The sequence below is a fragment of the Clostridium sp. D5 genome, from assembly GCF_000190355.1.
Taxonomy (GTDB): domain Bacteria; phylum Bacillota; class Clostridia; order Lachnospirales; family Lachnospiraceae; genus Faecalicatena; species Faecalicatena fissicatena_A.
Window position 1 is genome coordinate 1,268,872 of record NZ_GL870809.1, and the last position, 52,350, is coordinate 1,321,221.

The window sequence follows — 52,350 nt, forward strand, 5'->3', positions numbered from 1 at the left end:
CTCTGCTTCCGAAGCAGAGTTTAAGCCGGCCTGAGCCGCGCAATTCATCAGAATTGCGGGGTGAATGCCGGCGGTGCCTTCTCATCCGCTGTGGTTTTTATCTAGTGATACTTGGCAAACGGACCGCCGCCAAAAAGTTTTCCCAAAGTTCTCCCCTGCCGCAGATCCTCCGCCCCTGACAGGCGCCCCCCCTGCTTTTTTGTACAATCTGCATAAAAAAGTTTCCAAAATGCGAAATTTCACACGTTTTAAAAATATTCTGTTTATAATTAGGACAATCTATTATGCATAATAAATTTTATTTGAAGGGAGACAGAGTGTGGAGATGAATAAAAATTTTGAATGGCCGGATGATTATGGGAATCCTGAATGGTTTATGGAGGACCGCTTTGGGCTGTTTATACACTTTGGATTATTTTCGTCCGCGGCCAGACATGAATGGGTAATGACACTGGAACAGATTGGGAGGGATGGGTATCAGAAGTATTTTGATAACTTCAATCCGGATTTGCTGGATGCCAGGGAGTGGGCCAGGAAGGCAAAGGCAGCGGGCTTTAAATATGCGGTGCTGACAGCGAAGCACCATGAAGGATTTGCTTTGTGGGATACACAGCTTAGCGATTATAAGATTACGAATACGGCCTATGGAAGGGATCTGGTGAAGGAATATGTGGAGGCATTCAGAGCGGAAGGCCTGCAGGTAGGACTGTATTTTTCACTGATTGACTGGAATCATCCGGATTTTCTGGTAGACGGGTATCATCCGGAGAGAAATAACAAAGAATATATCCAGAATCATCCTGGCGATATGGAATCTTATACAAAGTTTATGCATGGGCAGGTCAGAGAACTTCTGACAAATTACGGAAAGATCGATTATCTGTGGTTTGACTTTTCCTATGCGAACAGAGACTGGGGTGATTCCGTAGGGAAAGGAAAGGCCGACTGGAGATCTGAGGAGCTGGAGAAAATGATCCTCTCCCTTCAGCCCGACATTATTCTGAATGACCGTCTGGATCTTGGACGGGGCGTAGGGACACCGGAGCAGTATCAGCGCAATGCGAAGATGGAGAGCGGTAAAAAGCAGCTCGTCTGGGAAGCATGCCAGACACTGAACGGAAGCTGGGGCTATGACAGAGATAATCTGGACTGGAAGACGCCTGAGATGGTGACGAAGTTATTGATTGATACTGTTTCCAAGGGTGGGAACATGCTCCTGAATATCGGTCCGAATGCCCGAGGCGAATGGGATGCAAAGACAGAAGACATTCTGGGGCAGGTGAGTGAGTGGATGCGCCTGCACGGCAGAGCAATTTACGGCTGCGGAGCCAGCGAGTATGATGCGCCGGCTGATGCGCGTTTTACGCAGAATGGGAATCGTCTGTATCTGCACCTTTTCTCATGGCCGTACCGCACACTGCTGATTGAAAAGCTGGGCGGAAAGGTTGCATATGCACAGCTGGTCAATGATAATTCTGAAATAAAGTATATTCAGGATGAAGGACTTTCCGGTAAGAGAAAATCCCATAAAGATTTGAATGCTGAGGTAACCGAGATTCATATTAAAGACAAGTTTGCGGATAACTCCCTGATGGTGACTCTGCCTGTGCAGAGACCGGATGTGCTTGTGCCGGTCATCGAGTTTATCCTGAAAGACTAGAGGAGGAAGACATATGTATTATATCCTTGCTTCACACGGGGAATATGCGAAGGCTTGCAAGGCAAGCTGCGAAATGATAACAGGGGCTGCACCGCAGTTCCATGTGGTAACATTTACGGAAGATATGACAAAAGAGTCTGTGGAAAAGGCATACAGAGCCATTCTTGCAGAAAACGGGGCCGATCAGTGTGAGGCCATTATCACAGACGTACCGGGAGGTACACCGTTCAATGCGGCGGCTCCGGTGATCCATGACAATGGGCACATTGCACTGGTATCCGGTCTGTGTATGGGAATGCTGATCGCGCTGAATACAGGTGATTCCCTGTACAATGCAATGGAACAGGCGAAAGAAACCATCATGGGAGAGGGTGTGAAAAATGCCAGTCAGCCCGAGAAAAAAACGGAGCCCTCTGAGCCTGTGGAAAAGAACGGAATCGTAAACCTGAGGCTGGATGAACGTCTGATCCACGGACAGGTGGCAACTTACTGGACAAGGACACTTGGTGCAACAAGAATCATGGTAGTTGGGGATGAGATTGTAAATGACGAGATTGGTAAAAGTGCTCTCAAAGCCGCAGTTCCGGCGGGAATGAAGCTGAGTGTGCTGACTGCGGAGAATGCTGCTAAACGTCTGAATGCAGGAATTTATTCCAGTCAGAGAGTCTTTGTGATTGCCAAAGATCCGGGAACGATTGTAAAGCTGCTGGAAAATGGCGTGAAAGTGAAAGAAGTAAATATAGGGAATATGGGAATCAAAGAGGGCAGGGAGCAGATTAAAAAATCTGTATACTGTACAGAAGAAGAGCTGCAGACAATTCTGTCCATTGAAAAATCCGGGGTGCCTGTTTACGCACAGATGGTGCCGAACGACGAGAAAAAGAAATTTGCATCTTATTTAAAATAGCAGAGGAGGAAACAAAAAATGGAAATTCAAATGTGGCAGATCATTGCATTGACAGCGCTGGCATTCTTTGCAATTTGCGAAAACTTATCCACATCAGTCCTGGCAAATCAGCCGGTTATTATCGGGACGATTGCCGGAATCATCATGGGGGACATGAAGATGGGGCTGGCTGTGGGAGCAACCTTGCAGCTTATGATTCTGGGGGTCGGTACTTACGGGGGTTCTTCTATGCCGGACTACATGACGGGATCAATTATTGGTACGGTATTTGCGGTAACATCCGGAAAAGGAATGGACTTTGGTATTGGCCTTGCAGTTCCTGTGGGACTTTTGATGGTACAGCTGGACGTGCTGGCAAGATTCAGCAACGTTTTCTTTGCAAAAAGAGTTGAGGCAGCTGTAGAAAGAATGGATTTTAAAGCGATTGGAAGAAATACATGGCTGGGCTCTCTGTCCTGGGGACTTTCCAGAGCGCTTCCAGTATTCTTAATGCTGATCTTCGGACAGAATCTGGTAAATCTGATTGTAGACTATATGCCGGACTGGCTGATGGGCGGACTTACAGTTGCAGGCGGGCTGCTTCCGGCAGTCGGTATTGCAATCCTGCTGAGATACCTTCCGGTGAAGAGCTATATCTCTTATCTTCTGATCGGATTCTTTGCCGCTGCATATTTAAGCGTTCCTATGGTTGGAGTGGCAATATTAGGTACAGCATTGGCAGTCATAGCATTTAAACAGTTTCTGGAGAAAAGCCAGAACGTAGTTGCGGTTAACACAGGATCAGCTCAGGAGGGATTGTTAGATGGAGAATTTGAAGATTAATCAGGAGAAGATTACAGATCAGGATATAAAAAGGGTCAGCAAAAGATGGATCCTGGCATCCCAGATTACATGGAATTATGAAAAGATGATGGGCGTTGGTTATCTGTATGCCATGCTGCCTATATTGAGAAAGTTATACAAAAAGTCTGAGGACTTGAAAGAAATGATGAAAAACCATGTGCAGTTTTTTAATACGACTCCGCATATGGGAGGATTTATTCTCGGAATTGATGCAGCGACAGAAGAGTCAGGCGGAAAAACAGCTAAAGAAGCGGCCAACGGTATTAAGACAGGTTTGATGGGACCATTTGCCGGTGTGGGTGATACGATTTTCGGAGTGCTGCTCCCGACCATTTTCGGTTCCATTGCAGCTTATATGGGACAGAACGGAAATGTGACAGGAGTTGTCATCTGGCTGCTTGTTAACATTGCAATCCTGATATTCAGATATTTCACAACAACAATCGGATACCGGGAAGGTACAAAACTGATTACCTCTGCAAAGGATAAGCTGGATGCTCTTACACATGCGGCAACCCTGCTTGGAATCACGGTTGTCGGCGCGCTGATCCCTACGGTTGTTAAAGCAAATGTGGCGGCAAATTTTAAAACGGGTGACGTAACTATGGAAGGACAGGCAATTCTGGACCAGATTATGCCAAGCCTTTTACCGGTACTTGTAGTAGCAGGAATTTATTTCCTGCTGGGTAAGAAAAAGATGACTTCAACAAAAGCAATTTTAATCATTATGGTGGCATCCATCGTATTCTATGCAATCGGACTATTAGCATAATTGACAGACAAAGGAGAACGTTATGGGACTGGAATTTTTTGATAAGGCAAGAGAAGTTATGGGGAAACTGGAAGAAACACAGGCAGAAAACATTCATGCCGCAGCTCTTTTGATTTCCGAATCAATCCAAAAAGGTGGAATTCTGCAGGCATTCGGCAGCGGACACTCTTATGCAGGGGCAATTGAAGTGTGCGGGAGAGCCGGCGGTCTGATTCCGAGCAAAGTCATACGTGACAAAGCAGAAGGGATGTACGAAAGCGTGGAAGGCGTTGCGCCTTTCCTGATGCGCTGTGTAGACATACAGCCCAATGATATTTTTATACTGATCTCCAACTCAGGGAGAAATCCTATGACCATAGAGATGGCAGATCATATTAAGAAAAAGGGCAATAAGCTGATTGTAGTGACGGCGCTGGAAGTATCCAGCAGTTCTACGTCCAGACATTCTTCAGGAAAACTGTTATATGAGTTTGCAGATGTTGTTCTGGACAATCAGTCTGCATTCGGTGATGCCTCTCTGGATATAGAGGGACTGGACAGCCGTGTGTGCGGTACATCATCATTCAGCACATGTCTTCTTCTGCAGCAGGCGATTTACGAGGCTGTGAAAGATATGACTGAAAAAGGCTATGAAGCGCCTGTCTATAAGAGTGCTAATATCGACGGCGGCAGGGAGTTTAATAATGTCCTGGAACAGAAATATGCGGACAGAATCTGGCATATTTAGAGATACAGAGAAAGAGAGCCGTTCTTACGGTTCTTTTTCTGTTTACTGTCAGGGATTTACGGCGGCCGTTGTTGTGCTGACAGCAGGCTGCGGGGTCATTTAAAATATATTTATGCCGCAATCCGACGGCAGAATGGAGGGTGATATGAAATTAATAAAGAATAAGGAAATATATACCGGTAATGAGGTGATTTACCAGGGTTATATCCGATTCGACCAGAAAATAGCAGAAGTAGGCAATATGGAAGATTTTGTGGAAAAAGCAGATGATGAGGAGATTGTGACAGAAGGAAATATCCTGATACCGGGATTTATTGATGTCCACAGCCACGGCGGATATGGAAAAGACAATATGGATGCTCTTCCGGAAGAGATCAGCAGTATGGTTAATAAAATGGCAGCAGAGGAAGGGATCACAACCTATTTTTGTACCACTATGACGCAGACATATGATAAGATAGAAGCGGCAATGAAAAATATAGCTTCTGCGGCAGAAAAGAATCCGATTATACAGGGAATTCATGTGGAAGGGCCTTTTATTTCTGAAAAATATAAAGGGGCGCAGGATGCATCTTTTATAAAAAAGCCTGACGAGAAAACACTGGAAGTGTGGAATAAAATCAGCGGCGGGCTGATCAGGATTGTAACTTATGCTCCGGAGGAAGCGGACGCGCAGTTTGAGGCGTGGTGTGAGGAACATAAAGTGGTCTTAAGCGCCGGGCATTCGAATGCGGTTTATAAGGAGCTTGTTCAAAGCAGGGCGAGCCATATTACGCACCTTTATAATGCACAGAGAGGATTGAACCACAGAGAGCCGGGAGTGACAGGGTATGGCCTGCTGACACCGGGAGTGAAGGCAGAGATCATATGTGACGGCATTCATATTGTGCCGGAGATGGTAAGGCTGGCGTATGAGATAAAAGGAAGCAGAGGGATTGAGCTGATCACGGATTCTATGAGAGCAAAGGGCATGCCCGAAGGCCTGAGCGAGCTGGGCGGACAGAAGGTTTATGTAAAGGATGGCACGGCCAGGCTGGAAGACGGTACGATCGCCGGCAGTGTATTGACTTTTATCAAGGCATTTCGTAATATTATGGACTTTACAGGAGCATCGCTTGAGGAAGCCGTGCAGATGAGTTCTGTGAACCAGGCAGAGGAATTTGGACTGGAGCAGAAAGGGAGGCTGGCAGAAGGCAAAGATGCGGATATTCTTGTTCTGAACGGAGAATACGAATTAAAAAGCACGTTCAGCCGCGGAAAGCTGATCTGTACTGAATAATTTGGATTGGATTTGAATAATCAGACACATTCTAAGAAATGGTAGTGAAAGGAGAAAAATAATGGGAAAGTATGTGCTGGAAGTATGCACGGACTGTGTAGAGTCTGCTATTGCAGCGGAAAATGGAGGTGCGGACAGAATAGAGCTGTGCAGCAATCTGGTGATCGGAGGCGTAACGCCCGGACAGGCGTTATTCAATCTGGTCCGTAAATATACAGATATTCGTGTACGGGTGCTTCTGCGCCCCAGATATGGGGACTACTGCTACAATGATTATGAGTTCGAACAGTTGAAAGAGGAGGTACAGATGTACCGTGAACTGGGGGCATCAGGCGCAGTTGTGGGGATGTTGAATCCGGACGGCACTCTGGATACAGAAAGAATGTCCGAGCTGGTGAAAATAGCCAGAGATATGGATGTTGCACTACACAGGTGCTTTGATGTATGTGTAAATCCAATGGAAGCCCTCGAACAGGCAATATCAATGGGGATGAAGACGATTCTGACCGGCGGGCAGAACCTGACCGGATGGGACGGACGTGAGCTTTTGGCGCAGCTGCAGGAGAAGAGTGCGGGCAGGATAGAGATACTGGCAGCCGGAGGGATTCAGGCAGATGCAATCGAGAAGCTTGTTCCGTCCACTGGAATTACCTCTTATCACATGTCTGGCAAGCAGGAGGTGGAGAGCGCTATGAAATTCCGAATGGGAGGGGCCAGCATGGGACTTCCGGAACGGAATGAGTATGTGCTATGGAAAACGTCTGAGGATGCAGTCAGACAGGCAGCAGCAGTGTTGCGGAAAATAGCGGGCTGAGGCTGTATGAAGACAGAAAAACAGAAATATAAGACTGCGATCTGATTATTAACTGTTCTGATTCAGAATAAAGCAAATCAGCCATGGGAATGATTAAAAATACTTCAGGTTTCTCCGCTCAGGGTTTGGAATATAATTTCCCGGAACCTGGGCGGATGGATTTGTTATAAAGGTATTTCTATCTACCAGTATATCCAGGCTTACTTCAAATGCGTCAGCAATCGATATCAGGATAAATATATCGGGAAGCCGTTTTCCGATCTCGTAGGAGCATAAAGTAGCCCGGTGGAGGTGAAGAATTTTTGCTAAATGCAATTGTGTCATATTACGTTCTTTTCTCAGCCGCCGTATATTTCGGCCGATCGAATCATTAGTAATCATCGCATTCCCTCAATTTCATGTGTATTTGCAGATGGAAGTGGATCCTGTAATAAGTGTCTTCCAGGCGAATCTGCAGGTATCTTATAAAAGGCGTAATGTGTCTAGTTTATCTTACGCAGTAAAGAAATACAATTGGAAAACACTGGTATCAGCCGAAAATCCATCGAATAAAGTGTGAGTGTTAATAGCGTATTCTGGCACAAATTTAAAAATATAAAAAAATATTGAAAAAATTGTTGACAACATGAACATGATATAGTATAGTAATTATTGTTCCGGTCAGGAAATACACAAGATACGCGATAGTGGCTCAGTTGGTAGAGTACGACCTTGCCAAGGTCGGGGTCGCGGGTTCGAATCCCGTCTATCGCTCTCAACATCTTTACAAGGATGCATGGATGGGTATTAAAATAATTATCTAAGTAAATTGGATGGTTATTTTAATACCTGTTTTAGTTTACCGAATTCTTTTTATTCTGTATTTCTGCCTGTCAGGCATTCAGATTTCGACAAAACTCCAGAAGGTTGTACCTTGATAATTTAATAGACTTTATACCGGAGCATGTGTTATAATGTCCACACAAAAGGTGAGGTGGTAATATGGAGGTATCAGAAAAGCGGCTGCTTAAGGCGATTTCAGATATGATAGATGAGAAATTCGACGTAAGACTTGCGCATATACCGACAAAAGACGAACTGGATGCAAGGCTGTCAGAGATGCCAACGAAAGCGGAACTGGATGCAAGGCTGTCAGAGATGCCGACGAAGGCGGAACTGGATGCAAGGTTGTCAGAGATGCCAACCAATAAAGTATTGGAGAACAGTCTGCGTAATCTTGAAAACAGTCTTCTCGAAGAGTTGGATATTGTGCAGGAGAAGGCAAACAACCATTTTGAAAAGCTTGAAAGACGGATGGATTCTCTTGAACTGACGGTCAATATGATAAAGGTTGAGTACAGCTCGATTAATTTGCTTGTTCGGAAATATACGGAGTTAGATGCTAGAGTGACAGGTTTGGAACAGAAAATTTCATAAGCGAAGGACACTGATTACAGTGGCTTTTCGGAATTATATGGATTACATAATATATGCAGAGGTATAAAGCCTGTTAAGTTATCAAGTAAGAAGACGGCGGTCCATATGCCGGCTGATTGGTTCTGCAGTAATGATGAGGTGTAAAATGGAAGAAAAAAAGGTCAAGGCAGCCCTGCTTGGACTGGGTACAGTCGGAACGGGTGTTTATAAATTAATACACAGAAGAGCGGATGTGATGGAACGCACCATCGGGGCTGAGCTGGAGATAGCCCGTATTCTGGTTCACAATATGAATAAGAAGCGGGAGGGCGTAGATTCTGCCATTCTTACAGATAACTGGCGGGAGATTCTGGAGGATGACGAGATTGCGGTTGTGGTTGAGGTTATGGGAGGAATAGAACCGGCCAGAACCATGATTTTGGAGGCCCTTCATGCAGGCAAGCACGTAGTTACTGCCAATAAAGATCTGGTGGCTGAATATGGCCGGGAGCTGCTGGATGCTGCGGAAGAGAAGCAATGTGACTTTTTATTTGAAGCTGCGGTTGCGGGAGGAATTCCAATTATCCGACCGTTGAAGCAGTGTCTGGCAGGAAACGATATTTCTGAAGTGATCGGTATAGTAAATGGGACAACTAACTATATCCTGACGAAGATGTTTGAAGATAATATGAGCTTTGAGTCAGCCCTGGCAAAGGCAACAGAGCTTGGATATGCTGAAGCGGATCCGACTGCAGACGTGGAGGGGCTTGATGCCGGAAGAAAAGTGGCAATCATGGCATCCATTGCATTTCACTCAAGGGTTGTATTTAAAGATGTCTATACAGAGGGAATCACCAGGATAACAGCTGAAGATATTGCGTACGCAAAGGAATTTGACAGTGTTATCAAGCTGCTGGGCGTTGCACATAATAGGGAGAACGGGATTGAAGTGGGTGTATATCCCATGCTATTGAACAAAGAACATCCGCTTGCCTCAGTGCGGGACTCATTTAATGCAGTTTTTGTACACGGAGATGCGGTTGATGACGCTATGTTCTACGGAAGAGGTGCCGGTGAGCTGCCGACTGCAAGCGCTGTAGTCGGAGATATAATCGATGTGGCGAGAGACCTGCAGTATGCGTGTACGGGAAGAATCAGCTGTACATGCTACAGAGAGCTTCCGGTCAAAGATTTTGGAGAAGTAAAGAACAAGTTTTTCCTCAGGATGCAGGTGAAAAACCAGCCGGGAGTTTTGGCATGCATAGCACAGGTATTTGGTGATCACAAGGTAAGTATTGCCAGGGTAGTGCAGAAGCATGTGACAGATAATCAGGCAGAACTTGTCATTGTAACAGAAAAAGTAAAAGAGTATCATTTACAGGATGCTCTCAGAGAATTAAAAGAAATGGAGAGTATACTGGAAATCAGCAGTGTTATTCGCGAATACTAGTACACTTCTGGTTATTTATGCCCCTGTTTGGCGGTCCGTCATTTTGGGCCTTTAGATAGAGGCAATAAATTGTATGGCAGATACTGAGTAAAAAAATATCAGGAGAACCGGCAGTATGGGACTCGGCTTATTAAGAGGTGTGAAGAAGTTGACACACCTCTTTTATGATGGTATAACAGTATATAGCAAGCTATATATTGCCTGAAATTACGGAAAGGAGAAAGCCATGGAGAGAAGAAACCAGCCGATAGGATTTACTATAAAACAAATCAATAACGTTTTCGAAAAAGACCTGAACGGAAAGCTGAAAACAATTGGGATAACAGCATCTCAATGTGCAGTATTGGATTATCTGTTTCACACGAATAAAGAAGAAGTGAATCAAAGGGATGTAGAACGTCATTTGAGCCTGAAAAATCCAACGGTGACAGGACTTTTAAAAAGGCTGGATGAAAAAGGTTTTATTCTCTGTGTCCCTAATGCAGCCGATAAGCGGAGAAAAAACATCTATCTGACAGAAAAAGCATACGATATCCAGCGCAGGATGGAGGCTGACCGCAGGAAGATGGACAGAGAGATGACCAGAGGGATGACGAAGAAAGAGATTGCGGCATTAAACAGAGGTCTGGAGAAGATGCTTTACAACATTGCAGATCCATAATTATAGATGATAATTTTCAGAATATTCAGAATACGGAGAGCAAAGGGGTCAGACCCCTTTGAGAAAGGAGCAGCGATATGAGCTATGCGGATAAAGTTTTTATTGGAATGTGCCGTGATATTATTGAGAATGGTACAAGTACGGAAGGGGAGAAGGTACGCCCTGTCTGGGAGGACGGTGCGCCGGCTTATACGGTGAAACGGTTTGGGGTTGTGAACCGGTATGATCTGAGAAAGGAATTTCCGGCGCTTACGCTGCGGAGGACAGGGATTAAGAGCTGCGTGGACGAGCTGCTGTGGATCTGGCAGAAGAAGTCGAATAATATCCATGAGCTGAACAGCCATATATGGGACAGCTGGGCGGATGAGGACGGCTCGATCGGAAAGGCTTATGGGTATCAGATGGGCGTGAAGCATCAGTACCGGGAAGGCATGATGGATCAGGTGGACAGGGTGATCTACGATCTGAAGAACAATCCCTACAGCCGCAGAATTATGACAAATATTTATGTGCACCAGGACCTGCATGAGATGAATCTGTATCCATGTGCTTACAGTATGACGTTCAATGTGACAAAGGAAAACAACAGTGATAAGCTGACGCTGAACGCGATTTTGAATCAGCGTTCGCAGGATGTGCTGGCGGCAAATAACTGGAATGTGTGCCAGTACGCCGTACTTGTCCATATGCTGGCGCAGGTATGCGGTATGCAGGTGGGAGAATTTGTGCATGTGATTGCGGATGCACATATCTATGACAGGCATATTCCGCTGATTGAGGAACTGATCTCCAGGGAACCGTTTCCGGCGCCGCAGTTCTGGCTGAATCCTGAAGTGAAGGATTTCTATGATTTTACAACGGATGATGTGCGGCTGGACAATTATGAGACGCATCCGCAGATTAAAAATATTCCGATCGCGGTGTAACCGGTGGGTAAAGAATTAAAAAAAGACTGACATCCATAGAGATACTGATTAACAGCCGCTAATCCGGCATCATGAATGAAGAGATATGACAGGAGGATGATTTATGAATTTGATCGCATCAGCGGATAAGAACTGGGGAATTGGATTTAAGAATAAGCTGTTGGTGAGCATACCGACGGATATGAAATTTTTCCGGCAGACGACTACCGGAAAAGTTGTAGTGATGGGGCGTAAGACGCTGGAGAGCTTTCCAAACGGATTGCCGCTAAAGAACAGAACGAACATTGTAATGACGGCAAATCGGGATTATCGTGTAAAAGATGCAGTTATTGTCCATACTTTAGAGGAACTGCTGGAAGAATTGAAACAATATCCTTCTGATGAGATCTACGTAATCGGGGGCGAAAGAATCTACCGCCAGCTTCTTCCTTACTGTGACACCGCGTATATTACCCGGATCGACCATGCCTTTCAGGCGGATACATTTTTGCCTGATCTGGATGCAATGGAAGAGTGGAAGATGACAGAAGAGGGGGAAGAACAGACCTGTTTTGACCTGGAATACAGATTCACAAAATATCAGCGGCAGGGATAAAAATGCAGCGGGTACGCTGCTGCAAAAAGGGAAGTGATGTTACATGGACAGGATTTACAGAGCAGACGGAAAAAGAACGGCTCTGCTGATGTGTCTGCTGATTCTGATGTTCTGTTTGCTGGCAGGATGTACAAAAGCAAAGCCGAAGGACGGGACAAGTCCGGGGGACGAAAAAATAAAAGTGGTTACGACTATATTTCCCCAGTATGATTTTGTCCGTCAGATTGCGGGAGACAGGGCGGACCTGAAGATGCTTCTGAAACCAGGGGAAGAAAGCCATTCTTATGAGCCTACTCCACAGGATATCATTGCAATTCAGAATTGCGATCTGTTTATCTATGTGGGCGGGGAAAATGATGAATGGGTGGAAGATATCCTGTCCTCTCTGGACACAGGGAATATGAAAACGCTGCGGCTGGTGGACTGTGTTGATACTGTGGAGGAAGAACACGTCGATGGGATGAAGGAAGATCACGGGGAAGAGGACGGCCATACGGGAGAAAGTGATGAACATGTGTGGACATCTCCTCAAAATGCGATCAGTATTGTGGATAACATCACGGAAATGCTGTGCCGGGCAGACAGCGGCAATGCAGATGCCTACAGGCGGGATGAAGAAGTATATACAAAAAAGCTTGAAAACCTGGACAGTGAGTTTCGAAAAGTAGTGGAGGAATCTGACAGAGAAACCATTCTGTTTGGCGATCGTTTTCCTTTCCGCTATTTTGCAGACGAGTATGGCCTGAAATATTATGCTGCATTTCCCGGATGTGCTTCAGACACAGAACCCAGTGCGGCCACTATGGCATATTTGATTAACAGGGTGAAGGAAGAAAACATACCGGTTGTTTTAAAAATGGAGCTGAGCAGTGACAATATTGCCAAAGCGATTGCCGAGGCGACCGGCACGAAAGTAAAGGTATTCTACAGCTGCCACAATTTGACTGCAGAACAATTTCAGAACGGTGAAACATATTTAAGCCTGATGGAAAAGAACGTAGAGACATTAAGGGAGGCGTTATCAGATGGCACTGATTAAGTGTGAAAATATTTCAATTGCATACGAAGGCCAGACGGTAGTGCATGATCTGTCTTTCCAGGTCGGGGAAGATGACTATCTGTGTATTGTGGGGGAAAATGGCTCGGGCAAGAGCACACTGGTGAAAAGCCTTCTTGGGCTGAAGGCCCCTGCAAAAGGAAAGATTATTCTGGGAGACGGCCTTTCGCAGAACGAGATCGGGTATCTTCCTCAGCAGACCGATGTGCAGAAAGACTTTCCGGCCAGTGTCTATGAAGTGGTATTGTCCGGACGTCTGAACAGCAGGGGGCTGCGGCCGTTTTATACGGCGGCAGACAAAAACAATGCCAGAGAGAATATGGATCTGCTGGGGATCAGGGAGCTGGAAAAACAGTGCTTCCGGGATTTGTCCGGAGGGCAGAAACAGAGGGTGCTTCTGGCCAGAGCCCTGTGTGCTACCAGGAAGTTGCTGCTTCTGGACGAGCCGGTGACCGGTCTGGATCCGATTGTGACCCAGGAATTTTACCAGCTGCTTCGGCAGATTAACAGAGATTCTGAAATTGCCGTTGTCATGGTTTCACACGATATTGAAAGTACCATGGAATATGCCAGTCATATACTGCATCTGCAGGAGACGGCCCTGTTCTTCGGGACCGCCGAAGAATACAGGAACAGTGAGATTGGAAAGGCATTTCTGGGAGGTGAGCAGCGTGTTTGACAAAATGATTGAAATGTTTTCCTACCCCTTTATGGTGCGGGCAGTCCTGGTGGGAACGATGGTATCCCTGTGTTCCGCCCTTCTGGGCGTCAGCCTTGTGCTGAAGCGGTATTCCATGATCGGAGACGGCCTGTCCCACGTGGGATTCGGGGCCCTTGCCATCGCGACTGCTGCAAATGCAGCCCCTCTGGCAGTAGCGATTCCGGTGGTAATTCTGGCGGCAGTCCTTCTCCTTCGAATCAGCGGAAGCAGCAAAATCAAAGGGGATGCGGCCATCGCACTGATCTCAACCAGCGCCCTTGCAGTAGGCGTTATGGTGATATCCATGACGACAGGGATGAACACCGATGTCTATAACTATATGTTTGGCAGTATTCTCGCCATGAGCAGTTCGGATGTCAGGCTGAGTGTCGTGCTCTCTGCGGCGGTGCTGATTTTATACATTTTGTTTTACCACAAGATCTTTGCCATAACATTTGATGAGACCTTTGCCCTGGCAACTGGGGTGAGAGCCAATCTATATAATACTCTGATTGCCGTTCTCACAGCGGTTACCATTGTTCTGGGCATGCGCATGATGGGCGCACTGCTGATATCCAGTCTTATCATTTTCCCGGCATTGACTTCTATGAGAGTGTGCAGAACATTTAAAAGCGTGATTATAAACTCGGCGGTCATCTCAGTTATATGTTTGTTCGTCGGCATTACCGTCTCCTATGTCTGGGCGACTCCGGCAGGTGCAAGCGTGGTAATTGTAAATATAGCGGCCCTGCTGATATATACGGTGGCGGGAGCGGTGAAGAATAAAACTTTTCTGTAGGCAAATGAAAAGGGAGGGAGTATGTTAGGAACAGCGGCAGTTTTTATGACGATTTTCGGGCTCGTTTATTTCTTCTGGAAAGAGAGCGGCGGCAGAAAAGCACTTATCTTTAAGGCACTGGCTACACTTATGCCTGTACTGCTGGCGCTGTATTATGCGGTGACCTCCCAAACCCTTCAGGCCTGGTGGACCTTTGCCGGGATTGTCTGCTATATGGCGGCAGACGTGCTTTTGGAAATATGGTTTCTGACAGGGGCTGCCTCCTTCGGTATGGGACATATCTGCCTGATTGTGGGAATCCTGCAGGCCGGCCGGAATTCATGGACGGCAATCATCTGGTTCGCAGCATTATATGGTCTCATGTTTTTTGTTTTGCGCCCCCATCTGGACAAACTGGAGGGGCGCCTGTTGGTTCCTGGCTTTGTGTATGCAGCACTGCTCTGCATCATGGCGGCCCTGATGGCAGCCTGGGGGATGCGTGCCGGTGGTGTGCCGGGGATCATTGGGGGAGCTGGCGGTATTTGTTTTGTCATATCGGATACGATTCTGGGCTGGAGCCATCTGAGTCAAAAGAAATCCCGCGGGCACAGCGCAGTACTTTTGATCCTGTACTATCTGGCAGTATATCTGCTTGGGGTCAGCTTGCATTGAAGAGAGGGACGCTTACCGAGAACCGGGACGTGATGTGTAAAGCACGTACCGCTCCGCGGCAGGCGCCCTTTTTTCACCTCCCCCGCCAGAAAGCAAGTTCATAATAATTTATCATTGACAAAGTGGGAAGCAGAAACTATAATGAATATAACTTTTATCAAAATAAAGCTTGAGAAATGCAGTGATAAGGAGGAGTACATAATTTCCGGATGCCAAGAGAGAAGGCGGCAGGTGGGAGCCTTCGTGAAGGAATTATGGAAGTAGCCTTTGAGCAGTGGACCGAACAGGTGAGGACCCCAGTAAGCTCCAACGTGATTCCTACGTTACAGGGAAGCAGTATCGGACAACAGTTCCCGTACTGGCAGAGTGCAGAGAAGATTCTCTGAATTTAGGTGGTAACACGGATTGGATATTCGCCCTAAGCTAGTAATAGCTTAGGGCTCTTTTAGCTTTAGGGACAAAATCTGGGGAAAAGAAGGAGGTATATGTATGAGACAGATTTCAGGAAACAAATTATTGGTTAAGGCGCTGAAGGAAGAGGGGGTAGACACCCTATTCGGCTATCCGGGGGCGTGTACAATTGATCTCAGCGACGAGCTGTATAAACAGGACGATATCCGGGTGATTCTTCCGAGACATGAGCAGGCCCTCGTGCATGAGGCGGATGCCTATGCGAGGACGACGGGAAAGGTTGGCGTGTGCCTGGTTACAAGCGGACCGGGGGCAACAAACCTGGTAACCGGACTTGCAACGGCCAATTATGACAGTGTACCGCTTGTCTGCTTCACGGGACAGGTGGCCAGACATTTGATTGGAAATGACGCGTTCCAGGAAGTAGATATCGTAGGCATTACAAGAAGTATCACAAAATACGGAGTGACGGTCCGCAGAAGAGAAGATCTGGGACGGATCATCAAAGAGGCCTTTTACATCGCAAGCACTGGTAAGCCGGGGCCGGTACTGATAGATCTGCCGAAAGATGTGCTTGCCGAGCTGGGCAGTCCCGAGTATCCGGCAGAGGTCAACATCCGCGGGTACAAGCCGAATACAAGTGTCCATATCGGACAGCTGAAAAAGGCAATCAAGATGCTGAATAAGGCGGACAAGCCGCTCTTCCTTGCGGGAGGCGGTGTAAACATTGCCAGAGCCAACAATTTATTTACAGAGGTTGCGGAGAAGACGAATGTACCGGTAATTACGACCGTTATGGGCCGCGGTGCAATTCCGACCAACCATCCTTTATATATCGGCAATCTGGGCATGCACGGAGCCTATGCTGCCAACATGGCGGTCAGCGAGTGCGACCTCCTTTTCTCCATAGGAACCAGATTTAATGACCGTATTACCGGAAAGCTCCATGCTTTTGCCCCGAATGCACAGATCGTGCATATTGATATTGATACAGCTGCAATTTCCAGAAACATCCATGTAGATATTCCAATCGTAGCGGATGCAAAGGAAGCCATCCTGAAAATGAAAGAATACGTTGAACCATGCGATACGGCAGAGTGGCTGGATCATATCAGTGAATGGAAGACCGGCCATCCTCTGGACATGAAGAAGCATGCGGAGATGGGACCGAAAGATATCATAGATGAGATCAACCGCCAGTTTGATGAGGCGATTATCGTAACAGACGTGGGACAGCATCAGATGTTTGCGGCACAGTATGTGGAGATCACAGAGAAGAAACGGATCATCATGTCCGGCGGGCTTGGAACGATGGGATACGGTTTTCCGGGTGCAATCGGAGCAAAGCTGGGCAATCCGGATACGCCGGTTATCGCAATTTCCGGTGACGGGGGCATGCAGATGAATATCCAGGAATTTGCAACCGCAGTGCTCGAGGAACTGCCGGTGATCCTCTGTGTATTCAACAATGCTTACCTTGGCATGGTACGGCAGTGGCAGAAACTGTTCTACGGCAAGCGATACGGCATGACGAACCTGCGTTCCGGAGCACTTTTCAGAAGATCTGACGGAAAAGAGATGCCGGAATATACACCGAATTTCGTAAAACTGGCAGAGAGTTATGGAGCAAAAGGAATCAGGGTTACCGGGACAGAAGGTATTGCTGCGGCATTTGAAGAGGCTAAGAAGAATACCAAAACCCCGACTTTAATCGAATTTATCATTGACCAGGAAGAAATGGTATTCCCGATGATCCAGCCGGGCGGAACTCTGGAAGAAATGATTGTGGACTGTTAAAAGAGAAGGGAGAGAAGCAGATGGAAAACAATACAAAAAAAAGATGGATCTCATTATATGTGGAAAACCAGGTGGGTGTCCTGTCTAAAATATCCGGCTTATTTTCCGGAAAGTCCTATAATCTGGACAGCCTCACGGTGGGGACTACAGAGGACCCGACTATTTCCAGAATGACGATAGCCACCGTCAGCGACGATGAGACATTTGAGCAGATTAAAAAACAGCTGAACCGCCTGGTGGAGGTAATCAAGGTCATTGATTTTACAGATATTTTTGTCAGGATGAAGGAAATTTTATATGTTAAGGTCAGAAAATGTACATCGGAAGATAAAGTAGAGCTTTTTCAGATTGCGGAAACATTTAAGGCGAGAGTTATCGACTACGGAAAAGACAGCCTGCTTCTGGAATTTGTCCAGACTGCCACAAAAAATGATGCAGTAATTAAGCTCATGAAAGAAGAGTTTAAGAATATCGAAGTTGTGCGCGGGGGCAGTGTGGGCATAGAATCCGTCAACATAATGGAGCGTTAAGGCGTTTAAAGCTTTAAAACCTTTAAAACCTGCGGCAGGCTGCCGGGCTTTGAATCGGCAGCGGCTCATAGGGAAGAGTATAAAAACAGAGCGCACTCTTGAATTTTGACGGGAGAAGTATTATAATTGGCTCATAAACAGTTATTTGCTGAGTGAAAGCAGAGGATCGGAGGAGTTACAGATGGATAAGAAAAACATTGACTGGGAGAACCTGGGGTTTAGCTATATCACCACGGACAAGAGATATGTAGCGAACTTTAAGGATGGAAAATGGGATGAAGGCGGACTGATTGATGACCCCAATATCACAATGAACGAGTGTGCAGGTGTCCTGCAGTATGCGCAGACAATCTTTGAAGGAATGAAAGCATATACAACAGAGGACGGACATATTGTAACTTTCCGGCCTGACTTAAACGCACAGCGTATGGTAGATTCTGCGAAAAGGCTGGAGATGCCTGCATTTCCTGCTGAGCGTTTTGTAGAAGCTGTGGAGCAGACGGTCAGGGCAAATGCGGCTTATGTTCCGCCTTATGGATCAGGAGCAACCCTGTATGTCAGACCATATATGTTCGGTATTAATCCGGTAATTGGCGTAAAACCGGCTGACGAGTATCAGTTCCGTGTATTTACAACACCGGTAGGCCCATACTTTAAAGGCGGCGTAAAGCCTCTCACTCTGTGTGTTTCTGATTTCGACCGTGCAGCACCGCGCGGAACCGGACATATCAAGGCCGGACTGAATTATGCCATGAGCCTTCATGCGATCGTGACAGCCCATGCCAATGGTTTTGATGAGAATATGTATCTGGATTCTGCAACAAGGACCAAAGTAGAGGAGACAGGCGGAGCAAACTTTATCTTTGTCACAAAGGATAACAAGGTTGTGACACCGCACTCTGACACGATCCTGCCGTCTATTACCAGACGTTCCCTGCTCTATGTGGCTGAGCATTATCTCGGATTGGAAGTACAAGAGAGAGATGTATATCTGGAGGAAGTAAAAGACTTTGCAGAATGTGGCCTCTGCGGAACCGCAGCAGTCATCTCCCCGGTTGGAAAGATTATCGACCATGGAAAAGAAATCTGTCTTCCAAGCGGTATGGAAAAGATGGGACCGACTATTCAGAAACTGTATGACACACTGACAGGTATTCAAATGGGACATATAGAAGCTCCTGAGGGCTGGATTAGGGTGATCGAATAGACAGGAGAGTATCCTGTAATTCTTAATATGGCAGGTGTTTTTTACGGCACGAAAAGAATGCCCGTTCCTTTCACTTTCTGAGAGAAACGGGCACTTATTATACGATTTTTTGCTGTCTTTGGATGTCCGCCGTTCCCTTAAATTACTATCGGATGTGGATGCACCATTCTTTCCTGCAGGAACTGCCGGCGGCCAGAGAGATCAGATCTTCCTGTTTTTCTATGTCTTCGACAACCTCCTTTCGGGAAGGGAGCGAGCTCCATGGTTCTATGCACACATAATCCACCTCAGCCCTCGGAAAATGCCAGAGTCCAAGGTATGAAAAGTCCCCGAATTCTACTTCGATTAAACGTTCAGAAACTGCGGATACTAATTGGATCTTAGATCCTGCATCTTTCAGGATAAGCGCATCGTTATCGAACAGGCTGTGACGGAGGGGAAGGGTATTGCCGGGGTGCAGTTCAAGCGGCTTATCTTTTCCGGTTACAAAGCAGTCATCTGTGAAAATCAATTGATTTGGTGAGCAGTCCGGGGCAAACTGAAGAATATAATCATCGAATTTCTCATTCTTTACAAATGGTACGTTGAACCCCGGATGTCCGCCTACGCCAAAATACATGGTTTCGCTCCCTGTATTCTCTGTCAGATATGTAATGTTAAGCCGGTTTCCACTCAGTTCATAAATAATAGAAAATCGAAAAGAAAAGGGGTATTGCTTTCTTGTTGCCTCATTGTCTTCCAGCGTCATTACCAGTCTGTCTTCCGTATGCTCCGCACAGAGCATCTCGGAGTCCTTCAAAAATCCGTGGATGTCCATATGATAGGTGTTTTCCCTGTAAACATATTTCCCTTCGGTAAGCCTTGCGATGTAGGGAAAAAGGTTCGGCGCGTGATCCGCCCAGGTGGCAGCATCGCCCTGCCAGAGGTACTCTGTGCCGTCCGGGGTGCGGATGGACTGCAGTTCCCCGCCCAGTGAGGAAACTGTAGCGCTTAAAAATTGGTTGCGGATTGTGTGATTCATAAAATATGGTCCTCCTTCATCATCAGATTTCTCTGAAAAGTTCTGTCTGCAGTGTTTCGTTCATATAATATTTGGCATTTGAGGCGACGACAACTTCCAGTTTATTATACATCAGTGAGCTGGATGGATATATTTTTTTATCCAGAAAACGGTGCAATATTTTTACCGCAAAGTAACCCTGATTGAAGGGCTCATGACATATAGTGGCTGAGATTGAACTGTTCTTCAGCCGCATGAATATATCTTCGTTAAGATCGTAGCCTATAATCACAGGGGCAGGTGTTAAATTCAGCGCCTGCACGGCATCGGCGGTTGGGACGAGTGCCGCGAGACTGACATAGATACCCTGGAAATCCGGCATATCTGAAAGCAGTTTTATCAAAGATTCGTAAACACCGGACCCATCGCGGTTGAAACGTTCGATGCGTTTGATATTCAGATTCTCGTGCTGAGAGAGCTCCTTGCGGAACCCCGTGATTCTCTGTTCGATGGAATGAACGGAATCTTTGAGCGTCAGCACCAGGATATCTGAAGGACCCGGAAGAAAACGGGAAAACAGTTCGCCGGCAAGGATTCCGGACTGGATGTAGTCGCATCCGATATAGCACAGCTGGTTGGCGGTCGGGATCTCTACGTTGATGATCACAACAGGGAATCCGCTGTTGGAGAGACGGTCGATTTCACTGGCCAGCATCTGCGGGTCATTGGGAGCGATGGCGATACCGTGATATCCCTTTTGAGGCAGAGTGCGTATGAGTTCGAGCTGCTCTTCCGGTTTCAGGATATCTGTGACAAAATAGTCCACGATAACTCCCTGTGAGGCCAAATCATTCTTTGCGGTATTGACTCCGTTCTCTACCTGTGCCCAAAAGAAAGAAGGTTTGGAAAATACAATGACCGCGATGCGGAATTCTTTTTTCATAACAAGAGAGCGTGCAGTCTCATTTGGTGTATAATTCAATTCTTTTAACGCATCCAGTACCTTCTGCCGTGTTTCCGGCTTGACGTTTGGATGATTATTGAGAACCCGGCTTACGGTTCCTCTTGAAATTCCCAGCCTTTCTGCTATTTCTGAGGTTGTCATCATAAACTCCTTTTCTTTATTCCTGCGGGCAGCCAGCCAAAGTCAAGCTTGTTTCATCTTAGCGGCCGCTGTGGGAGACATGTACCCCACAGTTCGATGTGCTGCAAATTTGATGCCCTATAGCTTGCTGCAGGGTCTTTGACTATACTGCTTGTTACATTGTAACAAATAAACACTCTAAAATCAATCAAACTAATAAAAGTAATTACATATTTTCCCAATATACAGTAAAAATTTGACTTCACAGGGCGTTAATATTTAAAGCCCGTTTATGTTGAATGTTACACTGAATTACAAAAACGTTACTTATGTCTAATGTGAGCATAACATTTGTAATATATTTGGTCAATAGATATCTTACTGATTTGTTGAAATGACGAAAAAATGAAATAATAATTGGTAAATATGCACATAAATAACTCGTTGACAAAGGATAATGTGTGCGGTATGATTGAAATAACAAATGTACACGTGTACATAAAACCAAAAACAATGTACAGGAGAAAGGAAAAGAGATATGAAAATGAAAAAGATTTGTGGAATGCTGCTGGCGGTCGTATTGGCAGCAGGGAGTCTGGCAGGATGCGGATCAGGAGCGAAGCAGGAAGAACCGGTAAAAAAAGACGCAGCAAAACAAGAGGACAGCAAAGAGAAGCTGGAAGTGTTCGGCGATAACCTGAAGTATGATCCTAATGTGGAGATTGCCGGCGGAGAGGACGTAACTTTAAACTTCTGGGTGCCGGCAGCATGGGAGGAGTATTATACGAAGTGGAGTAGTGAGTATTCAAAAATACATCCGAATGTGAGCTTTGAATTTACAATCACTTCCTTTGACGATCACTGGAAGAAGGTTCCCATGGCGATACAGTCAAAAAGCGGCCCGGACATTTTCTGGATGCATAATAGTGTGAATGAAATCATGCTTCCTCATATGGAGGCCCTGCCTGAAGATAAATTCCCTATTGACCAGGTGAAGGCGGATTTTCGTAATGTAGAGGCTAATATAGTGGATGGAAAACTCTACTATGTTGATATGGGTCTGATGACAGGAGTTATCTTCTATAATAAAGACATCTGGGAAGAAGCAGGGCTGACGGATGCCGACATTCCGAAAAACTGGGATGATTTCCGCGAAATTGCAAAACAGCTGACTGTAAAAGATGACAAAGGAAATATACAGGTAGCCGGTTTTAATACGAATAATGCAGAATACATCTGGGTTGACCTAATGTATCAGCAGGGAAAATGGTTATTTGGCCCGGATGAAGAAACACCGGTGTTTGAATCTAAAGAAGCATTGAATGCCGCACAGCTCATGTACGATATTTATAATACGGACGGCAGCGGAAGCGGAACACAGCCCAAGGGCGAAGAGGCCTTTGCAAATGGCAAGGCTGCAATGATTTACTGCTGGGGATGGGCAAGCAACTACTTCAAATCCAATTTCCCGGACTTAAACTATGGCGCATTTGCACTTCCGGTATTTGATGAAAACAGCTTCCCGGCATATGGAAGAACAAACGGAGATGTATCCGTAGGCGTAAGCAAATATGCGGACGACGCAAAAAAAGAAGCCGCGCTTGATTTCGTATTATATCAGATGTGCAATGACGATATGATTATCGAATATGATGTCTTTGATGGAATGGCTCCTTCCAAATACTCCCTGTCAGATCACCCCTCTATTCAGGAAGAGCCTGTATTAAAGGTAGAAGCCGAGATGCTGGATAAATCAATCTGGCCGGGAGCGGTTCCGGATAATTACTTCAGCGATATCCAGAAATATATTGGACAGTCTATCCTGGTAAATAAAACAGAGCCTGCAAAGGCACTGGAGGAAGCGGCAAAGATGGTTCCGGAAGGGTTGAAAGGCAGGAATTTCAAGACAGTAGAGCGCAAAGCGGCGGTTGCCGATGAAATGTCCGATCAGTAAACATAAGCCCTCCTGCAGGATATGAAGCATCAAATATGCGTCGCAGCGGGCTGCGGGGGATCTGACACCCCGGCAGCCACCGGGAACAGGGAGGCCTGATCCCGGATCACTGCCCGCGGGAATAAAGTGACGGGGCTGTGCGTACTTAAGCCCCGTAATTATGGAGGAATGACTGTGAAGCCGAATAAAAAAATAACAAGTCAAAAAGTAATGATTACAGGGACCCTGGGACTTATGGTGGTTTTTTACCTGGCATTTATGATTATACCGATTATTTATGCGTTTGTGGGGAGTTTCTGTAACTGGAATCCCATGATTGGTCAAATGGATTTTGTGGGTCTGGAAAATTATAAGACAATGCTTGGTTCGACGGCCTTTCAGAAAGCATTGGTCAATACCCTGGTGTTTACCGTTGTAGTAACCCTTTTCAGAGTGGTGCTGGGAATGCTTCTGGCCGTGCTTATCGATTCTCTGGGGTTCTTAAAATCTTTTTTTCGAACGGTTTATTTCCTTCCGGTGGTTGCATCCATGGTTGCTATTTCCCTGGTGTGGGTATGGATCTTTGAGCCGACCAGCGGAATTGCGAATCAGATACTGGGCTTTTTCGGGGTCCAGGGACTGGGCTGGCTCAAGGACCAGCATCTTGCTCTGCCCTCGATTATGATTACCACGATCTGGAAAGATGTTGGGTTTTCTATGGTATTTTATCTTGCGGGACTGAGCAATATCTCCACTTCGCTGTATGAGGCGGCAGATGTGGACGGTGCAAATATGATACAGAAATTCTTTAAAATACAGCTCCCCATGCTTTCATCCACCACGGTTCTGATCTCTGTTACCGGAATTATCAGTAATCTGCAGATGTTTGACCAGGTGTTCATGATGACGGAGAAGGCAGGCCCGAATAACGCCACACTGACGGCTGTATATATGCTGTATGACGAGGCGTTTGTAAACTACAGGTTTGGAAATGCGGCGGTGATTGCCTTTGTGATTTTCCTGATTACTCTGGCGTTTTCGGTCATACAGATGAAAACGGAAAAGAAAATATAGGAGGCGGAGAATGAAGAAAAAAGTAAGTATTTCAAAAATAATAATATACATATTCCTGCTGCTGGGAACGATCATTATTCTGTTCCCGTTTTTCTGGATGTTCTTATCCTCCTTTAAGACGATGGAAGAGATCGTAGCCTTTCCGCCCACATTTTTTCCGGAAAACCCTACGATCGCAAATTATATCAATGTGTGGAGTGAAATGAATTTTGGCCGTTATTTTCTAAACAGTGTGTTCGTGCTGGTTGTGAAAACACTGATTATACTCTATACAAGTATTTTGGGCGGTTATGTATTTTCGAAACTGCATTTCCGTTTCCGGAATGGGATTTTTCTGATCGTGCTTTCCACGATGATGATCCCTGTTCCGGTAACCATACTGTCCCTGTATCAGGAAATGGTATGGGTGGGATGGATTGACACTTACAAAGCGCTTATCATCACCGGAGTATTTAATACATTCGGAATCTTTGTAATGAAACAGTTCATCGCAGGTATCCCGGATTCCCTGATCGAGTCGGCCAGATTGGACGGGGCGGGAGAATTCCGTGTTCTGCATCAGATTATATTCCCCTTGATCAAACCCGCGCTGTCGGCTCTCGCGATTTTTATCTGCCTGCAGATCTGGAATGATTTTCTGTGGCCTTTCCTGGTAATGAACAGCGATTCCAAATATACCATACCGGTCGGACTGGCCCTCTTTAAGGGGCGGTTCTACACGGACTATGCGAAACAGCTGACGGGGGCTGCGATCACAATTCTGCCGGTACTTGTTATTTACCTGTTTTTGCAGAAGCAATTTGTAGAAGGCATCACGATGTCGGGAATGAAAGAGTAGGTGAACATATATGATGGAGAATCTTGGACGCTTAGATAATTTTAAATCATATTCTATCTGCCCGGAAAATCCTTCGGGAGAAAGAAATCAGGCGTGCAGAGCCAAAAACGGTACGGGCGCCTATTTTTCAAGGAACCTGGGAGAGGGCTTTAAAATGTCCCCCAGTGTTGAAATAGAGGCGGGACAGGAATATGTGCTGGGAGAAATCCGTGGAATGGGAGAAATCAGCCATATCTGGATGACATGTCCGGTAAGCGCATGGAGAGACCTGATCTTTGAATGCTACTGGGATGATGAGGAGACCCCCTCGGTTCAGGTGCCTGTGGGAGATTTCTTCTGCAATGGGTGGTGTGAGCCAAGCCTGGTCAATTCACTGCCGATCGTGGCAGCGCCGAAAGGCGGGTTTAATTCTTACTGGAAAATGCCTTTCAAATGCTCGGCAAAAATAGTTTTGAAGAACCTGTACCATAAGAACTGCATTGTATACTATCAGATAGATTACTGTAAAGGGAATATGGGGGACGATATGGCGTGTTTCCATGCCCAGTTCCGCCGCACGAATCCCACCCTGAATAAAATTCCCCATACTATTCTGGATGGCGTTAAGGGAAGGGGATACTATGTGGGAACCTACCTTGCATGGCAGTCAAACAGCTGTGACTGGTGGGGAGAAGGAGAAGTAAAGTTCTATCTGGATGAGGATGAAGACTATCCGTCCATCTGTTCAACCGGTACGGAAGATTATTTTGGCGGCGCCTATAATTTTGAACAGCCGCCCGGAAGTTACTGTGGATATTCCACGCCTTACCTGGGGCTTTCGCAGATTATTAAGCCGGACGGAGTGTATCAGAGCCAGCAGCGTTTTGGGCTATACCGCTGGCATATCCAGGATCGGATTCGGTTTGATGAGAAGATAAAAGTTACCGTTCAGCCGCTGGGTGTGCGGTGCGGCAGCCAGTATGTCTGCCTGCAGGAAGATATTGCGTCGACCGCTTATTGGTATCAGATTGAGCCCCACGGAGAATTCCCTGCGCTTCCCGAAGAGGAAGAACGGTATGTTTCACGGAAAATTCCCTGGGAGGAAGAGTGAATGTCCCGGTGTTTGAGACAGGAGGTTGGAGATGAGATTTAAAGAGGACATAGAGATTGTAAAAAAGAGGCTGTATGCATTCTGGGACAGGGAAATTATAGACCGGGCGCTGGTATCCGTCATAGCTCCGAAGGAAAAAGGGAAAAACATTTCCATGTTTCACAATTCCAGAGATATGACAGGCGAACCGGAAGAACTGAGAAAGTACTGGGAAGACCCGGAAACGATATACAGGAACAATATGGAGAGGTTGGAAAACACATTTCTCGGCGGGGAGACGCTCCCGATTATTTTCCAGAATTACGGAACCAGCGGACACTGTAATTTTTATGGAGCTGTCCCTTCTTACGGTAACGATACCATCTGGTTTGACCCAGTGTGGGACGATCTGACCGAGGCGGAGAACAGTTACACGGAAGAGCGGCTGAAACAGCATCTGGAGATCACCCGTTACCTGACGGAGCGAGCTGGGGACAGTTATTTTATAGGGATGCCAGACAGCAGCGGGACGCTGGACGCACTGGGACATCTTTACGGCACAGAGAATGTGCTGATGGATATGCTTGCGGAGCCGGATGCAGTAAAGAATGCGATCCGGATTCTGAATGAGGGCTGGATCCGAACGAATGAAATGTTCTACCAGGTGACTGAAAAGCTGAACGGGGGCGGGGCACATGCATGGATGCATATTCTGGCGCCGGGCCGGGTGGCGCATATGCAGTGCGACATGTCGGTCATGTTCTCGAAAGACATGTACCGGGAATTCGTTGTGGATGAACTGAAGCAGCAGATGGAATGGCTGGAATACCCGGTATATCATTTTGATGGAATCGAGCAGGAACAGCATCTGGATTATATTCTGGGACTCGACAGGCTGAAAGCCATTCAGTGGACCCATGTTGCCGGCCAGCCGTCAGCGTCACACTATCTGCCGGTTCTGAAACGGATGCAGTCAGCGGGGAAAGCGCTGATTATCATGGCGCCTCCGGATGATGTGCCGATTCTGCTGGAAAACCTTTCTATAAAGGGCCTGTATATACATACGGAGGCAGATGACGTCGAGACGGCAAAAGAGATTATTAGATATGTAGAGAAAAATGGAAGGGAACAGGGATGAAGAAAGCATATAAAGAATATCAGCATCATTTTCCGGCAGTGATACGGAACCTTCAGAGAAAAGGAAATGACTTTATAATAGAAGCGGAGGATAATTATGGGGAGCCGATTGAGGTACAGCTTGCTGTGTTTGAATCCGGGATAATCAGGGTCCGGCTTGCCAGGCAGAAGTTTACACCTCCGGCCTATCCGGTAGTTTGTGAGGAAGCTCTGAAAGAGGTACAGACAGAAATAGAGGAAACAGCGGGCCAATACCGTATTATCTGCAGTGATTATCAGATTGAAATAGAGAAAGAACCGTTTGCCTTCAAGGTTTACCATGGGGACGGCAGCCCGGCCTGTGAAGAGAGTGTAAATGATGTGGACTCCGTGGGGGACGGGTATAACCAGATCCCTCCCATGGGATACAGCATGGAGGACGGCAAAGTCATGGGCATGAACCTGGGATTTCTGCTGCATTATGATGAAAATATATATGGACTTGGGGAACATTTTACGGCCTTTGATAAGGCGGGGCAGACCGTTACCATGCGGAATTTTGATACCCTGGGCTGCCGGGATGAGACGGCCTATAAAAACATACCGTTTTACGTAAGCAGTTATGGCTATGGGCTGTACGTGCACCATCACGGTATCTTTGATTTCCATATGGGAAGCGAGTCCGCCGCCACATTGAGCGCGCATGTTCCTGATACGTCCCTGGAGTATTATCTGATTGTTAAGGATTCTTTGAAGGGGATTGTATCTTCTTACGTAAAACTGACAGGGCCGGCGGTTCTGCCTCCGAAATGGTCCTTTGGGCTGTGGTATTCTACCGGTTTTAAGGGCAATTCCAGAAAAAATGTGGAAGAGGATGCGGCACGTTTCCGCCAGGAGCGAATTCCGTGTGATGTCATGCATTTTGACTGCTACTGGCTCAGAGAAGATAAATGGTGCGATTTCGTGTGGGATGAAGTACAGTATCCCGAGCGTCATACGATGATGGAAGGGCTGAAAAAGGACGGATATAAAATCTGTCTCTGGATAAATCCTTACGTGACAATTACTTCCGAAATGTATCTGGAAGGGAAAGAACACGGTTATTTTGCATTAAATGCAGACGGAGAGCCTTACCAGGCCGATTTGTGGCACGGACTGCTGTCGCCGTGTGTCCTGTTGGATTTTACCAGCCCGGAAGCGGTACAATGGTTCCAGGGGAAAATCAGGACAGTGCTCCGGGAAGGCGTGGATGTTCTGAAAACGGATTTTGGCGAGGATATCCCCTATGATGTTGTCTTTTCAAACGGAATGACGGGCAGGGAGATACGCAATGTATATTCACGGCTGTACAATCAGTCTGTATTTGAAGTGTCTGAGGAATGTAAAGGGAAAGGAAATGCCCTGGTGTGGGCAAGAAGCGGCTGTGCAGGAATGCAGCAGTTCCCTGTCTGCTGGTCGGGAGACCCCTATTCCAGCTATGAGGGAATGGCATCCACGCTGCGGGCAGGACTTTCCATGGCTATGTCGGGCGTCCTCTTCTGGAGCCATGATATGGGCGGATTTTATGGGGAAGTAACGAAGGATATCTTTATCCGCTGGTCCCAGTTTGGACTGTTTACCTCCCACAGCAGGCTGCACGGCACGACCACAAGACAGCCGTGGGCATATGACGATGAGACCAAAGTGATTTTGAAGAAATTTGTGGATCTCCGCTATGAATTAATGCCGTATATCTGGAAAACGGCTTCGGAATGCGTAAGAGACGGAGTTCCTTTCATTCGGCCAATGGTACTGGAATATCCGGATGACAAAAATGTTAGGGCAATCTATGACCAGTATTTCTTCGGAAACGACATCCTTGCGGCGCCGGTATTTGGCGGAGATATGGCCAGAAGAGAGGTATATCTTCCAGAAGGCGTGTGGGTGGAAATGCTTGGAGAAAAGCGTGTATTCGAAGGCGGCGGGTGGTATGCATTTGAGTGCCCGTTGGACTATATTCCGTTATTCAGAAGGCAGGATGCGGTCATCGAAACCGAGGATGTGAAAATGTATGTAGATCAGGAAGCGGGCTCTGAGGACATCCAAAGCGGCTGCGGTCCGCAGGAGATAGTATAAGGGGGAAGGTGCGCATGCAGGATTATAAAAGCCAGGCTGCCTATATCCGGGAACTTGCAAAACGTATGGCAGAGCTGCCCGGTACGGAGGAAAATAGCAGAAAAAGGCAGCGCTGGGCAGACCACAATGACCTGAAGTCGAGACAGCAGCCTTTATTATGGATTTGCCCGGACGATGACGGAGGATGGCTGGAACTGGTGCCGGAAGCCTCTCTTCGGTGTGAAGATCCATTACTGCGGGATATGGAGAATAAAATAAAAAGATACCTTTACCAGAACCGGTACTTTCAAGATGATTTTGTTTTTGAAAGCCGCCTGTATTTTACTTATCCCGGAATCTATACCGGCTATCTGTATGGGAATACGGAGCAGAAAACGGCCTGGGGAATCTCCATCGTAAAACCGCAGATCGGAGAGAAAGCGTATCATCTTGATAATTTTTTGAAAACAGAGAAAGATTATGAGCTTCTGCTGAACCACGAAGTGGATTTTATCCCCGATCAGAATAAAAAAGGCGAAATGCAGGAGATCATCGAAGAAACGTTGGATGGAATATTGGGTTATGAATTCCAGCTTCCCTACAGCGTGCTGGTACAGAGCCATTTGATCGAGATGGTGCACCTGCGCGGGCTGGAGAATCTTATGTATGATCTGTATGACGAGCCGGATCTTTTGAACAGCGTATTCCGGCATATGGGTGAGAGTAAGGCCAGGCTTCTAAAGCGCCTGGAAGAAAAGAGGCTGCTTTTTGATAACCGGATCAATATCTATACAGGCTCCGGAAGCCTTGGCTATACGAATGCCCCCTGGAAAAAACCGGAGGAAGTAAAGCTTAAAGATATGTGGGGATTTGCAGATGCACAGGAATTCAGCAATGTATCTCCGGATATGTTTGAAGAGTTTGCCATAGCAAATCAGAAAATCGGCCTGAATCTTTTCGGGAGGGGATGCTATGGCTGCTGTGAGCCTCTGGACCATAAGTATGAAGCTATTTACAGGCACATAACAAATATCCGGAGGCTGAGTGTGAGCCCCTGGTCTAATGTGGAGGAAGCCGCAGAAAAAATCGGACAGAGGGCAATCTTTTCATGGAAACCGGATCCGGCCAAAGTCTGCACGGGATTTGACGAAGATGAGATGAGGAAGTACCTGAAGCAGGTTGCTGATAAGACGAAAGACTGCTTTGTGGAAATTATTCTGAAAGATATCCGTACGTGCGGAAACACGAATGAACACCTCGTGAATTTTATCAGGCTGGCAAGAGAAGTTTTTGCGTAGAAGCCGGAGATAATAAAAAATAGAGCATCATATTTAATCTCAGGCAGTGGAAGACGTAGGAGGATGAGCGGCATGAAAAAATCAGGGATTTTAAACGGAGATATCTCAAGGATACTCTCGTATATGGGGCACACAGATACCATAGCCGTAGGAGACTGTGGACTGCCCATACCAGTGGAGACGGAAAGGATCGACCTGGCTCTGAAAGAAGGGATGCCTTCTTTTATGGATGTGCTGGAAACCGTGTCAGATGATATGAAAATCGAAAAAATTGTTCTGGCTGAGGAGATCAGAACGAAAAATCCGGATGTTCTGGAACAGATTCTCAGACTCTGTGAAAGATGCCAGGGGGAGTGTGAGGTGGAATATATTTCTCATGAAGAGTTAAAGATCCGGCTTAAAACGTGCAGGGCGGTGATCCGTTCGGGGGAAGCAACCCCATATGCCAATATTATTCTGCAGTCCGGGTGCAGGTTTTAGATGATGATGCAAATATTACAGTCATGAAAACGGATTAAATAAGCGGTTATACTATGAATTGTTCACAGTACAACCGCTTTTTAGAATTATATAGAGTCGGGCTTGGGGTCATAAGTTAAATACCCGGGTTGCGATACTGAAGTATACCAGGATAGAGCAGGTATCTACCATAGTGGTAATAAGCGGGGAAGCCATAATCGCCGGGTCAAGGTTTACTTTTCTGGCCAGCAGCGGAAGGATACACCCGATGAGCTTGGAAAGGACGATCGTGATAACCAGGGAACACCCGATTACCAGCGCCAGCATCGTGTCATGGTACATGATCAGGATCCGGATTCCGTTGGCTACAGCCAGCGCGACTCCCACGATGAGGGAAACACGGAATTCCTTAAAAACTACTTTGAAAAGATCGTGGAACTGAATCTCATTCAGCGCAATTCCCCGTATAACCAGTGTTGCACTCTGAGAGCCGCAGTTTCCGCCGGTATCCATCAGCATGGGGATAAAGGAAACAAGCAGCGGGATCGCCGCAAATGCATCTTCATATCTTGTGATGATGGTTCCCGTAATTGTCGCGGAGAACATCAGGACCAGGAGCCAGGCAATACGGTGTTTTGCGTGGCTGAACACGGAGGTTTCAAAGTAGGACTGCTCACTTGGGCTCATGGCAGCCATCTTCGTGATATCCTCGGTAGCCTCTTCCACCATGACATCCATGGCATCGTCAAAGGTGACAATTCCCACCATCAGTCCTTCCGCATCCAGTACCGGGAGCGCAAGGAGGTCGTATTTGCGGAAAAGCTGTGCTACTTCCTCTTTATCAGTATGGGTGCTGACAGAGATGATTTCCGTTTCCATCAGATCTTCGATCAGCATGTTGTCATCCGATGTCATCAGTTCTTTGGCTGTAACGATGCCGATCAGCTTTCTTTTATCGGTCACGTAACAGGTGTAGATCGTCTCTTTGTGAATTCCTGTTCTTTTGATATGAGCCATGGACTCCTCAACAGTCATAGACTGGCGCAGCCCCACGTACTCCGTTGTCATAATACTTCCGGCGCTGTCATCTGGATAATTCAGGAGAAGGTTAATCATATTTCTCTCTGACTGACTGACCGTATCCAGAATTCTGGTGACCAGATTTGCCGGAAGCTCCTCCAGAAGGTCCACAGTATCATCCATATATAAATCATCCAACAGTTCTTTTAATTCTTTTTCGGTAAACATTTCCACCAGATAAGTCTGAAGGGAATTGTTCATATTGGCAAATACCTCTGCCGCTTTGTCTTTGGGAATCAGGCGGAAAGCCAGAGCCAGCTCCCTGTCATCTAAGTCGGAAAGAAGGGAGGCTATGTCCACTTCGTTCATGACATCCAAAATACTCCTTACAGCCTTGTATTGATGCTGCATAAGGAGTTCTACAAATATAACTTTGTCCATCATAATTACATCTCCAATCTGTATTCAATTCTAGCTGCTTCTGCGAATGATAACTGGCACCAGCGTCCATAACCTCACCACCTTTCTGAATAATATATTGTAATAAAAAACCGCCACTGCCTGAACAGTGACGGAATACCAGTATACCCGTATATAAAAATCCACCGTTCAAGCTTTAGCATCACAGGGCATATCAATTGCATTAGGTTATGCCTTCACGACATAGCCTGCTAACCAGCTTGTTGTGTCTCCACAATCTCGCGGCAGCAATCTCAGGAAAATCCAAATCCCTGTGGTAGCCTCACCTACCGAAATGTTTTATTTAATTATCCTAACCCATTGTAGAACAACATAAGAGATGTGTCAAGAAAAAGTTCTACCGGGGGTGACTGAAATATTTCATGTTTTAAGGCCAGATCCCCCGCATATTTTTGGCATCGATGACGCGCTTAACCGAGATCAGATATGCCCCTGTACGCAGGGAAACTTTCTTTTCCCTTGCGATATTCCATACGGATTGGAATGCCTGGTCCATAATTTGTTTTAGCTCGCCGTTTACGTGCTCCTCGCTCCACGAAATGGACTGGATATTCTGTACCCACTCGAAGTAAGAGACGACAACACCGCCTGCGTTGGAGAGGATATCGGGAACAACGACGATTCCTTTTTTATCAAGTATCTTATCGGCATCGATGGTGGTTGGTCCATTTGCTGCTTCAACGATAACCCTGGCCCTTATCTTATCTGCGTTGGATGTGTTGATCTGGTTTTCCAGTGCAGCAGGGATCAGCACGTCTACATCGAGTTCCAGTAATTCAGCGTTGCAAAGACGGACCACATTGTCTGCGTGATATCCTTCCAGGAGGTTTCCTCTTTTCCGGGACAGGTACTCCAGGATGGAAGGAATATCCAGGCCATCCGGGTTGTACAGGGCGCAGGACACGTCGCTGGCAGCGACGATTTTTAAGCCTTCTTCAAAAAGAAGCTTTGCGGACACACTGCCTACATTTCCCATGCCTTGAATGGCGACTTCGGTATTTTTGGGATTCATCCCCAGGGCTTTTAGAATGTTCAGGGCAGTAATCATGACGCCGCGTCCTGTTGCCTCGTTTCTTCCCAGGGCGCCGCCAAGTTCAATTGGCTTTCCAGTGACAACACCGGGGACGCAGTGGCCTTTCAGCATGCTGTATGTATCCATGATCCAGCCCATAACATTTGCATTTGTACCAACATCAGGCGCGGGGATATCCTGATCTGGTCCGATGATGGGGGCAATCATGGCTGTGAAGCGCCTTGTCAGGCTTCGAAGCTCGCTTTCTGAGAGCTTTGTGGGATCGCAGATGATACCGCCTTTTCCGCCGCCGTAAGGGATATTAACGACAGCACACTTGAAGGTCATCCAGGCTGCCAGTGCCTTGACCTCGTCGAGATCAACATTCTGGTGATAGCGGATGCCGCCCTTTGCGGGGCCCCGGGATGTTGAGTGCTGCACACGGAATCCTTCAAAGACTTTAACACTGCCGTCGTCCATCCGGACAGGCACGGCAACCTTCAGTTCTCGTTCCGGGTATTTGACTGCCTCATAGTCGCTTGGGGCATAGCCAAGTATTTGGGCTGCATTGCTTACAACAGAGAGCATATTTTCATAGGGATTATATTTTGCATTCATTCTATTTCCTTCTTTCTCGATTTAAAATTTCAGCAGGGGCGAGATGTCTGCAAGTTGACATCCCGGGTTCAAATCGCATGCGCGCATCAGGAAGTTCAGTTTATCAATCCGTTCACCGGAGCGGGGAGCTCCATTTTTTATGAAGCCAACCTGAAGCCCTACGGCGAAATCCATAACTACATCTCCGATGACGCCTCCGGCTCTTCCGGAAGGAATAGCAAGCAGATCATGTTTCTTTGCGAAGGTATAGGCATTCATCGCCTCTGTGATCGTGCCGACCTGATTTGGTTTTAGGATAAAACCATCCAGAGCGTTCAGCTCATAAGCTCTCTTCAAACGATCTAAGTTTGTTACGATAAAATCATCTCCGATGATATTCGTCCTGGTAATTTCCTTGTGTGCTTTTGGATAGGATTCCCAATCTTCTTCATCCAGCAGATCTTCAATAAATACAAAATTGAATTTTTGGGTCAGCATCTTCACATAGTCGATCAGAGCATCGGCAGTCACACTCTCTCCCTTTAGGTGGTAGGTATTGTTCTTCCGGTCGTACATTTCACTGGAAGCACAATCGAAAGCAAAACCGATTTTTCCTGTGTAACCGCACTTTTCGACTGCTTCAGAGATCAGATTCAAATTCACTTCCGGATCGGCGGATGGTGATGCATATCCATAGGAAGGCGCAACCTCTGGTTTATGTCCCAAATACTTTGCGATTACTTTTTCCAGTTCCTGGAATGTATTGATGCCCATTTCAACTGCTTCGTAAATGCTCGATGCACCGTAGGGCATTATGATAAACTCGTTGAATGGCTGTGTTAAGTCTGCGTAATGACCGCCATTTATTACGTTAAAGCTCGGAACTGGCACCGTTTGAATGGTATCACCGGCGATGTACTGGTATAAAGTCTGATGGAGTGCCTCGGCAGCAGCGCGAAATACTGCGATAGAAGTGGAGTAAATTGCGTTTCCGCCCAGGCTCCTCTTTTCTGGTGTGCCATCCAGATCGATCATGATCTGATCGATTTCTTGTTGTTTGGTGACATCCATACCATATAAAGCAGGAGCGATCAGATTGTTTACGTTGTCAACTGCTTTATGTACACTCAAACCATGGTATTCGTCAGGATTGTTATCCCGCAGAACATAAGATTCAAACATGCCTACCGAAGAACCGGTGGGGGCACATCCTCTGCCGAGATAGCCGTCCTCGGTCATAACATCCACCTCCACCATCGGTCTGCACTTGCAATCTACAATTTGCCGAGCGTGGATTGATTTAATTTTTGAACTCATAATCTTAACCCTCAACTTTCGGAATGTATAGTACGTTAAAATCACAGAGGTTTGTTCCTGTATTTCCCGTAAATACAGTGTCCCCTATTTCTTCTAATGCTTCATAGCAGGCATGGCCTCGAAGTGCGGCATATACATCCACGCCTTTATCAAGCGCCTGCTGATAGCTGCTGGAGTCACAAATACCTCCGGCTACAGGAGTGGTTCCATCTGTTCCTTCGGAGTCAATGGACAGCATGCAGGCCCCTTTTGTCTTTGCTGCAAGGATAGAAAAACTTAAAGTCAGTTCCTGCCCCGGCCCGCCATGTCCGGTGATTGTGCTGTTGTCTAGAATTTGTGTTGTGGTTTCGCCTGAGCTTAAAATGATACAAGGAGGCTTGACTGGATTGCCATATGCCTGCGCTTCTCTGGCGATGGAAGCAAAGAAGGAACCGGCGTCTTTACTTTCTCCTTCTAAAAAGGAAGAAAGAATGATAGCTGGTATACCCATCTCTTCTGCGATCTCCTTTGCATAAATGCAGGAATCTGGCAGTGTGTTTAGCAGAAAATAGGTATTGTCCGGAAATGCTTTTGGCGTTTCTCCTTCTGGCCCGACATTCATGATATAATCGACAACATTTTTAGGAAGCCGTTCAGCGACATCGTAGTCTCGAATGACTCTTCTGGCATCTTCTAAAGTAGTCTTGTCAGGTCCCATGGGAGTACTTGCATACTTTTCATAGGGCACGCCGATATCACCGGTTGCTGGATTGCCCACGGCATCGCTGATACCAAAGCCGATTAGTTCTGCCCCGACAGACTGGATCCGTTTTGCGAGCATCCCACCGTTCATGGCGGAAATGTGACGACGGATGGAATTGATCTCGTAGATTCCGGCACCGGATTTCAGCATGACATCTGTAGTTTTGATTTCGTCTTCCAAAGTGATTCCCTCAATAGGGCAGCTCATAAGTGCAGAACTACCGCCACTGATCACAACGATGAATAAGTCATCCGGTCCGGCATGATCTACCAGATCAAGGATTTTCAGGCAGGCTTTGTAGCCGGCTTGATTTGGTAATGGATGACCGCCTACATATACATCTGTGTTTTGGAAGCGATCTGTTTCTTCCGCAACTTTGACGATTGCGATCCCTTTGGTCAATTTTTCACCAAGAACTTCATCTACGGCCATTGCCATATGGTTGCAGGCTTTCCCTGCTCCGAGCAGATAAATATGTTTCTTTTTAGATAAGTCCCATGATTTTGATCCGATATGCAATATATTGCCATCTAGTTTCATAATACTTTTTATGCGGTGATACGCATCAAGACGCTGCAATGTCCTATCCGTGATTTCTAGGACCACCTTCCTTGATTCCACATCTCCATGGTCGATCAGTGTATCATAATTCTTGATTTTTTTCATAGATAGAATCTCCTTTATTTCTGACAACTATTTGGTTTGAAAATATTAAATAAAACAAAAAACAAGAGAAAAATAAAAGAATGTATTAAATTATACTTGAAGTATATTGCGATATATTAAATATGTCAATATGAATTATAGAAAACAAAATCATATTAGTATAAATGCATAAAAAATACGTGCAAAAATTGGTTAAAAGAGAAAAGTGAACAAAAACAGGATAATTTAATTGACATATGCAATATATCAATATAAAATAAATGTATTAAATAAAACATTTTAAGAGAACGAAATGAAAGATCAAATTGAATTAAGAATGGAAGGAGAAAAAACATGGCACACAAAACAGAATTTCTATATTTATCAGAGCAAGACACCATTGCAGCAGGGGTTCTTGATGCGGAAAAATGTATCGACAATGCAGAGGAGGTCTTTACTTTATTAAGTCAAGGGGATTATTTAATGGGAGGCAGCAACCATAATAGCCACGGTATGGGTATTGTATTTCCGAAAGAAACTCCATTCCCTAATATGCCGGTTGCGGGTCCGGACAGGAGATTTGTAGCAATGCCAGCTTATCTGGGTGGTCGTTTTGATGTATGTGGAAATAAATGGTATGGATCTAATGCCGAGAATCCAAAGAAGGGGCTGCCGAGATCTGTTCTGACTGTAACCCTTAATGATAAGGATACAGGAGAACCGCTTTCTTTTATGTCAGCCAATCTTTTGAGTGCCGCCAGAACGGGAGCTGTTCCTGGCGTGGCTGCAAGGCATCTTGCGAGGAAAGATTCAGAAGTGATAATGGTACTTGGATGTGGCCAGATCAATCGCTCATGCTTACGTTCGATCATGACACAGCTGCCTAATATTAAGAAAGTTGTGTGCTTTGATATTTTTGAGGCGGCAGCACAGAAGTTCCTGGAGTGGGAGAAGGAAGAATTAGGAGTTGACGGTGTTGTGGAACTGGATCTGGAAGCAGCATTGAAAGATGCAGATGTGATCACAGTCGCAGCTTCAAGATTAAAACCATTATATGTGAAAGACGAGTGGATGAAGGATGGTGTTACACTGCTGATCACAGGTCCAATGCAGACAGATGACTCTTATTGGATGAATACCAAATTGATCTATGATAATGTAAGACTTCATGAGGCTTATGTGCAGGAAGCGATTGAATCCGGGGATAAAGCAGGTTATTATAAAGGTGTGATCGGAGGTCCTATTTATACCTTGATTGATGAAGGCAAAATGCCACCGCTTGCGGAGTCTACCAGTATCGGTGAAGTGATCATGGGAAGCAAACCAGGCAGAACAGATGAGAAAGAAAGAATTACATTTGTTGCTTGTGGTATGGCTACATTTGATGTGGGTCTAGGGTATGATCTATACCATACTGCATTGAAGGAAGGGATCGGAACGAAATTAACGTTATGGGATGATCCGTATCAAAAATAATGTGCGAAGGGAGTAATGAAAAGTGTCTCTATCTTTACTTATTATGATAATATGCTTTTTACTGTTAATGGTAATCGGCCTGCCGATCGCATACAATTTGATCGTCACAACGCTGGTTTATACATTGGTCGCGGGATTTGATCCAATCCAGATGGCAATCAAAATGTATGGAGGAATGAACAGCTTTTCGTTTTTGGCGGTTCCGTTTTTTGTATTAACAGGGCAGCTCATGCTGAGGGGTGGTTTGCTGGAGCGGTTGATTAGGTTTGTAAATGCATGGTTCGGACGGTTTAAAGGGGCGATTGCGATCGTTACGATCGGTGCATCTCTGTTGATGGGATCGATCGTGGGGCTTGCAGTGGCATCGGCAGCATCTCTGGGAGCATTTTTGATTCCGATGATGAAAAAAGAGGGATATTCAGCACCGTTTTCAGCGGCTGTCATGTCCTCGGCTTCCTTGCTCGGACCGATCATGCCTCCAAGTGTTTTGATGATCCTTTATTGTACGGCAGTAGGAAAGACCTCCATTACAGGTATTTTTATGGCAGCCGTAACACCAGCTATTCTGATTGCTCTGTTGCAATGTATGGTGGCGCATCATGTTGCCAAAAAGAGGGATTATGCGTCTTATGGTAAGACGACCTGGGCGGAGAAGATGCATGCGACAAAGGCGGCGATTCCGGCACTGGTTCTCCCAGTGATTATTCTGGGGGGTATATTCAGTGGTATTTTCTCTATCACTGAGGCATCTGGAGTAGCAGTTGTCTATAGCGCTATTCTTGCATTCTTTGTGAACAAGAGCGTGAAGTTAAAAGATATACCGGATATGATTATTGAAGCAGCTTCAACATCTGGTCTAGTATTGATCTTGGCAGGAGCGGGAACTGCAATGGCATGGGGAATCGCCAATGAACGGGTGATGGATATGCTGATCGGGCCAATGTCAGCCCTTCCGCCATGGGTGTTCTTGTTGATTGTGAATATAGTGATGCTGATCTGTGGGATGTTCATGGATGATTATGCATCTACGGTCATACTTGCACCGATCATTGGACCGATCGCATGGGCTCTTGGAATCAATCCGCTGCATATCGGAGTAGTATTTTGCGTTAATCTGGTCGTGGGACTTGCGACCCCGCCATTTGGAATCACCTTATTCGTTACAAGCCCTGTAGCGGGGGTAAAATTGGAAGAAACGGCCAGAGAGTCCCTGCCATTTTTGGCAGTGACGATCGGAGTACTGCTGTTGATTACGTTTGTGCCTCAGGTGGCACTTTGGCTTCCGAATTTGATGGGGTATGCAGGATAAGGATAGGATATTTAATTATCATGATGCTATTTAGTATCTAAAAGATGTTATATAAGGAGAGAGATTATGAAGAAAAATATGAAACGATTTTTAGCAATAGCTCTTGTTTTCTGTTTTGGTGTTGCAGTAGTCGGATGTGAGATGAAGACCACGAACAGCTCTGGCGGTTCATCGGGCGGAGGAGCTGCAGACGAGGATGTTTCCGGAAGTTACGTGATCCGTATCGCATGTGAAAACTCCGAAACCTATCCTGCGACTCTTGGTCTCCAGGTGATGAAGGAATATATTGAAAAAGAGACAGATGGTAATGTTGAGGTAAATATTTATGCAAGCGGCCAGCTTGGAGGAGAGGAAGAAACTCTGGAGCAGGTGGCTCAGGGCTCTTTGGAAATGGCGGTTGCATCTTTTGCTCCTGTGGTGACCTATGATCCGGAATTTGAAGTCATGGATATTCCGTTTGTATATGATACATATCAGGAGGCGTGGATGGTATTAGACAGCCACATTGGTACAGACATGTTGAATTCTTTAAAAGAATGTGACATGATCGGCCTTGCATTTATGGAGAATGGTTTCAGACAAGTGACGAGCAGCAAGGCACCGATCACAGGCATGGCGGATCTGAAAAGTCTGAAGATTCGTACGATGCAGAATAATAACCACATGGAATTCTTTGCAGCACTTGGTGCAAACCCGACTCCGGTAGCTTTTTCTGAACTTTATATGGCACTCTCTCAAAATACTGTAGATGCTCAGGAGAATCCGATTGCAAACGTTACAGATAAGAAACTTTATGAGGTACAGAGTTATTTATCACTGACAAAGCATATCTATGATGCAATGCCGTTAGTCTGCAATCTTGAATTTTTTGAAAGCCTTCCTGGAAAATATCAGGGTATCGTGAAAACAGGAGCCGTACTTGGTATGGAATACAGCCGGTTCTGTAATGCAGAGAGAGAAGAACTGATCTTAGATGAAGTGATGAATCTCGGAATGAAAGTAAATGAGTTGGATGATGCGGCGCGTGAAGAGATGAAAGCTGTTGCGCAGCCGGCAGCGATGAAAACAGTTGTAGCGGATATCGGTCAAGATAAGGTAGACGCATATCTTGCTGATGTTGAGAAGGTACTTAATGAAATTAGCGATTATTGATCGGGAGAGGGTAAGAAATGGTTGAAGCATTTGACAAAGTAATAACGGTTCTTTATAAAATTATAAAGGTGATTTTGTGTGTCGTCCTGCTTGCGATGGTTGGTATATTGATGGCTCATATTATTTTCCGTTATGTCCTGAACAGCTCTCTGACCTGGTCAGAGGAACTTTTAAAAATTTTGCTTGTTTGGTTTGGGATGATGAGTGTGGCGATCTTAGCTGTTCGCAGAGAGCATGTATCAATCGTGGTTTTTAAAGAGCATATGCCAAAGAAAATGTCCGCAGTCCTTACAAAGCTGACACGGATAATTACAGTTGTGATCTGCCTGATCGTGATCTATGTCGGGATACAATATGTACTTGCGGCCGGACATCGTCCGACACCTGCACTTCGTCTGCCATACGGATATGCATATGCATCAATTCCGGTATCATTTGTCTTTGTAACGATTTTTGAACTTCGTAATCTGATCGTAGATCTGACTGGAAAAGGTAAATATGCGGCAATTGAAAAGCAGGAAGAAGATTTGACAGGTGGTAGTGATATGAAGCTGGATTAAACAGAAGCGGATTCTTATGTTGCTGGTACAGCGGTTTTTTATGCGGATAGCAGAGAAACGCTGTACCAGTTTTTGTTTGGAGAGATGTGGAAGATGTATCAATTAGAGAAGAAAAAGCAGTGGATTTATAGGGATCGGGAACTTGATATAAAGGCTACAGTACCCCCGGGCTGGAAAGCGGTCAAATTGGAGACGCCGGAGTTACCGGCTCTGCAAGATGAGGAAGCGGTAAAAAGGTCGATCAAATATCCTGGTTATGGAGAATCGGTAAAAAATTTAGTTGTTGAAAAAAATGCGAAATCTGCATGTGTTTTAGTATCGGATGCAACGAGAGCGGTTCCCACCGCACGAATGTTGAAATATGTGGTGGAAGATCTGGTCGCCGCGGGCATTCCTAATGATCAGATTTACGTTTTTGTAGCAATTGGTGTCCATAGAGAAGCAACGGATTTGGAGATGAGGAGTTTTCTTGGAGATCTTTATGGCAAGATATCCATAGAAAATCATACACCATTTGACACATCTAATTTGATCTGTTTGGGAGAGACAAGTCGCGGTACACCTATTTGGGTGAACAGGAAAGCATATGATTGTGATCTGCATATTCAGATCGGAAAAGTGGAACCCCATGAATTTGCGGGATTTTCAGGTGGACGAAAATCTGTTTTGCCGGGCATCAGTGCGGAAGAAACAATCGTGATCAATCACAGGCCGAAAATGATCCTATCGGAAAATGCAGCGATTGGGGTGCTGGAAGGAAATCCGGTCCATGAGGACATGGTGGAAAGTGCGGAAAAATTCAGGATTGACTTTGGAGTAAACTGTATCATCAACAATCGGCTGGAGCTTTCGGCAGTTTTCGCAGGGGATATGACGAGGAGTCATTTGGCGGCGATAGAATATATCAGAAAATATCTTGGTGTCAAGATGAAGGCTCCGGATATTTTGGTAACTACACCGGGGCAGCCATTGGATATCGATTTTTATCAGACGGTAAAGACACTGATCGCTCTTACGGAAGTTCTTGATAAAAAGACGAAAGTGATATTATACTGTGGATGTCAGGAAGGAGTGAATTCGGAAGATATGCTGCGAGCTTTTAGAAGTGGTGAGAGCCTTGAACAAGTAATTTCTTATACAAAAGAACATTATAAAATTCAAATGGATCATGTATTGTTGCTTTCAAAGATCTTGAAGAAAAATGTTGATATTTTTGTATGCTGCAAAAATGTTTCGGACGAAGAAATCAGACAGATGTTCATGACCCCTTGTAAAACACTCCAAGATGCGATTGAGGAGGCGGTTAAGCTTACAGAGAAGAAAGAAGGCGAGATTCTTTTTTATCCGAGACCTCAGACTGGATTGCCGGTTTTGGAATAAGGATTCATTCTTTTTTAGACGCTGCAGTGCTTGGAATGAAAAAAATTCCAAGCACTGCAGCGTCTTTCATAACCCTAGGTAAAATCCTTGGTTTAGAATAGATTCTGTCCGTTCGAGAACTCTTTGTGACTGCGCATAATTCTTCTGAGCGATCGCGGCAATGAGATAATTGGAAAGACTTAGAGGTGCCGCGTAAGAATTTTTGTAGGAAAGGCTGGAAATGGAACAAGGCAGGATGACGTCGCCATATCCCTGGACAGCGCTATAGTTTTGGCTGGTAAAAAGTATGATCGTGACCCCTTCGTTTTTCAGCCATGAAAGTACGGTGGTACTTAGTTTTGAGTATCGGGGAAATAGATAAGCAACGCAGACATCACCTGGCTTTGCACTTACGATCTCTTCTGGATATAACATTCCTACAGATTGAATCAGATGAATGTTTTCCCGAATTTCGCTTAAACGGGAAGCGGTGTAGTAGGATATGGAGAAGGAACTTCTCATTCCCAATACATACACAGTAGGGGCGGCAGAGACCAGATCGATCACCTTCTGAAGATCTTCCACATTTTGCGCCTCCAGTGTAGACTGAATGTTATGGATATCGTTTTGGAAAGAGTCGGCTAATAACGTGTTTGCCGGATAGTCTTTATGGAATGATAATCTTTCTGGAAGGCTGACTTTTGTCTGAAGCCCGCTTTGGATATCTTTTTGCATTTCTGAGTATCCTGCGTATCCAAGCGCTCTTGAAAAACGTATGACGGTCGTAGTGCTGACGCCAATGCGTTCTGCAAGTTCTTCTAACGTACAGAATGCAATGGAGTTTAGGTTATTGGATAAATAATCTGCGATCATTTTTTGAGAGCGAGTAAAATTACTATAATTATTGTTTAAGGCTTGTAAAAAAATTGACATATCAAATCCCCTGTTTATGTGTAATATATGTAGATTCTAACATTTGTCGAAAGGGGTGTCAACGAATGAAAAGAAAACGTTGGCTGCGTTGCTAGGAAATAACATAAAAATCTGGATTGTAGAATTAATTTCTGGTATGATTGAAAAAGAAAGAGAGGTGCTGTGTATGCCATTGCCAAACAAAGAGTTAGCGTTTGAAAGGACATCAGCCAAACAGAGGGTATACGAGACCGTAAAAGACTGGATCATTGAAGGACAGTTTAAACCTGGGGAAAAGGTTTCGGATGTTGAGATTGCAGATTATTTTAAAGTCAGCAGGACTCCGGTACGTGAGGCGCTGCAGCTTTTGGAATCGCAGAAATTGGTGAAATCTTATCCGGGGAAAGCGACAATTGTAACAGAGTTAGAGACAGACGATATTGAAAAATGGTATCTGCCGATGGCCATGCTGCAGCAGATGGCGATCACACTTGCGGTAGAGAAGATTACACCGTCTCATATAAATCAACTCAAAAAGCTGAGTGATGTGTTCAAAGAGTGTATAAAAGAACAGAAAAAGCCCATGCCGATATTAAAAGCGGATAAGGCATTTCATAGCTGTATATTGGAGGCTGCTGGTAATGAATACATTACGGATTTCTGCAATGTGTTGTGGATACATATTCAAAGATTGGAATACAGCTTCTTTCGGGACACGCCTTTGGAAGCATCTGTGGAGGAGCACGAAAGGATGATCCAGGTGCTGGAAATGAAAGACAGTTATCTGGCTTCTGTACTTGCAAAGGAACATTGGGATAGAACTGCATTGTCGATCCGCGAGTTGAATAAACACGAGTAGGGGATCTGATGGAGAGGGAAACGGATCTATTTTATTTAGGATCCGTTTCCCTTTGCGCTCCATTTGGCAATCTCCGCGATCAGGCCAATGTGCTTTTTGAAAAGGTTGTCATTCCGGTTGTCATTCCCTCCAAGACTTCCGTGCAACAGTTGTCTTGTGCCGGACGGTTATGATATACTATATAAGTTATGACTGAAGGATTTTAGAAAGATCGGGAGGCTTATACGTGGAGGCTTATACGAGTTTTGCATCCGTGTATGATACGTTTATGGATGATGTGCCCTATGAAGAATGGGGAGAGTATCTGCACGGGCTTTTAAAAGAATATGGAATCAATGACGGCCTGGTACTGGATCTGGGCTGCGGAACGGGGACGATGACGGAGCTGCTGGCGGATCTGGGGTATGACATGATCGGGGTGGACAACTCTGAGGATATGCTGGAGATTGCGCTGGAGAAGAAGGTGAAGTCCGGACACGACATTCTGTATCTGCAGCAGGATATGCGGGAATTTGAGCTTTATGGGACGGTGCGCGCAATTGTCAGTATCTGTGATTCTGTGAACTATATAACGGAACCGGATGAACTGCAGCGGGTGTTTTATTGGGCTGATAATTATCTGGATACGGACGGGGTTTTTATTTTTGATTTTAACACAGAATATAAGTACCGGGAAATCCTGGGAGATACTACGATCGCCGAGAACCGGGAAGAGTGCAGTTTTATATGGGATAATTATTATTATGAAGAGGAGCAGATCAATGAATATGAGCTGAGCCTGTTTATAAAGGAGGATGTACCCTCTTCGGACGGCGGTGAGAGATACCGCAAATATCAGGAGACACATTTTCAGCGGGGTTATACCCTAGACGAGATGCTGGAACTGGTGCAGGCATCCGGGCTTAAGTTTCTGGCTGCGTACGACGCATTTACCAGGGAAGCGCCGGGGGCTAAGAGCGAAAGAATCTATGTGATTGCAGGAAAAGGAAAAAGAACAGGAGAATAGACATGGAAGATTATATTGTAAGAGCAACCGCTGCGAATACGCAGATCCGTGCATTTGCGGCATCGACAACAGAACTGGTGGAGCAGGCAAGACAGCGCCATAATACTAGCCCGGTCGCAAGCGCGGCCCTGGGACGTCTTCTGACGGGAGGCGTGATGATGGGAAGTATGATGAAGAATCCTACCGACATCCTGACGCTTCAGGTGAAGTGCGGGGGACCAATCGGCGGCCTTACCGTGACCGCAGACAGCCAGGGGAATGTGAAAGGATATGTGAACAACCCGGATGTGATTCTCCCGGCAAAGAATGGAAAACTGGATGTCGGAGGAGCACTGGGGCCGGGATTTTTAAATGTCATTAAAGATATGGGGCTGAAAGAGCCATATTCCGGGCAGACTGTTCTTCAGACGGGAGAAATAGCGGAGGATCTGACCTACTACTTTGCCACCTCGGAACAGGTACCGTCTTCTGTGGGGCTGGGTGTTCTGATGGAAAAGGATAACACCGTCAGATGTGCGGGAGGATTTATCGTGCAGGTGATGCCTTTCATCGAGGACGAAGTGCTGGACCGCCTGGAAAAGAATATTCAGAATATACAGTCCGTCACAGCAATGCTGGATAACGGCCATACCCCGGAGGACATGCTGGCACAGGTGCTGGAGGGACTTGACCTGGAGATTGTGGACACCCTTCCTGTACAGTTTTCCTGCAATTGCTCCAAAGATCGGATTGAGAAAGCGATTATCAGTATCGGGAAAAAGGATATTCAGTCTATGATTGAGGACGGCGAGGATATCGAGGTGAAATGTCATTTCTGCAATACCGCTTATAACTATACGGTAGAAGAATTAAAAGAGCTACTGGAAAAGAGCAGATAGACAGAGGAAAAGAATTAAAAAGGGTCAGACAGGCAGAAGGAAAAGAGCCGTAAAAGATAACAGGCAGGCCTAAGCAGAAGCTTTTTAAGAACAGACAGGCCGAAGCTTGGGCAAATAAAAAGAAGATATAAGGAGGACAGGCATGAAACAGGGATTTGTGAAGGTTGCGGCAGCTACGCCGGATATCAGGGTTGCAGACGTCACATACAATACGAAGAAAATCTGTGAGGCGATAGAGGAGGCAGACCAAGAGAGGGCAAAGATTCTGGTATTTCCGGAGCTGTGTATCACCGGTTATACATGCGGGGACTTGTTTACACAGGATGTACTTCTGCGGGATGCAAAAGCAGCGCTTCTGAAAATAGCCGGGTTTACGGCGGATAAAGATATTTTGGTCTTTGTGGGACTTCCGCTCAGTGTGGACGGAAAGCTCTACAACGTGGCGGCTGCACTGAACCGCGGCGAGGTGCTGGGGCTGACAACCAAAACATTCCTGCCGAATTACGGCGAGTTTTATGAGATGAGGCAGTTTACCCCGGGGCCGGATGCGGCAAGAGAGATTCTTTTTGACGGGAGCCTGGTTCCGTTCGGGCCTCAGATCCTTTTCCAGGCAACAACTATGGAGGAACTGATCGTATCGGCCGAGATCTGTGAGGATGTATGGTCCCCGATTCCGCCCAGTATTCAGGCAGCCATGGAGGGCGCCACGGTGATCGTGAATTGCTCTGCCAGCGATGAGACAATCGGAAAGGGCCGTTACCGCAGAGAACTGATCCAGGGACAGTCCGCAAGGCTGATTGCGGGATATATCTATGCCAATGCAGGAGAGGGAGAATCCACCACCGATCTTGTATTCGGCGGCCACAATCTGATTACGGAGAACGGGGCAGTCTTAAAAGAAGCGAGACGTTTCCGCAACGATATGATATATTCTGAGCTTGATATTTACCGGCTGACCGGAGAGCGCCGGAAGAATACCACATTCAAGACGACCGGAGAGCGCAGACTTATTCGGGTGCCTTTTTATATGGAATTGGAGAAGACAACTCTTACCAGACATTTTCCGAAGCATCCGTTTGTTCCGGTCAATGAAAAGGAACGGGCAAGAAGATGTGAGGAAATTCTGACGATTCAGGCCATGGGGCTAAAGAAGAGGCTGGCACATACCCATGCCAGAAGCGCCGTCGTGGGGATCTCAGGCGGCCTGGACTCTACGCTGGCGCTACTTGTGACCGCACGTGCCTTTGAGATGCTGGGAAGAGATAAAAAAGAGATCATTGCTGTGACAATGCCCTGTTTTGGAACTACGGACAGAACTTACCAGAATGCCTGCAAGATGGCGGTTCAGCTGGGGGCAGGGCTTCGCGAGGTAGGGATCGCCGATGCGGTAAGCATTCATTTTCGGGATATCGGGCACGATCCAAAGGACCACAGCGTAACGTATGAAAATGCACAGGCCAGGGAGCGGACACAGGTACTGATGGACATTGCAAATGAGATGGGCGGCATGGTAATCGGTACGGGCGATATGTCAGAACTGGCTCTGGGATGGGCAACTTATAATGGAGACCATATGTCGATGTACGGGGTCAACGCGTCCGTACCTAAGACGCTGGTGCGCCATCTTGTAAAATATGCGGCAGATGTGACACCGGATGAGCAGCTGAAGGAAGTGCTTTATGATGTGCTGGACACTCCGGTGAGCCCGGAACTGCTTCCACCGAAGGATGGGAATATTGCGCAGAAGACGGAGGATCTGGTGGGGCCCTATGAGCTCCATGATTTCTTCCTGTATTATCTGGTGCGGTTCGGCTATGAGCCGAGCAAGATCTTCCGTCTGGCAGCGGAGACATTTGAGGACAGCTATGACAATGTTACGATACTGAAATGGCTGGAGACGTTCTGCAGAAGATTTTTCTCCCAGCAGTTCAAGCGCTCCTGTCTGCCGGACGGGCCGAAGGTGGGAACCGTAGCTCTTTCACCGCGGGGGGACTGGAGGATGCCGAGCGATGCGTGCGTGGCTGTCTGGCTGAAGGATCTGGAAAATATTTCACTGATGGATTAGAGTGTGTTTGAGATACTTGGTATGTACAATTGGGGATAAGGAGGATTTTAAGGATGAAGCTGATCAAAACGGAGGAGGCAGAGGGATGTGTGCTGTGTCATGATATCACACAGATTATCCCCGGTGTTACAAAAGATGCAGTGTTCAGAAAAGGTCATGTTGTGACGAAAGAGGACATCCCGGTTCTGTTGTCTGTCGGCAAGGAGAATCTGTATGTCTGGGAAAAACAGGAGGGAATGCTTCACGAGAATGATGCCGCCGAGATACTGCGCCAGGTATGCCAGGGAAACTATATGGAGCCTTCCGAGGTGAAAGAAGGAAAAATTGAACTGACGGCATCCTGTGACGGCCTTCTGAAGGTAGATAATGCGAAGCTGAACCGGATCAATGGCATGGGGCAGATCGTGGTTGCCTCCCCCCATGGGAATTTCCCGGTCAGAAAAGGGGATAAGATCGCGGGAATGCGTGTTGTACCGCTGGTAATTGAGGAAGAGAAGATGGAGCAGGTGAGACAGGCCTGCGGAGAAGAGCCTGTTTTTCAGATCCTTCCTTTCCATAAGATGAAAGCGGGAATCGTGACAACCGGAAGCGAAGTGTATTATGGAAGAATCCAGGATAAGTTTACTCCTGTGGTGATTGAAAAGCTCGAGGAATACGGGATTGAGGTGCTAGGCAATACCGTATGCAATGATGATTCGGATATGGTGACCGAAGCTGTCAGGGGGTGGCTTGGCCAGGAGGCGGATCTGGTAGTCTGCACCGGCGGGATGAGCGTGGACCCGGACGACAGGACGCCGCTTTCTATCCGTAACGCTGCGGATGAAGTTATCACATACGGGGCGCCGGTTCTGCCGGGGGCAATGTTCATGCTTGCCTATGCCGGGGACGTACCTGTTATGGGACTGCCGGGATGCGTCATGTATGCAAAACGCACCATCTTTGATCTGGTACTTCCGCGGGTTGTGGCGGGAGAGAGGCTGAAAGAAGAGGATTTTTCAGTGCTCGGACAGGGCGGTTTGTGCCTGTCATGTCCGCAATGTACATTTCCGAACTGCGGGTTTGGGAAAGGGGTTTAGCGAACGGGCTTTAGTTCAAAATGAATATAAAGAAATTTAAGTATGCAGCAAATATACACCATATCAGATAGGGGATCTGTAAATAAGCAGCTAGAGGGCTGACAATGTTAAACTGCCTTATCATAATAATTAATATAAAGATTAACGCAATGAGCCAGACAAAAGCAAATAGGTAAAGGTTCAATCCGAAGAAGATAATACTCCAACAAAAGTTAAAGAATAGCTGTATTCCATAGAATAGTAATGCCTTAGATTTATGGGGACTATTTGAAGAATAAATTATATATGAGGAAATGCCCATTAATATGTAAAGTATTGTCCATACGATGGGAAAGATAAATCCTGGTGGGCTAAAAGCTGGTTTATCTAACATAAAGTATGATGACATATTTCCGCTAAATAATGCAGACATTGAACCAACGGCTAATGGAATAAGTATTGATATAATAAGAGCACTTTTATTTCGTATTTTCATATACTGGTATGCCTATTGATTATATTTAGTTAAATATATGTAATAAAATTATAATTATAACTTTTCAATTCCCGTACCAAGATACAAGATACACGAATCCAATCTCATCCGCAGTTCCGGTCTGGGCCCCCATCAAGGAACGGGTTCTCCTACCGGTCGGATGAACCAGCTTACCGGGAGCCGGGACGGACTGTGAAAAGCACCTGTCCTGTTGGAAATGCTTTTAGCGAGCATAGCAGCAGTTAGAGGAAATCCGCGAAATCAGCCAGAAAAAAGTTGCTTCCGAAGCAACTTTTTAAAACGCTTGAGGCGTTTAATCATCAGATTAAACGGTGAATGCGTTTGGTTCTGGCTGATTTCGCGGATTTCTTCTTACTGCTGCTTGGCGCAGCGGCTGCATTTCCAACAGGACAGGTGCTTTTCACAGTCCGTCCCGGTTCCCGGTAAGCGTCCCCTCTTCATCCCCTCCCCCCAAATTAAACCTCGTAACTCCACATAATCATATTGACAGTAAAATTCAGAAATGTTAGGATAATATATATAAATAATAAAATTTAAGACTACTTATATAGGTTCATAATCGGATGGACGTTTCTACCAACTACCGGAATAGTTGACTATAAGTATCTGCAGAGGTATCTCTGCAGTTACTTGTGCGGCAGAGATGCGGGAAGGAGACGTCAGGAGATGAGTGAATCTATTTTTATTTTAAAGGGAAATATTGTGTACAGCAGGAGTGCAGAGGAACTGGAGATATGTGAGCATGGCTATCTGGTCTGTGAGAACGGACTGGTGAAGGGTGTGTACCAGACTCTGCCTTTTGCATATGGAGGATTTCCGGTTACCGATTATGAGGACCGCCTGATCATACCGGGGCTGGTGGATCTGCATGTGCATGCACCGCAGTATTCATACCGGGGACTGGGCATGGACATGGAGCTTCTGGAATGGCTGGAGACGAATACATTTCCGGAGGAGGCGAAGTTCAAGGAGACGGAATATGCGAAAAAAGCATACCGTATTTTCGTGGACAATATGAGAAAGGGGGCCACTACCAGAGCCTGTATTTTTGCCACAGTGCACAGGGAGGCAACACTTCTTTTAATGGATATGCTGGAGGATGCGGGCCTGAACACCATGGTCGGCAAGGTGAATATGGACAGAAACTGCCCGGATTATCTGCGGGAGGAATCTGCAGAGTGGTCTGCAGCGGAAACTGTGGAATGGATTAAGGATGTGCTGCATAAGAAATATAAGCACACGAGACCGATCCTGACTCCCCGCTTCACACCGAGCTGCACGGACGAACTGATGGAGAAGCTGAAGATGATCCAGATGCGTTATGAGCTTCCGCTGCAGTCCCATTTATCAGAGAATCCGGGGGAGATCGCCTGGGTGCAGGAGCTCTGCCCGTGGTCGGAGTTCTATGGGGATGCTTATGATAAGTTCGGCCTGTTTGGCTCTGATTGCCCGACGGTTATGGCCCACTGTGTATATTCAGATGACCAGGAGATTGACAGGATGAAGGCAAATGGCGTCTATATTGCGCACTGTCCGGAATCCAATATGAATATTGCCTCCGGCGTAGCTCCGGTGAGAAAGTTTCTGGAGGAAGGACTTCATGTGGGGATGGGAAGCGATGTGGCAGGAGGTTCTACGGAGAGCATTTTCACGGCCATGGCCCATGCCATCCAGGCTTCCAAGCTCCGCTGGCGGTTGCAGGATGACTCCTTAAAACCACTGACCGTGGAGGAAGCATTTTATATGGCGACAAAGGGCGGCGGAGAATTCTTCGGCAGGGTCGGAAGCTTCGAGGAAGGATATGAGATGGATGTGGTTGTGCTGGACGATTCAAGACTTGCACATCCCCAGCCGCTGGATGTGAAAAAACGTCTGGAGAGGATGATCTATTTTTCGGATGACAGAGAGATCTATGCAAAGTATGTGGAAGGCAGCAGGCTGTTCTAATGGAGAGCCTGTAATGTGTGTGCCAGGCATGGCACTAATCTAGCTAGTGAAAGTCTAGTCACGGGTATTTACCGCCAAGTGTAGCGGAGCGCAAGTTGGCATCAGTAATGATGTGGATGAAGGAAGCGCATAGCAAAGTTCACGAGCCTACGAACAGAAACTTGATAAGGCGATGAGGTGGGTAAGGTTGCACATCAAACCAAAGCCCGAAAGGTAAACGTATAACCGAAGTTGTAAATCAAGAGGTTGTGGAATGAAAGATTAGTGCCTTACCCTTGGGAGGCCCTACCCACACA

The 52,350-nt window shown here is 46.2% G+C and carries 47 protein-coding genes, 1 tRNA gene, 2 riboswitches and 1 other annotated feature; of the genes, 39 read left to right on the top strand and 9 right to left on the bottom strand.

The features are described 5' to 3' along the window. The first annotated feature begins 325 nt into the window (after positions 1-325). The 7 genes from HMPREF0240_RS05320 (at position 326) to HMPREF0240_RS05350 (ending at position 7,002) form a co-directional block, all read left to right on the top strand. Positions 326-1,660, top strand: a complete 1,335-nt coding sequence (locus HMPREF0240_RS05320) for an alpha-L-fucosidase (protein ID WP_009002417.1) — start codon at positions 326-328, stop codon at positions 1,658-1,660. A 13-nt stretch (positions 1,661-1,673) separates the two neighbouring features. After that, complete coding sequence (locus HMPREF0240_RS23765; protein WP_009002418.1) at positions 1,674-2,567, top strand: PTS mannose/fructose/sorbose transporter subunit IIAB; 894 nt, start codon at positions 1,674-1,676, stop codon at positions 2,565-2,567. Positions 2,568-2,585: 18 nt separating this feature from the next. Continuing rightward, the gene (locus tag HMPREF0240_RS05330) at positions 2,586-3,389 is read left to right on the top strand and encodes a PTS sugar transporter subunit IIC (protein WP_009002419.1); all 804 of its coding nucleotides are present in this window, start codon (positions 2,586-2,588) and stop codon (positions 3,387-3,389) included. Then, complete coding sequence (locus HMPREF0240_RS05335) at positions 3,370-4,182, top strand: PTS system mannose/fructose/sorbose family transporter subunit IID (RefSeq protein WP_009002420.1); 813 nt, start codon at positions 3,370-3,372, stop codon at positions 4,180-4,182. The genes HMPREF0240_RS05330 and HMPREF0240_RS05335 overlap by 20 nt, the downstream gene beginning before the upstream one ends. A 22-nt stretch (positions 4,183-4,204) precedes the next feature. Next, positions 4,205-4,909, top strand: coding sequence for a sugar isomerase domain-containing protein (locus HMPREF0240_RS05340; RefSeq protein ID WP_009002421.1), 705 nt, complete (start codon positions 4,205-4,207; stop codon positions 4,907-4,909). A gap of 145 nt (positions 4,910-5,054) precedes the next feature. Then, a complete protein-coding gene (gene nagA, locus HMPREF0240_RS05345; protein WP_035312414.1) occupies positions 5,055-6,188 on the top strand; it encodes an N-acetylglucosamine-6-phosphate deacetylase in 1,134 nt (377 codons plus the stop codon). A gap of 61 nt (positions 6,189-6,249) precedes the next feature. Then, a complete protein-coding gene (locus HMPREF0240_RS05350; RefSeq protein ID WP_009002423.1) occupies positions 6,250-7,002 on the top strand; it encodes a copper homeostasis protein CutC in 753 nt (250 codons plus the stop codon). Positions 7,003-7,095: 93 nt separating this feature from the next. Here the strand turns inward: HMPREF0240_RS05350 and HMPREF0240_RS05355 are convergent, their stop codons facing one another. Continuing rightward, the gene (locus tag HMPREF0240_RS05355) at positions 7,096-7,383 is read right to left on the bottom strand and encodes a helix-turn-helix transcriptional regulator (RefSeq protein ID WP_009002424.1); all 288 of its coding nucleotides are present in this window, start codon (positions 7,381-7,383) and stop codon (positions 7,096-7,098) included. Positions 7,384-7,682: 299 nt separating this feature from the next. Between HMPREF0240_RS05355 and HMPREF0240_RS05360 the strand changes: the two genes are divergently transcribed. The 13 genes from HMPREF0240_RS05360 (at position 7,683) to HMPREF0240_RS05420 (ending at position 19,181) form a co-directional block, all read left to right on the top strand. Next, positions 7,683-7,755 (top strand) — tRNA-Gly (locus HMPREF0240_RS05360). 228 nt (positions 7,756-7,983) lie between these two features. Beyond that, on the top strand, positions 7,984-8,418 hold the full coding sequence (locus HMPREF0240_RS05365) for a hypothetical protein (protein WP_009002425.1): 435 nt from the start codon (positions 7,984-7,986) through the stop codon (positions 8,416-8,418). Positions 8,419-8,563: 145 nt separating this feature from the next. Beyond that, the gene (locus HMPREF0240_RS05370) at positions 8,564-9,847 is read left to right on the top strand and encodes a homoserine dehydrogenase (RefSeq protein WP_035312416.1); all 1,284 of its coding nucleotides are present in this window, start codon (positions 8,564-8,566) and stop codon (positions 9,845-9,847) included. 226 nt (positions 9,848-10,073) lie between these two features. Beyond that, entirely contained in the window at positions 10,074-10,508 is a 435-nt protein-coding gene (locus HMPREF0240_RS05375; protein ID WP_009002427.1) for a MarR family transcriptional regulator, read from the top strand. A gap of 77 nt (positions 10,509-10,585) precedes the next feature. Next, entirely contained in the window at positions 10,586-11,434 is an 849-nt protein-coding gene (thyA, locus tag HMPREF0240_RS05380) for a thymidylate synthase (protein WP_009002428.1), read from the top strand. Positions 11,435-11,537: 103 nt separating this feature from the next. Then, a complete protein-coding gene (locus tag HMPREF0240_RS05385; protein WP_009002429.1) occupies positions 11,538-12,029 on the top strand; it encodes a dihydrofolate reductase in 492 nt (163 codons plus the stop codon). A 43-nt stretch (positions 12,030-12,072) separates the two neighbouring features. Further along, complete coding sequence (locus tag HMPREF0240_RS05390; protein WP_009002430.1) at positions 12,073-13,068, top strand: metal ABC transporter substrate-binding protein; 996 nt, start codon at positions 12,073-12,075, stop codon at positions 13,066-13,068. Continuing rightward, a complete protein-coding gene (locus tag HMPREF0240_RS05395) occupies positions 13,055-13,765 on the top strand; it encodes a metal ABC transporter ATP-binding protein (protein WP_009002431.1) in 711 nt (236 codons plus the stop codon). Before HMPREF0240_RS05390 ends, HMPREF0240_RS05395 begins: the two co-directional genes overlap by 14 nt. Then, complete coding sequence (locus HMPREF0240_RS05400; RefSeq protein ID WP_009002432.1) at positions 13,758-14,585, top strand: metal ABC transporter permease; 828 nt, start codon at positions 13,758-13,760, stop codon at positions 14,583-14,585. The genes HMPREF0240_RS05395 and HMPREF0240_RS05400 overlap by 8 nt, the downstream gene beginning before the upstream one ends. A gap of 21 nt (positions 14,586-14,606) precedes the next feature. Then, entirely contained in the window at positions 14,607-15,236 is a 630-nt protein-coding gene (locus HMPREF0240_RS05405; RefSeq protein WP_009002433.1) for a lysoplasmalogenase family protein, read from the top strand. A 172-nt stretch (positions 15,237-15,408) separates the two neighbouring features. After that, positions 15,409-15,660: a binding site (T-box leader), on the top strand. A 65-nt stretch (positions 15,661-15,725) separates the two neighbouring features. Next, the gene (gene ilvB / locus HMPREF0240_RS05410; RefSeq protein WP_009002435.1) at positions 15,726-17,444 is read left to right on the top strand and encodes a biosynthetic-type acetolactate synthase large subunit; all 1,719 of its coding nucleotides are present in this window, start codon (positions 15,726-15,728) and stop codon (positions 17,442-17,444) included. A 20-nt stretch (positions 17,445-17,464) separates the two neighbouring features. Then, positions 17,465-17,974 (top strand): acetolactate synthase small subunit, encoded by a 510-nt coding sequence (gene ilvN / locus HMPREF0240_RS05415; protein ID WP_009002436.1) that lies wholly within the window; start codon positions 17,465-17,467, stop codon positions 17,972-17,974. 148 nt (positions 17,975-18,122) lie between these two features. Further along, complete coding sequence (locus HMPREF0240_RS05420; protein ID WP_278245579.1) at positions 18,123-19,181, top strand: branched-chain amino acid aminotransferase; 1,059 nt, start codon at positions 18,123-18,125, stop codon at positions 19,179-19,181. A 145-nt stretch (positions 19,182-19,326) separates the two neighbouring features. On the opposite strand, the gene HMPREF0240_RS05425 is transcribed toward HMPREF0240_RS05420, so the two are convergent. Then, the gene (locus tag HMPREF0240_RS05425) at positions 19,327-20,202 is read right to left on the bottom strand and encodes an aldose 1-epimerase family protein (protein ID WP_009002438.1); all 876 of its coding nucleotides are present in this window, start codon (positions 20,200-20,202) and stop codon (positions 19,327-19,329) included. Positions 20,203-20,224: 22 nt separating this feature from the next. Then, positions 20,225-21,286: a substrate-binding domain-containing protein gene (locus tag HMPREF0240_RS05430; RefSeq protein ID WP_009002439.1), complete on the bottom strand. Its 1,062-nt coding sequence runs from the start codon at positions 21,284-21,286 to the stop codon at positions 20,225-20,227. A 517-nt stretch (positions 21,287-21,803) separates the two neighbouring features. Here HMPREF0240_RS05430 and HMPREF0240_RS05435 point away from each other — a divergent pair. The 8 genes from HMPREF0240_RS05435 (at position 21,804) to rbsD (ending at position 31,167) form a co-directional block, all read left to right on the top strand. Then, positions 21,804-23,219 carry an extracellular solute-binding protein gene (locus tag HMPREF0240_RS05435; RefSeq protein ID WP_009002440.1) on the top strand — a complete coding sequence of 472 codons (1,416 nt, stop codon included), beginning with the start codon at positions 21,804-21,806 and terminating at the stop codon, positions 23,217-23,219. Positions 23,220-23,393: 174 nt separating this feature from the next. Continuing rightward, positions 23,394-24,272 (top strand): sugar ABC transporter permease, encoded by an 879-nt coding sequence (locus tag HMPREF0240_RS05440; protein WP_157134226.1) that lies wholly within the window; start codon positions 23,394-23,396, stop codon positions 24,270-24,272. Positions 24,273-24,282: 10 nt separating this feature from the next. After that, positions 24,283-25,110, top strand: a complete 828-nt coding sequence (locus HMPREF0240_RS05445; RefSeq protein WP_009002442.1) for a carbohydrate ABC transporter permease — start codon at positions 24,283-24,285, stop codon at positions 25,108-25,110. Between the two features lie 10 nt (positions 25,111-25,120). After that, positions 25,121-26,200 (top strand): glycoside hydrolase family 172 protein, encoded by a 1,080-nt coding sequence (locus HMPREF0240_RS05450; protein ID WP_009002443.1) that lies wholly within the window; start codon positions 25,121-25,123, stop codon positions 26,198-26,200. A gap of 31 nt (positions 26,201-26,231) precedes the next feature. After that, positions 26,232-27,317: a hypothetical protein gene (locus HMPREF0240_RS05455; RefSeq protein ID WP_009002444.1), complete on the top strand. Its 1,086-nt coding sequence runs from the start codon at positions 26,232-26,234 to the stop codon at positions 27,315-27,317. After that, positions 27,314-29,410 (top strand): alpha-xylosidase, encoded by a 2,097-nt coding sequence (yicI, locus tag HMPREF0240_RS05460; RefSeq protein ID WP_009002445.1) that lies wholly within the window; start codon positions 27,314-27,316, stop codon positions 29,408-29,410. The genes HMPREF0240_RS05455 and yicI overlap by 4 nt, the downstream gene beginning before the upstream one ends. Before the next feature lie 14 nt (positions 29,411-29,424). Beyond that, positions 29,425-30,687: a hypothetical protein gene (locus HMPREF0240_RS05465; protein ID WP_009002446.1), complete on the top strand. Its 1,263-nt coding sequence runs from the start codon at positions 29,425-29,427 to the stop codon at positions 30,685-30,687. A gap of 72 nt (positions 30,688-30,759) precedes the next feature. Next, on the top strand, positions 30,760-31,167 hold the full coding sequence (gene rbsD / locus HMPREF0240_RS05470; protein ID WP_009002447.1) for a D-ribose pyranase: 408 nt from the start codon (positions 30,760-30,762) through the stop codon (positions 31,165-31,167). A gap of 108 nt (positions 31,168-31,275) precedes the next feature. Here the strand turns inward: rbsD and mgtE are convergent, their stop codons facing one another. From mgtE to HMPREF0240_RS05490, 4 genes are all read right to left on the bottom strand, one after another. After that, on the bottom strand, positions 31,276-32,610 hold the full coding sequence (gene mgtE / locus HMPREF0240_RS05475; protein ID WP_347462552.1) for a magnesium transporter: 1,335 nt from the start codon (positions 32,608-32,610) through the stop codon (positions 31,276-31,278). A 149-nt stretch (positions 32,611-32,759) separates the two neighbouring features. After that, a riboswitch (M-box (ykoK) riboswitch) is annotated at positions 32,760-32,927 on the bottom strand. Between the two features lie 86 nt (positions 32,928-33,013). After that, on the bottom strand, positions 33,014-34,276 hold the full coding sequence (locus HMPREF0240_RS05480) for a Glu/Leu/Phe/Val dehydrogenase (protein WP_009002449.1): 1,263 nt from the start codon (positions 34,274-34,276) through the stop codon (positions 33,014-33,016). Positions 34,277-34,297: 21 nt separating this feature from the next. Continuing rightward, a complete protein-coding gene (locus HMPREF0240_RS05485) occupies positions 34,298-35,572 on the bottom strand; it encodes an enolase C-terminal domain-like protein (RefSeq protein WP_009002450.1) in 1,275 nt (424 codons plus the stop codon). A 4-nt stretch (positions 35,573-35,576) separates the two neighbouring features. Beyond that, the gene (locus HMPREF0240_RS05490) at positions 35,577-36,980 is read right to left on the bottom strand and encodes a DUF4147 domain-containing protein (protein WP_009002451.1); all 1,404 of its coding nucleotides are present in this window, start codon (positions 36,978-36,980) and stop codon (positions 35,577-35,579) included. A 333-nt stretch (positions 36,981-37,313) separates the two neighbouring features. On the opposite strand from HMPREF0240_RS05490, the gene HMPREF0240_RS05495 reads away from it, so the two are divergent. From HMPREF0240_RS05495 to larA, 5 genes are all read left to right on the top strand, one after another. Beyond that, a complete protein-coding gene (locus HMPREF0240_RS05495) occupies positions 37,314-38,435 on the top strand; it encodes a tyramine oxidase subunit B (protein ID WP_009002452.1) in 1,122 nt (373 codons plus the stop codon). Positions 38,436-38,457: 22 nt separating this feature from the next. Next, positions 38,458-39,744, top strand: a complete 1,287-nt coding sequence (locus HMPREF0240_RS05500; RefSeq protein WP_009002453.1) for a TRAP transporter large permease — start codon at positions 38,458-38,460, stop codon at positions 39,742-39,744. 66 nt (positions 39,745-39,810) lie between these two features. Beyond that, complete coding sequence (locus HMPREF0240_RS05505) at positions 39,811-40,896, top strand: DctP family TRAP transporter solute-binding subunit (RefSeq protein WP_009002454.1); 1,086 nt, start codon at positions 39,811-39,813, stop codon at positions 40,894-40,896. Positions 40,897-40,913: 17 nt separating this feature from the next. Continuing rightward, entirely contained in the window at positions 40,914-41,456 is a 543-nt protein-coding gene (locus HMPREF0240_RS05510) for a TRAP transporter small permease (RefSeq protein ID WP_009002455.1), read from the top strand. 93 nt (positions 41,457-41,549) lie between these two features. Then, entirely contained in the window at positions 41,550-42,836 is a 1,287-nt protein-coding gene (larA, locus tag HMPREF0240_RS05515) for a nickel-dependent lactate racemase (protein WP_009002456.1), read from the top strand. 66 nt (positions 42,837-42,902) lie between these two features. On the opposite strand, the gene HMPREF0240_RS05520 is transcribed toward larA, so the two are convergent. Continuing rightward, positions 42,903-43,748, bottom strand: coding sequence for a MurR/RpiR family transcriptional regulator (locus HMPREF0240_RS05520; protein WP_009002457.1), 846 nt, complete (start codon positions 43,746-43,748; stop codon positions 42,903-42,905). A gap of 166 nt (positions 43,749-43,914) precedes the next feature. Here HMPREF0240_RS05520 and HMPREF0240_RS05525 point away from each other — a divergent pair, with 166 nt between their 5' ends. From HMPREF0240_RS05525 to HMPREF0240_RS05545, 5 genes are all read left to right on the top strand, one after another. Then, positions 43,915-44,586, top strand: a complete 672-nt coding sequence (locus HMPREF0240_RS05525) for a GntR family transcriptional regulator (protein ID WP_009002458.1) — start codon at positions 43,915-43,917, stop codon at positions 44,584-44,586. A gap of 226 nt (positions 44,587-44,812) precedes the next feature. Beyond that, the gene (locus HMPREF0240_RS05530) at positions 44,813-45,592 is read left to right on the top strand and encodes a class I SAM-dependent methyltransferase (protein WP_009002459.1); all 780 of its coding nucleotides are present in this window, start codon (positions 44,813-44,815) and stop codon (positions 45,590-45,592) included. Positions 45,593-45,594: 2 nt separating this feature from the next. After that, a complete protein-coding gene (gene hslO / locus HMPREF0240_RS05535) occupies positions 45,595-46,470 on the top strand; it encodes an Hsp33 family molecular chaperone HslO (protein WP_009002460.1) in 876 nt (291 codons plus the stop codon). Between the two features lie 142 nt (positions 46,471-46,612). Continuing rightward, entirely contained in the window at positions 46,613-48,535 is a 1,923-nt protein-coding gene (locus HMPREF0240_RS05540) for an NAD(+) synthase (RefSeq protein ID WP_009002461.1), read from the top strand. A 53-nt stretch (positions 48,536-48,588) separates the two neighbouring features. Further along, on the top strand, positions 48,589-49,611 hold the full coding sequence (locus tag HMPREF0240_RS05545) for a molybdopterin-binding protein (protein ID WP_009002462.1): 1,023 nt from the start codon (positions 48,589-48,591) through the stop codon (positions 49,609-49,611). A 10-nt stretch (positions 49,612-49,621) separates the two neighbouring features. Here the strand turns inward: HMPREF0240_RS05545 and HMPREF0240_RS23770 are convergent, their stop codons facing one another. Next, positions 49,622-50,086 carry a TspO/MBR family protein gene (locus HMPREF0240_RS23770; RefSeq protein ID WP_009002463.1) on the bottom strand — a complete coding sequence of 155 codons (465 nt, stop codon included), beginning with the start codon at positions 50,084-50,086 and terminating at the stop codon, positions 49,622-49,624. A 544-nt stretch (positions 50,087-50,630) separates the two neighbouring features. Beyond that, a riboswitch (purine riboswitch) is annotated at positions 50,631-50,726 on the top strand. 47 nt (positions 50,727-50,773) lie between these two features. Between HMPREF0240_RS23770 and HMPREF0240_RS05550 the strand changes: the two genes are divergently transcribed. Next, entirely contained in the window at positions 50,774-52,054 is a 1,281-nt protein-coding gene (locus tag HMPREF0240_RS05550; protein ID WP_009002464.1) for an amidohydrolase family protein, read from the top strand. The last annotated feature ends 296 nt before the right edge of the window (positions 52,055-52,350 follow it).

What these genes read in the sequence shown, in the direction of transcription:
- HMPREF0240_RS05390 (WP_009002430.1), top strand. Translation starts at nt 12,073, where the DNA reads ATGGACAGGATTTACAGAGCAGACGGAAAAAGAACGGCTCTGCTGATG.
- HMPREF0240_RS05355 (WP_009002424.1), bottom strand. Translation starts at nt 7,383, where the DNA reads ATGATTACTAATGATTCGATCGGCCGAAATATACGGCGGCTGAGAAAA.
- HMPREF0240_RS05350 (WP_009002423.1), top strand. Translation starts at nt 6,250, where the DNA reads ATGGGAAAGTATGTGCTGGAAGTATGCACGGACTGTGTAGAGTCTGCT.
- HMPREF0240_RS05450 (WP_009002443.1), top strand. Translation starts at nt 25,121, where the DNA reads ATGATGGAGAATCTTGGACGCTTAGATAATTTTAAATCATATTCTATC.
- ilvN (WP_009002436.1), top strand. Translation starts at nt 17,465, where the DNA reads ATGGAAAACAATACAAAAAAAAGATGGATCTCATTATATGTGGAAAAC.
- HMPREF0240_RS05425 (WP_009002438.1), bottom strand. Translation starts at nt 20,202, where the DNA reads ATGAATCACACAATCCGCAACCAATTTTTAAGCGCTACAGTTTCCTCA.
- HMPREF0240_RS05520 (WP_009002457.1), bottom strand. Translation starts at nt 43,748, where the DNA reads ATGTCAATTTTTTTACAAGCCTTAAACAATAATTATAGTAATTTTACT.
- HMPREF0240_RS05540 (WP_009002461.1), top strand. Translation starts at nt 46,613, where the DNA reads ATGAAACAGGGATTTGTGAAGGTTGCGGCAGCTACGCCGGATATCAGG.
- HMPREF0240_RS05430 (WP_009002439.1), bottom strand. Translation starts at nt 21,286, where the DNA reads ATGACAACCTCAGAAATAGCAGAAAGGCTGGGAATTTCAAGAGGAACC.
- HMPREF0240_RS05405 (WP_009002433.1), top strand. Translation starts at nt 14,607, where the DNA reads ATGTTAGGAACAGCGGCAGTTTTTATGACGATTTTCGGGCTCGTTTAT.
- nagA (WP_035312414.1), top strand. Translation starts at nt 5,055, where the DNA reads ATGAAATTAATAAAGAATAAGGAAATATATACCGGTAATGAGGTGATT.
- mgtE (WP_347462552.1), bottom strand. Translation starts at nt 32,610, where the DNA reads ATGATGGACAAAGTTATATTTGTAGAACTCCTTATGCAGCATCAATAC.
- HMPREF0240_RS05525 (WP_009002458.1), top strand. Translation starts at nt 43,915, where the DNA reads ATGCCATTGCCAAACAAAGAGTTAGCGTTTGAAAGGACATCAGCCAAA.
- HMPREF0240_RS05340 (WP_009002421.1), top strand. Translation starts at nt 4,205, where the DNA reads ATGGGACTGGAATTTTTTGATAAGGCAAGAGAAGTTATGGGGAAACTG.
- hslO (WP_009002460.1), top strand. Translation starts at nt 45,595, where the DNA reads ATGGAAGATTATATTGTAAGAGCAACCGCTGCGAATACGCAGATCCGT.
- HMPREF0240_RS05385 (WP_009002429.1), top strand. Translation starts at nt 11,538, where the DNA reads ATGAATTTGATCGCATCAGCGGATAAGAACTGGGGAATTGGATTTAAG.
- HMPREF0240_RS05370 (WP_035312416.1), top strand. Translation starts at nt 8,564, where the DNA reads ATGGAAGAAAAAAAGGTCAAGGCAGCCCTGCTTGGACTGGGTACAGTC.
- larA (WP_009002456.1), top strand. Translation starts at nt 41,550, where the DNA reads ATGTATCAATTAGAGAAGAAAAAGCAGTGGATTTATAGGGATCGGGAA.
- HMPREF0240_RS23770 (WP_009002463.1), bottom strand. Translation starts at nt 50,086, where the DNA reads ATGAAAATACGAAATAAAAGTGCTCTTATTATATCAATACTTATTCCA.
- HMPREF0240_RS05320 (WP_009002417.1), top strand. Translation starts at nt 326, where the DNA reads ATGAATAAAAATTTTGAATGGCCGGATGATTATGGGAATCCTGAATGG.
- HMPREF0240_RS05335 (WP_009002420.1), top strand. Translation starts at nt 3,370, where the DNA reads ATGGAGAATTTGAAGATTAATCAGGAGAAGATTACAGATCAGGATATA.
- HMPREF0240_RS05395 (WP_009002431.1), top strand. Translation starts at nt 13,055, where the DNA reads ATGGCACTGATTAAGTGTGAAAATATTTCAATTGCATACGAAGGCCAG.
- thyA (WP_009002428.1), top strand. Translation starts at nt 10,586, where the DNA reads ATGAGCTATGCGGATAAAGTTTTTATTGGAATGTGCCGTGATATTATT.
- HMPREF0240_RS05505 (WP_009002454.1), top strand. Translation starts at nt 39,811, where the DNA reads ATGAAGAAAAATATGAAACGATTTTTAGCAATAGCTCTTGTTTTCTGT.
- rbsD (WP_009002447.1), top strand. Translation starts at nt 30,760, where the DNA reads ATGAAAAAATCAGGGATTTTAAACGGAGATATCTCAAGGATACTCTCG.
- HMPREF0240_RS05485 (WP_009002450.1), bottom strand. Translation starts at nt 35,572, where the DNA reads ATGAGTTCAAAAATTAAATCAATCCACGCTCGGCAAATTGTAGATTGC.
- yicI (WP_009002445.1), top strand. Translation starts at nt 27,314, where the DNA reads ATGAAGAAAGCATATAAAGAATATCAGCATCATTTTCCGGCAGTGATA.
- HMPREF0240_RS05365 (WP_009002425.1), top strand. Translation starts at nt 7,984, where the DNA reads ATGGAGGTATCAGAAAAGCGGCTGCTTAAGGCGATTTCAGATATGATA.
- HMPREF0240_RS23765 (WP_009002418.1), top strand. Translation starts at nt 1,674, where the DNA reads ATGTATTATATCCTTGCTTCACACGGGGAATATGCGAAGGCTTGCAAG.
- HMPREF0240_RS05550 (WP_009002464.1), top strand. Translation starts at nt 50,774, where the DNA reads ATGAGTGAATCTATTTTTATTTTAAAGGGAAATATTGTGTACAGCAGG.
- HMPREF0240_RS05465 (WP_009002446.1), top strand. Translation starts at nt 29,425, where the DNA reads ATGCAGGATTATAAAAGCCAGGCTGCCTATATCCGGGAACTTGCAAAA.
- HMPREF0240_RS05330 (WP_009002419.1), top strand. Translation starts at nt 2,586, where the DNA reads ATGGAAATTCAAATGTGGCAGATCATTGCATTGACAGCGCTGGCATTC.
- HMPREF0240_RS05480 (WP_009002449.1), bottom strand. Translation starts at nt 34,276, where the DNA reads ATGAATGCAAAATATAATCCCTATGAAAATATGCTCTCTGTTGTAAGC.
- HMPREF0240_RS05490 (WP_009002451.1), bottom strand. Translation starts at nt 36,980, where the DNA reads ATGAAAAAAATCAAGAATTATGATACACTGATCGACCATGGAGATGTG.
- HMPREF0240_RS05445 (WP_009002442.1), top strand. Translation starts at nt 24,283, where the DNA reads ATGAAGAAAAAAGTAAGTATTTCAAAAATAATAATATACATATTCCTG.
- HMPREF0240_RS05455 (WP_009002444.1), top strand. Translation starts at nt 26,232, where the DNA reads ATGAGATTTAAAGAGGACATAGAGATTGTAAAAAAGAGGCTGTATGCA.
- HMPREF0240_RS05495 (WP_009002452.1), top strand. Translation starts at nt 37,314, where the DNA reads ATGGCACACAAAACAGAATTTCTATATTTATCAGAGCAAGACACCATT.
- HMPREF0240_RS05510 (WP_009002455.1), top strand. Translation starts at nt 40,914, where the DNA reads ATGGTTGAAGCATTTGACAAAGTAATAACGGTTCTTTATAAAATTATA.
- HMPREF0240_RS05375 (WP_009002427.1), top strand. Translation starts at nt 10,074, where the DNA reads ATGGAGAGAAGAAACCAGCCGATAGGATTTACTATAAAACAAATCAAT.
- ilvB (WP_009002435.1), top strand. Translation starts at nt 15,726, where the DNA reads ATGAGACAGATTTCAGGAAACAAATTATTGGTTAAGGCGCTGAAGGAA.
- HMPREF0240_RS05435 (WP_009002440.1), top strand. Translation starts at nt 21,804, where the DNA reads ATGAAAATGAAAAAGATTTGTGGAATGCTGCTGGCGGTCGTATTGGCA.
- HMPREF0240_RS05545 (WP_009002462.1), top strand. Translation starts at nt 48,589, where the DNA reads ATGAAGCTGATCAAAACGGAGGAGGCAGAGGGATGTGTGCTGTGTCAT.